The organism is Micromonospora sp. NPDC049114, assembly GCF_040648635.1.
Classification (GTDB): domain Bacteria; phylum Actinomycetota; class Actinomycetes; order Mycobacteriales; family Micromonosporaceae; genus Micromonospora.
Genome location: NZ_JBEZEA010000012.1, coordinates 1 through 56,288, shown reverse-complemented (window position 1 = coordinate 56,288; position 56,288 = coordinate 1). Strand labels below are relative to the sequence as shown.

At 70.3% G+C, this 56,288-nt stretch carries 53 protein-coding genes, 2 tRNA genes and 1 pseudogene (1 of these 56 running past the window's edge); 39 read left to right on the top strand and 17 right to left on the bottom strand.

Going from position 1 to position 56,288, the window contains the following annotated elements:
- Positions 1–1,255, bottom strand: the 5' portion of a protein-coding gene (locus tag AB0B39_RS26780) for a trehalose-6-phosphate synthase (protein ID WP_030488230.1). It extends 146 nt beyond the left edge of the window; 1,255 of the gene's 1,401 nt are visible here — the first part of the coding sequence; the start codon lies at positions 1,253–1,255; its stop codon lies off the left edge, out of view.
- 308 nt (positions 1,256–1,563) lie between these two features.
- On the opposite strand from AB0B39_RS26780, the gene ettA reads away from it, so the two are divergent.
- The 4 genes from ettA (at position 1,564) to AB0B39_RS26760 (ending at position 5,131) form a co-directional block, all read left to right on the top strand.
- Positions 1,564–3,240: an energy-dependent translational throttle protein EttA gene (ettA, locus tag AB0B39_RS26775; protein WP_234582137.1), complete on the top strand. Its 1,677-nt coding sequence runs from the start codon at positions 1,564–1,566 to the stop codon at positions 3,238–3,240.
- On the top strand, positions 3,240–3,686 hold the full coding sequence (locus AB0B39_RS26770; RefSeq protein WP_357496178.1) for a thioesterase family protein: 447 nt from the start codon (positions 3,240–3,242) through the stop codon (positions 3,684–3,686). The genes ettA and AB0B39_RS26770 overlap by 1 nt, the downstream gene beginning before the upstream one ends.
- Entirely contained in the window at positions 3,683–4,414 is a 732-nt protein-coding gene (locus AB0B39_RS26765) for a hypothetical protein (protein ID WP_357575711.1), read from the top strand. Before AB0B39_RS26770 ends, AB0B39_RS26765 begins: the two co-directional genes overlap by 4 nt.
- A gap of 132 nt (positions 4,415–4,546) precedes the next feature.
- Positions 4,547–5,131: a YbjN domain-containing protein gene (locus AB0B39_RS26760; protein ID WP_234582140.1), complete on the top strand. Its 585-nt coding sequence runs from the start codon at positions 4,547–4,549 to the stop codon at positions 5,129–5,131.
- A gap of 33 nt (positions 5,132–5,164) precedes the next feature.
- Here AB0B39_RS26760 and AB0B39_RS26755 read toward each other — a convergent pair whose 3' ends face one another.
- From AB0B39_RS26755 to AB0B39_RS26745, 3 genes are all read right to left on the bottom strand, one after another.
- Positions 5,165–5,554: a globin gene (locus AB0B39_RS26755; protein WP_357575710.1), complete on the bottom strand. Its 390-nt coding sequence runs from the start codon at positions 5,552–5,554 to the stop codon at positions 5,165–5,167.
- Between the two features lie 108 nt (positions 5,555–5,662).
- Positions 5,663–7,042, bottom strand: a complete 1,380-nt coding sequence (locus AB0B39_RS26750) for an MFS transporter (RefSeq protein ID WP_357575709.1) — start codon at positions 7,040–7,042, stop codon at positions 5,663–5,665.
- 234 nt (positions 7,043–7,276) lie between these two features.
- The gene (locus AB0B39_RS26745; RefSeq protein ID WP_357575708.1) at positions 7,277–8,443 is read right to left on the bottom strand and encodes a mechanosensitive ion channel family protein; all 1,167 of its coding nucleotides are present in this window, start codon (positions 8,441–8,443) and stop codon (positions 7,277–7,279) included.
- Between the two features lie 158 nt (positions 8,444–8,601).
- Between AB0B39_RS26745 and AB0B39_RS26740 the strand changes: the two genes are divergently transcribed.
- Entirely contained in the window at positions 8,602–9,138 is a 537-nt protein-coding gene (locus AB0B39_RS26740) for an HNH endonuclease (protein WP_074313833.1), read from the top strand.
- A 282-nt stretch (positions 9,139–9,420) separates the two neighbouring features.
- On the opposite strand, the gene AB0B39_RS26735 is transcribed toward AB0B39_RS26740, so the two are convergent.
- On the bottom strand, positions 9,421–11,007 hold the full coding sequence (locus AB0B39_RS26735) for a DUF6194 family protein (protein ID WP_357575707.1): 1,587 nt from the start codon (positions 11,005–11,007) through the stop codon (positions 9,421–9,423).
- A 55-nt stretch (positions 11,008–11,062) separates the two neighbouring features.
- Here AB0B39_RS26735 and AB0B39_RS26730 point away from each other — a divergent pair, with 55 nt between their 5' ends.
- Positions 11,063–11,842: a MerR family transcriptional regulator gene (locus tag AB0B39_RS26730; RefSeq protein WP_357496191.1), complete on the top strand. Its 780-nt coding sequence runs from the start codon at positions 11,063–11,065 to the stop codon at positions 11,840–11,842.
- On the opposite strand, the gene AB0B39_RS26725 is transcribed toward AB0B39_RS26730, so the two are convergent.
- From AB0B39_RS26725 to AB0B39_RS26715, 3 genes are all read right to left on the bottom strand, one after another.
- Positions 11,788–12,561: a class F sortase gene (locus tag AB0B39_RS26725; protein WP_357496271.1), complete on the bottom strand. Its 774-nt coding sequence runs from the start codon at positions 12,559–12,561 to the stop codon at positions 11,788–11,790. The genes AB0B39_RS26730 and AB0B39_RS26725 overlap by 55 nt on opposite strands.
- 75 nt (positions 12,562–12,636) lie before the next feature.
- Entirely contained in the window at positions 12,637–13,110 is a 474-nt protein-coding gene (locus AB0B39_RS26720; RefSeq protein ID WP_234582175.1) for a hypothetical protein, read from the bottom strand.
- 380 nt (positions 13,111–13,490) lie between these two features.
- Entirely contained in the window at positions 13,491–13,934 is a 444-nt protein-coding gene (locus AB0B39_RS26715; RefSeq protein WP_234582146.1) for an Lrp/AsnC family transcriptional regulator, read from the bottom strand.
- Between the two features lie 148 nt (positions 13,935–14,082).
- Between AB0B39_RS26715 and AB0B39_RS26710 the strand changes: the two genes are divergently transcribed.
- From AB0B39_RS26710 to AB0B39_RS26645, 14 genes are all read left to right on the top strand, one after another.
- On the top strand, positions 14,083–14,985 hold the full coding sequence (locus tag AB0B39_RS26710) for a tryptophan 2,3-dioxygenase family protein (RefSeq protein WP_234582147.1): 903 nt from the start codon (positions 14,083–14,085) through the stop codon (positions 14,983–14,985).
- 14 nt (positions 14,986–14,999) lie between these two features.
- Positions 15,000–16,280, top strand: a complete 1,281-nt coding sequence (kynU, locus tag AB0B39_RS26705) for a kynureninase (RefSeq protein ID WP_357575706.1) — start codon at positions 15,000–15,002, stop codon at positions 16,278–16,280.
- Positions 16,277–17,614, top strand: a complete 1,338-nt coding sequence (locus AB0B39_RS26700) for an NAD(P)/FAD-dependent oxidoreductase (protein ID WP_357575705.1) — start codon at positions 16,277–16,279, stop codon at positions 17,612–17,614. The genes kynU and AB0B39_RS26700 overlap by 4 nt, the downstream gene beginning before the upstream one ends.
- 23 nt (positions 17,615–17,637) lie before the next feature.
- A complete protein-coding gene (locus tag AB0B39_RS26695; RefSeq protein WP_357575745.1) occupies positions 17,638–19,119 on the top strand; it encodes a 2-hydroxymuconic semialdehyde dehydrogenase in 1,482 nt (493 codons plus the stop codon).
- 20 nt (positions 19,120–19,139) lie between these two features.
- Positions 19,140–19,937 (top strand): fumarylacetoacetate hydrolase family protein, encoded by a 798-nt coding sequence (locus tag AB0B39_RS26690; protein ID WP_357496198.1) that lies wholly within the window; start codon positions 19,140–19,142, stop codon positions 19,935–19,937.
- Entirely contained in the window at positions 19,934–20,866 is a 933-nt protein-coding gene (locus tag AB0B39_RS26685) for an acetaldehyde dehydrogenase (acetylating) (RefSeq protein ID WP_234582151.1), read from the top strand. Before AB0B39_RS26690 ends, AB0B39_RS26685 begins: the two co-directional genes overlap by 4 nt.
- Positions 20,863–21,987 carry a 4-hydroxy-2-oxovalerate aldolase gene (gene dmpG / locus AB0B39_RS26680; protein ID WP_357496200.1) on the top strand — a complete coding sequence of 375 codons (1,125 nt, stop codon included), beginning with the start codon at positions 20,863–20,865 and terminating at the stop codon, positions 21,985–21,987. The genes AB0B39_RS26685 and dmpG overlap by 4 nt, the downstream gene beginning before the upstream one ends.
- Complete coding sequence (locus AB0B39_RS26675) at positions 21,984–22,757, top strand: fumarylacetoacetate hydrolase family protein (protein WP_357496202.1); 774 nt, start codon at positions 21,984–21,986, stop codon at positions 22,755–22,757. Before dmpG ends, AB0B39_RS26675 begins: the two co-directional genes overlap by 4 nt.
- Positions 22,754–23,176, top strand: coding sequence for a RidA family protein (locus AB0B39_RS26670; protein WP_357575704.1), 423 nt, complete (start codon positions 22,754–22,756; stop codon positions 23,174–23,176). Before AB0B39_RS26675 ends, AB0B39_RS26670 begins: the two co-directional genes overlap by 4 nt.
- Positions 23,173–23,697: a 3-hydroxyanthranilate 3,4-dioxygenase gene (locus AB0B39_RS26665; RefSeq protein WP_234582155.1), complete on the top strand. Its 525-nt coding sequence runs from the start codon at positions 23,173–23,175 to the stop codon at positions 23,695–23,697. The genes AB0B39_RS26670 and AB0B39_RS26665 overlap by 4 nt, the downstream gene beginning before the upstream one ends.
- A complete protein-coding gene (locus AB0B39_RS26660) occupies positions 23,697–24,704 on the top strand; it encodes an amidohydrolase family protein (protein ID WP_357575703.1) in 1,008 nt (335 codons plus the stop codon). Before AB0B39_RS26665 ends, AB0B39_RS26660 begins: the two co-directional genes overlap by 1 nt.
- Before the next feature lie 240 nt (positions 24,705–24,944).
- Positions 24,945–26,408, top strand: a complete 1,464-nt coding sequence (locus tag AB0B39_RS26655) for an amidase (protein ID WP_357575702.1) — start codon at positions 24,945–24,947, stop codon at positions 26,406–26,408.
- Positions 26,409–26,480: 72 nt separating this feature from the next.
- Positions 26,481–26,777, top strand: coding sequence for a hypothetical protein (locus AB0B39_RS26650; protein ID WP_112584149.1), 297 nt, complete (start codon positions 26,481–26,483; stop codon positions 26,775–26,777).
- On the top strand, positions 26,764–27,171 hold the full coding sequence (locus AB0B39_RS26645; protein WP_234582158.1) for a DUF5130 family protein: 408 nt from the start codon (positions 26,764–26,766) through the stop codon (positions 27,169–27,171). The genes AB0B39_RS26650 and AB0B39_RS26645 overlap by 14 nt, the downstream gene beginning before the upstream one ends.
- A gap of 145 nt (positions 27,172–27,316) precedes the next feature.
- Here the strand turns inward: AB0B39_RS26645 and pepN are convergent, their stop codons facing one another.
- Positions 27,317–29,866 (bottom strand): aminopeptidase N, encoded by a 2,550-nt coding sequence (pepN, locus tag AB0B39_RS26640; protein ID WP_357575701.1) that lies wholly within the window; start codon positions 29,864–29,866, stop codon positions 27,317–27,319.
- A 221-nt stretch (positions 29,867–30,087) separates the two neighbouring features.
- Between pepN and AB0B39_RS26635 the strand changes: the two genes are divergently transcribed.
- From AB0B39_RS26635 to AB0B39_RS26620, 4 genes are all read left to right on the top strand, one after another.
- Entirely contained in the window at positions 30,088–30,714 is a 627-nt protein-coding gene (locus AB0B39_RS26635) for a disulfide bond formation protein DsbA (protein ID WP_234582160.1), read from the top strand.
- A gap of 224 nt (positions 30,715–30,938) precedes the next feature.
- Positions 30,939–31,508, top strand: a complete 570-nt coding sequence (locus tag AB0B39_RS26630; RefSeq protein ID WP_357575700.1) for a hypothetical protein — start codon at positions 30,939–30,941, stop codon at positions 31,506–31,508.
- Positions 31,509–31,596: 88 nt separating this feature from the next.
- On the top strand, positions 31,597–32,796 hold the full coding sequence (locus AB0B39_RS26625; protein ID WP_234590971.1) for a DUF1015 family protein: 1,200 nt from the start codon (positions 31,597–31,599) through the stop codon (positions 32,794–32,796).
- Between the two features lie 88 nt (positions 32,797–32,884).
- Positions 32,885–33,352 (top strand): ribose-5-phosphate isomerase, encoded by a 468-nt coding sequence (locus AB0B39_RS26620; RefSeq protein ID WP_234590968.1) that lies wholly within the window; start codon positions 32,885–32,887, stop codon positions 33,350–33,352.
- A gap of 17 nt (positions 33,353–33,369) precedes the next feature.
- On the opposite strand, the gene AB0B39_RS26615 is transcribed toward AB0B39_RS26620, so the two are convergent.
- Positions 33,370–33,711 carry a hypothetical protein gene (locus AB0B39_RS26615; protein ID WP_234590962.1) on the bottom strand — a complete coding sequence of 114 codons (342 nt, stop codon included), beginning with the start codon at positions 33,709–33,711 and terminating at the stop codon, positions 33,370–33,372.
- Between the two features lie 183 nt (positions 33,712–33,894).
- On the opposite strand from AB0B39_RS26615, the gene AB0B39_RS26610 reads away from it, so the two are divergent.
- Entirely contained in the window at positions 33,895–34,440 is a 546-nt protein-coding gene (locus AB0B39_RS26610) for a hypothetical protein (RefSeq protein ID WP_234590960.1), read from the top strand.
- 227 nt (positions 34,441–34,667) lie between these two features.
- Here AB0B39_RS26610 and AB0B39_RS26605 read toward each other — a convergent pair whose 3' ends face one another.
- Entirely contained in the window at positions 34,668–36,815 is a 2,148-nt protein-coding gene (locus AB0B39_RS26605; protein WP_357575699.1) for a M14 family zinc carboxypeptidase, read from the bottom strand.
- Positions 36,816–37,075: 260 nt separating this feature from the next.
- Here AB0B39_RS26605 and AB0B39_RS26600 point away from each other — a divergent pair, with 260 nt between their 5' ends.
- The 6 genes from AB0B39_RS26600 (at position 37,076) to AB0B39_RS26575 (ending at position 45,753) form a co-directional block, all read left to right on the top strand.
- The gene (locus tag AB0B39_RS26600) at positions 37,076–37,582 is read left to right on the top strand and encodes a SigE family RNA polymerase sigma factor (RefSeq protein ID WP_234590953.1); all 507 of its coding nucleotides are present in this window, start codon (positions 37,076–37,078) and stop codon (positions 37,580–37,582) included.
- Positions 37,579–38,424 (top strand): hypothetical protein, encoded by an 846-nt coding sequence (locus AB0B39_RS26595; protein WP_357496222.1) that lies wholly within the window; start codon positions 37,579–37,581, stop codon positions 38,422–38,424. The genes AB0B39_RS26600 and AB0B39_RS26595 overlap by 4 nt, the downstream gene beginning before the upstream one ends.
- A gap of 78 nt (positions 38,425–38,502) precedes the next feature.
- Positions 38,503–40,074, top strand: a complete 1,572-nt coding sequence (locus AB0B39_RS26590) for a hypothetical protein (RefSeq protein WP_357575698.1) — start codon at positions 38,503–38,505, stop codon at positions 40,072–40,074.
- A gap of 812 nt (positions 40,075–40,886) precedes the next feature.
- The gene (locus AB0B39_RS26585) at positions 40,887–41,660 is read left to right on the top strand and encodes a DUF6338 family protein (protein WP_357575697.1); all 774 of its coding nucleotides are present in this window, start codon (positions 40,887–40,889) and stop codon (positions 41,658–41,660) included.
- A 557-nt stretch (positions 41,661–42,217) separates the two neighbouring features.
- Complete coding sequence (locus AB0B39_RS26580) at positions 42,218–42,784, top strand: hypothetical protein (protein WP_357575696.1); 567 nt, start codon at positions 42,218–42,220, stop codon at positions 42,782–42,784.
- Positions 42,778–45,753, top strand: a complete 2,976-nt coding sequence (locus tag AB0B39_RS26575; RefSeq protein WP_357575695.1) for an NB-ARC domain-containing protein — start codon at positions 42,778–42,780, stop codon at positions 45,751–45,753. The genes AB0B39_RS26580 and AB0B39_RS26575 overlap by 7 nt, the downstream gene beginning before the upstream one ends.
- A 185-nt stretch (positions 45,754–45,938) precedes the next feature.
- On the opposite strand, the pseudogene AB0B39_RS26570 reads toward AB0B39_RS26575, so the two are convergent.
- The 3 genes and pseudogenes from AB0B39_RS26570 to AB0B39_RS26560 form a co-directional block, all read right to left on the bottom strand.
- Positions 45,939–46,133, bottom strand: a pseudogene (locus tag AB0B39_RS26570) (NUDIX domain-containing protein); the annotation flags it as partial.
- Positions 46,134–46,275: 142 nt separating this feature from the next.
- Positions 46,276–46,920, bottom strand: coding sequence for an XRE family transcriptional regulator (locus AB0B39_RS26565; RefSeq protein WP_357575694.1), 645 nt, complete (start codon positions 46,918–46,920; stop codon positions 46,276–46,278).
- Positions 46,921–46,989: 69 nt separating this feature from the next.
- Positions 46,990–47,490, bottom strand: a complete 501-nt coding sequence (locus AB0B39_RS26560; protein WP_357575693.1) for a helix-turn-helix transcriptional regulator — start codon at positions 47,488–47,490, stop codon at positions 46,990–46,992.
- Positions 47,491–47,871: 381 nt separating this feature from the next.
- On the opposite strand from AB0B39_RS26560, the gene AB0B39_RS26555 reads away from it, so the two are divergent.
- Positions 47,872–48,108, top strand: a complete 237-nt coding sequence (locus AB0B39_RS26555) for a hypothetical protein (protein WP_357575692.1) — start codon at positions 47,872–47,874, stop codon at positions 48,106–48,108.
- Between the two features lie 165 nt (positions 48,109–48,273).
- Here the strand turns inward: AB0B39_RS26555 and AB0B39_RS26550 are convergent.
- Positions 48,274–48,344, bottom strand: a tRNA-Gly gene (locus tag AB0B39_RS26550).
- Positions 48,345–48,569: 225 nt separating this feature from the next.
- On the opposite strand from AB0B39_RS26550, the gene AB0B39_RS26545 reads away from it, so the two are divergent.
- The 5 genes from AB0B39_RS26545 (at position 48,570) to clpX (ending at position 53,125) form a co-directional block, all read left to right on the top strand.
- Positions 48,570–48,643, top strand: a tRNA-Pro gene (locus AB0B39_RS26545).
- A 118-nt stretch (positions 48,644–48,761) separates the two neighbouring features.
- On the top strand, positions 48,762–50,108 hold the full coding sequence (gene tig / locus AB0B39_RS26540) for a trigger factor (protein ID WP_234590946.1): 1,347 nt from the start codon (positions 48,762–48,764) through the stop codon (positions 50,106–50,108).
- A gap of 196 nt (positions 50,109–50,304) precedes the next feature.
- On the top strand, positions 50,305–50,946 hold the full coding sequence (locus AB0B39_RS26535; RefSeq protein WP_007464111.1) for an ATP-dependent Clp protease proteolytic subunit: 642 nt from the start codon (positions 50,305–50,307) through the stop codon (positions 50,944–50,946).
- A 10-nt stretch (positions 50,947–50,956) separates the two neighbouring features.
- Positions 50,957–51,619, top strand: a complete 663-nt coding sequence (locus AB0B39_RS26530) for an ATP-dependent Clp protease proteolytic subunit (protein ID WP_088988028.1) — start codon at positions 50,957–50,959, stop codon at positions 51,617–51,619.
- A 210-nt stretch (positions 51,620–51,829) separates the two neighbouring features.
- Entirely contained in the window at positions 51,830–53,125 is a 1,296-nt protein-coding gene (gene clpX, locus AB0B39_RS26525; RefSeq protein WP_234590933.1) for an ATP-dependent Clp protease ATP-binding subunit ClpX, read from the top strand.
- 27 nt (positions 53,126–53,152) lie between these two features.
- On the opposite strand, the gene AB0B39_RS26520 is transcribed toward clpX, so the two are convergent.
- Positions 53,153–53,773 (bottom strand): XRE family transcriptional regulator, encoded by a 621-nt coding sequence (locus tag AB0B39_RS26520; RefSeq protein ID WP_357496227.1) that lies wholly within the window; start codon positions 53,771–53,773, stop codon positions 53,153–53,155.
- Between the two features lie 41 nt (positions 53,774–53,814).
- Here AB0B39_RS26520 and AB0B39_RS26515 point away from each other — a divergent pair, with 41 nt between their 5' ends.
- Both AB0B39_RS26515 and AB0B39_RS26510 read left to right on the top strand, forming a co-directional pair.
- Positions 53,815–54,648: a DMT family transporter gene (locus tag AB0B39_RS26515; protein WP_357496229.1), complete on the top strand. Its 834-nt coding sequence runs from the start codon at positions 53,815–53,817 to the stop codon at positions 54,646–54,648.
- Positions 54,649–54,687: 39 nt separating this feature from the next.
- Positions 54,688–55,485 (top strand): carbon-nitrogen hydrolase family protein, encoded by a 798-nt coding sequence (locus tag AB0B39_RS26510; RefSeq protein WP_357575691.1) that lies wholly within the window; start codon positions 54,688–54,690, stop codon positions 55,483–55,485.
- Between the two features lie 4 nt (positions 55,486–55,489).
- Here the strand turns inward: AB0B39_RS26510 and AB0B39_RS26505 are convergent, their stop codons facing one another.
- Positions 55,490–55,714 (bottom strand): hypothetical protein, encoded by a 225-nt coding sequence (locus tag AB0B39_RS26505; RefSeq protein WP_007464098.1) that lies wholly within the window; start codon positions 55,712–55,714, stop codon positions 55,490–55,492.
- Between the last annotated feature and the right edge of the window lie 574 nt (positions 55,715–56,288).

Here is a 56,288-nt window from a genome sequence, read left to right as displayed (position 1 = left end):
CGTCCTTGACCGCGTCCGGGTCGTGCGGGTTACACAGGAAAGCCTGGCGCAGCTCCGTTGCGGCGCCAGCGAACTCGCTGAGCACGAGCGCACCGCCCTGGTCGGCGCGTGATGCGACGTACTCCTTGGCTACCAGATTCATACCGTCTCGCAGCGGGGTCACCATCATCACGTCCGCAGCAACGTACATCGCGGCCAGTTCACTGCGACTGTACGACTGATGGAGGTAATGCACGGCCGGCACGCCGACTCGGCCGAATTCGCCATTAATCCGACCAACTTCGCGCTCTACCTTGACCCGTAGTGCCTGGTAGTGCTCGACGCGCTCGCGGCTCGGCGTGGCCACCTGCACCATAACGGCGTCCGGAACTGTCAACTTTCCGTCAGCGAGCAACTCGCGGAAGGCCTTGAGCCGCAACTCGATGCCCTTGGTGTAATCCAGCCGGTCCACGCCCAGGATGATCGTCTTCGGGTCGCCCAGCTCGGCGCGGATCTGCTTGGCCCGCGCCTGGATCGCCGGGTCGGCGGCCATCCGTTCCATCTCCTGCGTGTCGATGGAGATCGGGAAGGCGCCGGCCTTCACCTGCCGACCGTCGACCTGGATCATCTGCCCCTCGTAGCGCAGCCCGAGCAGGTGCCGGGCCAGCCGAACGAAGTTCTGCGCGGCCAGCCGCTGCTGGAAACCCACCAGATCCGCGCCGAGCAGACCCCGCAGGATCTCGGTGCGGAACGGCATCTGCATGAACAACTCGATCGGCGGGAACGGGATGTGCAGGAAGAAACCGATCCGCAGGTCCGGACGCAGCTCGCGGAGCATCGCCGGGACCAGCTGAAGTTGGTAGTCCTGCACCCAGACCGTCGCGCCCTCGGCCGCCACGTCCGCGGCGGCCTCCGCGAACCGGGCGTTGACCAGGCGGTACGCCTCCCGCCAGCGCCGCTTGTACGCGGGCGTCTCCACCGCGTCGTGGTAGAGCGGCCAGATCGTCGCGTTCGACTGGCCCTCGTAGTAGCGCTCCAACTCCTCGGCGCTGAGCGGGACCGGGTGCAGCCGGATGCCCTCCAGGTCGAACGGCTCGGGGGCGGCGCCGGTGCCGCCGGCCCAGCCGACCCAGGTGCCCTGGTGTTCGGCGAGCACGGGATGCAGCGCGGTGACCAGCCCGCCGGGGCTGCGTCGCCACTGCCGTCCCTCGGGTGTGCTCACCTCGTCGACCGGCAGACGGTTCGCCACTACGACAAAGGAGCTACGGACGGTCACGATCGGCCACCTCCGGGTGCTGACGGGTCCACCGCGATGAGCGTACTGAGCGTAGCTGCGGCGTCTTGTGCCCCGTGCCGGAGTCTCCTACCCGCCTCGCCAGCGCCGAATCCTAACGGTGATCTTGTCGACAGCCGCCGCCGTCGTACTCCTCGGGCGGGGTGATGTGGGCGAAGCGCGCCGTACCTGTCAGGATTGACGATGGCGTGCGCGCGGCCGGCTCCCGGCCGGCGGCGGCGGGTGCAGGTCCCAGCCCGCGCCGCGCCGCCGACTCAGGCGACAGCAAACCGACGGAGGTAGCCCGCACCGTGGCCCAGTACATCTACGTCCTGGAAAAGGCGCGCAAGGCGCACGGCGACAAGGTCGTGCTCGACAACGTGACGCTGAGCTTCCTGCCGGGCGCCAAGATCGGTGTGGTCGGCCCGAACGGCGCCGGTAAGTCCAGCCTCCTCAAGATCATGGCAGGGCTGGACAAGCCGAGCAACGGCGAGGCCCGGCTGATGCCCGGCTACACCGTCGGCATGCTCGCCCAGGAGCCCCCGCTCAACGACGCCAAGACCGTCCTCGGCAACGTCGAGGAGGCGGTCGCCGAGACCAAGGCCAAGCTGGAGCGGTTCAACAAGATCGCCGAGCAGATGGCGACCGACTACTCCGACGAGCTGATGGAGGAGATGGGCCGGCTCCAGGAGGAGCTGGACCACGCCGACGCGTGGGACATCGACTCCAAGCTCGAACTCGCCATGGACGCCCTGCGCTGCCCGCCGCCGGACGCCGACGTGACCCAGCTCTCCGGTGGCGAGCGCCGCCGCGTCGCGCTCTGCAAGCTGCTGCTGGAGGCGCCCGACCTGCTGCTGCTCGACGAGCCCACCAACCACCTGGACGCGGAGAGCGTCTCCTGGCTGGAGCAGCACCTGGCCAAGTACGCCGGCACCGTCATGGCGATCACCCACGACCGGTACTTCCTGGACAAGGTCGCCGGTTGGATCCTGGAGCTGGACCGCGGCCGGGCCATCGGGTACGAGGGCAACTACTCCACCTACCTGGAGAAGAAGGCCGCCCGGCTCGCCGTCGAGGGTCGCCGCGACGCCAAGATGAAGAAGCGCCTCACCGAGGAACTGGAGTGGGTCCGCTCCAACGCCAAGGCCCGCCAGACCAAGTCCAAGGCCCGCCTGGACCGGTACGACGAGATGGCCACCGAGGCGGAGAAGACCCGCAAGCTGGACTTCGAGGAGATCCAGATCCCGCCGGGCCCGCGCCTGGGCAGCACGGTGATCGAGGCGAACGGCCTCAGCAAGGGCTTCGGCGACCGGCTGCTGATCGACAACCTGTCGTTCTCGCTGCCCCGCAACGGCATCGTCGGCATCATCGGCCCGAACGGCGTCGGCAAGACCACGCTGTTCAAGACCATCGTCGGGCTCGAGGAGCCGACCGGCGGCGAGGTCCGGGTCGGCCCCACCGTCTCGCTGTCGTACGTCGACCAGAACCGGCAGGGCCTCGACGGCGACAAGACCGTCTGGGAGGTCGTCTCCGACGGGCTGGACTACCTGATGGTGGGCAAGGTCGAGATGCCGTCGCGGGCGTACATCGCCGCGTTCGGCTTCAAGGGCCCGGACCAGCAGAAGCCGACAAAGGTGCTCTCCGGCGGCGAGCGCAACCGGCTCAACCTGGCGCTGACCCTGAAGATCGGCGGCAACGTCATCCTGCTCGACGAGCCGACCAACGACCTGGACGTGGAGACGCTCTCCAGCCTGGAGAACGCCCTGCTGGAGTTCCCCGGCTGCGCCGTGGTCATCTCCCACGACCGGATGTTCCTGGACCGGGTCGCCACGCACATCCTGGCCTGGGAGGGTGACGACCAGGACCCGGCCAAGTGGTTCTGGTTCGAGGGCAACTTCGAGGCGTACGAGAAGAACAAGATCGACCGCCTCGGCGCGGAGGCTGCCCGGCCGCACCGGGTGACCTACCGCAAGCTGACCCGCGACTGATGTCCGACCGGTTCGTCTACCACTGCACGTTGCGCTGGTCCGACCTGGACGCGTACGGCCACGTCAACAACTCGCGTTTCCTCACGCTCTACGAGGAGGCGCGGGTGGCGTTGATGTTCGCCGGCGGCCGGGCCTGGGGAGTGGGCTCGTTCGCCGACGGCGTCGTGATCCGTCGGCACGAGGTCGACTACCTGCGCCCGGTCGACTACGCGCTGGGTCGGGCCACCGCGGAGGCCGCGCCCACCGTCCGCATCGAGCTGTGGGTGGAGGAGATCAAGGCATCGCGGTTCACCGTCGCGTACGAACTGTACGACGGCGACGTGCTCGCCAGCCGGGCCCGCTCGGTGCTGGTGCCGTTCGACCTGACCCGCCAGGTGCCCCGGCGGATCACCACCGAGGAGCGGGACTTCCTGCTCACGTACGCCCCGCAGGGCGGCGGCGCGTGACTCGGCCGGGCACCGCCGGCCCGGACCGCGTCGCGGCGTCACCGTCCGGGCACGGCCTGACCGGCGTGGCCGACGCGGGTGCGTTCCTGGCCCGGCTGGTCCGGCTGGACCCGACGGCGCCGGTCCGGCTGCGGCCGGCCGGCGCTCCCGGCCGGGTCGCGCTGTTCGCCCGGCTGCCCTGGCAGGTGCTGGTGGCCCGGACGGTCGCCGGAGCGGCCGCCGGTGACGTCACAGTGGGCGCCGCCGACCTGCTGGCCGAACTGGAACGCGGTGGGGCGACGCTGCCGGCCCGCCGCGACGCGCAGTGGCGCTGGCCGCTGCCACCGGTGCGCAGCGAGCCGGTGGAGGTGCTGCCGGCCGTCGAGGTGCGGCGGATCGCCGACGCGGCGGCGGGCACCCTGCGCACCGCGAGCGAGCAGGGGGTGGCGGGCCGCGCGGTGGGTCAGCGCGCGCTTCGCGACGCGCTGCTCGACCACGTGGCCGTCCTGGTCACGCCGGACGATCCGCCGGGCCCCGCCGTCGAGGTGTCGCAGCGGCTCGTGCAGGGGCTGGTCCGGATGGGCTTCCTCGGCGCGGTCGACGAGCCGGCCGGGCCTGGCGGTCGCTCCGAGGTCCAGGTGCGGGTGGCGGGCCGTTGGGTGGGCCTGGTGGGACCATACGGAGCGGCCTGGTTGCAGAAGGCCACCGACCTTGCCGTGACACCCCTCGCTACTCGTCCGAACGGCTGACCCCTGCTCATTCTTCTGGGCCGGTGCGGTCGTTGGGGGGGTGCTTCAACCCGGCTGTCCGGGTACCGTCCATCCTCGGATCCAACGCACCGTAGGCGGCTGGATCCGCTGGGGAGTGAGGTGCGACGAGCGATGCCGTGGTGGTCATGGCGCCCCGGTCCCGCCGACGGCGGCGATCCGGAAACCCGAAGCGGGATCACAGTGGAGAGCGCGGTCCGGGTCGGCCCGCCGAGTCCTCGCCAACCGGGGGACGACTGCCCCGGCAGCGACCGTCCCGTCCTGACCGAGATGCCGGCGACAATCGAGCCGGTGAGCCTGCGCCGTGTCTGTGACGCACTCGACCTGCTCGACGTGCGCTACCTGGCCGACGGCGACGGCAACCTGCTGGCCATGTGGGAGCGGCACGCCGTGCTGGTGACCCTCGAAGGCCCCGAGGACGAGATCCTGGTGATGCGGGCCCGCCCGCACGCCACGGTTCCGCCGGACTGGGCCGACCGGGCCTACCGGGTGGTCAACGAGTGGAACCACACCCGCCGCTTCTGCAAGGCGTACATCGGCGACCCGACCGAGCGCGGGCAGCTGCCGATCTACGCCGAGTTGCAGGTTCCGCTGGGTGCCGGCACCCACGACGCTCTGCTGGTCGAGATGCTCGACTGCGGCGCGGCAGTGGCCGCCAGCTTCGTGGACTGGCTGCACGACGAGGGCGCCCTGCTCTGAGGCGCCCCGCGGCGTCCGTGCCGGAACGCGCCGTCAGGCGCGCTCGGCCGGGTCCTCCATGACGTTGACCATGAAGAACGCGGCCCGCTCCAGATAGTCCCAGAGGGCGACGGCGAGCTGCGGCTCCAGGTCGAGCCGGTCGACCGCCTGGCGCATGTGCCGCAGCCAGGCGTCCCGCTCGGCAACGCCGATCCGGAACGGCGCGTGCCGCATGCGCAGCCGGGGGTGCCCGCGCTGCGCGGAGTACGTGTTCGGCCCGCCCCAGTACTGCATCAGGAACAGGGTCAGCCGGTCGGCCGCCGGGCCCAGGTCCTCCTCCGGATACATGGGTCGCAGCAGCGGATCGGTGGCGACGCCGACATAGAACTCGTCCACCAGCCGGCGGAAGGTGGGTTCGCCGCCGACCGCCTCGAAGAGGGTCATCGACGCTTCGGGACTGTCGGATTCACCTGCGGGGTTCACCGTTCCATCCTGCCAGGTGCCCCGGCCGCCGACCCGACCCGGAGGCCGTGCGCCGGCTCACGCCGTGGATCAGGTGACCGCGTGCCGGCGGTGGCCGTCGGCGGGCCGGAGGTCGGCGCCGGCCGGCGTGCCGTCGGCGACGGTGGCGCCCCGACCGGGGCTCGGGTCGGCGTTGGCCGCGGCGGCCCTGGCTATGGCGTCGTCCACCGTCTGCCTGTCCGGCCAACGCAGGGCGACGATCGTCATCAGCACCACTCCAGCGGCGCTCCAGACCCCGACCACCACCGGGATGGAGAACCGCTCGGCGAGCAGCCCGGTGACCAGCACCGCGAAACCCTGGATGACCTGGACGCCGGTGGCCATCACACCGAACGCGCGGGCCCGGAACCCGTCCGGCAGCGCCTGGACGAAGAGCCCGTTGGCCATCGGCATCATCCCGGCGACCGCGAACCCGCACAGGGCGGCCAGCAACGCCACCACCAGCGGTGGCGGATCGAACAGCGCCGGCACCAGCACCAGCGGGGAGAACACCGCGAGGGGCCGCATCAGGCTCAGGCGGCGGGTCGGGCCGAAGAGCCGGCTCACCAGCAGCCCACCCAGGACGTAGCCCACCGGGTTGGCGACCATGATCACCGCCTGCGCGGTGCCCGCGTCCATGCCACCGTGGGAGCCCTTGTTGGCCCAGGCGGCGGCCAGCCCCTCCGGGATGATCGAGAACAGCAGCGCGCTGAACACCAGCACCGCGATGGCCCGCAGCACCGGGGTGCCGAACACGATCTGGAACCCCTGAGCGGTCTCCCGGAGCAGGTGGGAGCGGTGCGCGATGGTCATCGTCGCCGGCCGGTTCCGTACGCCGACGCGGACCAGCAGCGCCGAGAGGCCGAACGTGGCCGCGTTGAACAGCAGCGCGACCGTCGGGTTGATCGAGGCGACGGCGGCACCGAGCAGGTAGCCGACGACCTGGGCCGCCTGACCGATGCTGGCGTTCAGCGACAACCCGACCACCAGCCGGTCCCCGGCGAGGATCTGCGGCATCAGCGCGGACTTCGCGGCCTGGCTCGGCGGATTGGCCAACGTGGCGGCGAAGATGAGCACCAGCAGCGCCGGAACCGGCAGGTTGGGGAGGGCGATGAGCAGCATCAGCGCCATCCGGATCACGTCGCACGCCACCATCACCCGGCGGTACGGATGCCGCTCGGCCAGGGCGGCGAGCAGCGGGCCCCCCAGCAGCCACGGCAGGTAGCTGACCGCGAACGCGGCGGCGGAGAGCGCGACGGACCTGGTCTGCTGATAGACGAGCAGGGTGACGGCGGCCTTGGCGACGTAGTCACCGACCCAGGACAGAGCCCCGGCCGTGAAGACAACCCGGAACTCGCGCTGGGCGAACACTTCGCGAAAAGTGGCCGGGCCTTCCGCGGAAGGTCGCTCGTCAGGCACCGTCGCCTCCATCGGCTCCCGGAACGACAGCTCGTGGCGGCCGGGCCGGGAACACTCGTCAGATCTCCGGATCAGCGAGGATGTGACCACGCTCCGGCGGGAACGCGTGCTCCGGATTCTGCCCGATCGTCTGACAACTAGCTAGGGCGAACGGATCGTTCGTCGCATCCCCGACTGAACGAACGGACGATACTCCAGGGGCCGGGCGGCTCGCGACCCCTGTATTGCCGGCCAGTCTCGCCGGGGTCAGGTGGCGCCGCCCTGGCCGGTCTCACCCTCGGGCAACGGCCGGCTCGACAGACCGGGATAGATGCGGGCGGCGGCGATCTGCGCGGTGATCCCCGAGTTCTCCAGCGCCTCCGCCAGCCTGCGGCGCAGCTCCCGGCTCACCGCGAACTGGCCGTCGGCAGTCGTCTTCACCACCGTACGGATCACGGCGCCATCCACAGTCACCTGCTCGACGCCCAGCACCTCCGGGGCCTCCACGATCTCCGGCGACAGCTCCGGGTCCAGCGCCACCGAGGCCGCGGCCGTCCGCAGCACGGCGGTGGCCTCCTCCGTGCCGCTGAAGCCGATCGGCAGGTCCACGACCACGAGCGCCCAGCCCTGGCTCTTGTTGCCCACCCGGATGATCTCGCCGTTGCGGATGTACCAGAGCACGCCGCGTCCGTCCCGGACCGTGGTGACCCGCAGCCCGACCGACTCCACGACACCTGTCGCCTCGCCCAGGTCGACGTTGTCGCCCACGCCGTACTGGTCCTCGATGAGCATGAAGAGCCCGGCGATCAGGTCCTTGACCAGGCTCTGCGCGCCGAAGCCCAGGGCGACGCCGGCGATCCCGGCGCTGGCCAGCAACGGGGCGAGGTCGAAGCTGAACTCGCGCAGGATCATCAGCAGCGCGATGCCGAAGACGAACGCGGTGGTCAGGCTGCGCAGCACCGAGCCGATCGCCTCGGCCCGTTGCCGGCGGCGCTCGGGCACGAACTCGGCCGGGTCGACAGCTGCCGTGGGCACCCGCTCGCGCAGCGGCCGCAGCATGGTCGGCACCGCGCCGTCGGTGGTCGTGCGGACCAGCCGGTCGATCGTCCGGTGCAGCGCCCAGCGGGCCACCATCGCCAGCGCCACTATCACCAGCACCCGCAGCGGCTTGAGCAGGATCCAGTAGCTGCCCTCCGCGAACCATTCCGACCTGGTGATCCCGTAGATCCACTCGCAGGAGGTGCTGCCCTGACAGTTCACCGACACGGCGTCGGGCAGGGCAAGGGGCGTTCCGCTGGCGGCACTCACCCTGTCTTCGTACCGCAACGCCCCGGACCGGTCGCCGCCGACCCACCGGCCGGGTGAGATGCGCCCGAGCGGCGGGTCGGACCGGGGCGAACCGGCCATCGTGACAGGTGCGGGAAAGAGCTTCATGTCCGACCCCGGATTAGTACGTGCAATCCGGGGTCCGATCAGGGACTATTGGCGCAACGGACGTCGGTGATCGAACGGGCGTCGACGGTGCGGGCTTTCGTGCCCGGCCCCGGTCGGCGGCGTTTCGCAGCAGCCGCTGAACCGGGAGGGTGAGCGCGATGCCTGACATACGACCCACGGTGGGCTCCGGCGCGCTGGTCCTCAACGCCACCTACGAGCCCCTGTGTGTCGTGTCGGTGCGTCGCGCCGCGATCCTCGTCCTCTCCGCCAAGGCCGTCTGCGTCGCCGATGGCGACGGCATCCTGCACAGCGCCCGGGACGCGCTGCCCGTGCCGTCGGTCGTGCGCCTGACCCGCTTCGTCCGGGTGCCCTACCGCACCCACGTGGGGCTGTCCCGCCGAGCGATCTTCGCCCGGGACGGCTGGCGGTGCGCCTACTGCCGAGGGCCGGCCGAGACCATCGACCACGTCTTCCCGCGCAGCCGGGGTGGGCGGCACGCCTGGGAGAACGTGGTCGCCGCGTGCGCCCGGTGCAACCACACCAAGGGCGACAAGACCCCGGCCGAGCTGGGCTGGCGGCTGCACGCGTTGCCGGCCGCCCCGAAGGGCACCGCCTGGCGGGTCCTCGGGCACCGCGCTCCGGACCCGCGCTGGGCCGACTGGCTCGACCTGCGCGAGCCCGAGGCAGCCGCCTGACCGCACCTGCGCGGCCCCGATGCGGCCGCGCGACCTGACCTCCCGCGCTGGCCCGAGGCGGCCGCCCGACCCGACCTGCGCTTGGCCTGACCCGACCTGCGCTGGGCTGAGGCGGCCGCCTGGCCCGACCCGACCTGCGCTTGGCCTGACTCGACCTGCGCTGGGCTGAGGCGGCCGCCCGACCCGACCTGCGCTTGGCCTGACCCGACCTGCGCTGGGCTGAGGCGGCCGCCCGGCCCGACCGGGGCCGCGGCGGCCGTCAGCTCGGGAGCGTCGTCGGGCTCAGTCCCGCTGGTCGGTCGCTCGACGGGTCGCGCGCTCGTGCCGGTCCACCGCCCGGGCGTGCGCGATCGCGAGTAGGCGGTCGATCTCGGGCAGCATCTGCGGCCCCGGCATCACGATGCTGGCGAAGCCGTACAGCGCGTACCCCGGATGCGGCGTGACAGTGTCCAGCCGGGCGAAGTCGAAGGCGTCCCGGTGCTCCTCGAACGCCTTCGGTGCGAAGCCGAACATCCTCTCGAACTCGGCCCGGCCCAGGTCCAGGTTGAGGCGGAAGACGCCGGGGCGGTCCAGCTGCCCGGCTTCGTCGAAGCCGGGCACGTCGTGCTCCACGATGGTGGCGAACGGCTGGCGGCGGTCCGGGCCGACGTGGAAGAACCGGTCGCCCCAGGCGCCCTCGGGTGAGCCGTCCTCCTCGCTCGCCACCACCTGCTCGACGTCGGGCAGCGCGCTGATCCGGTCGGCGAGCACTGTCGCGTCGAGGCCGGTCGGGATGTGCAGTACCGCGTCGGCGTGGTCGATGGCGGCCTGGTCCAGGGGGAAGTAGCGGTAGTCGTGCGTCCTCCGCTCGGCCGGCTCGATCTCGGCCGCCCGGACGTACCCGGGGAGGGTGAGCTTCTGTGAGAGCCTGCCCTCGTAGGTCGTCGCGGCGGGTACGTCGATGCCGAGCGCGGGGCTCGCGCCGAGGCTGCCGACGATCACCGCGTACCGCTCGCCCAGCAACGCTCCGACGATCGCGCCGGCCCCGGCCCACGACACCTCCGTCGCGCCGATCGTCATCGTGCCGGGGTGGCGCTGGAGGTGCGTGTTGTGCGCGAAGACCAGCGTGGGTCCACGGTGTGCCTCGACCGCCCGGATCGCGAGCAGGTTCTCGGCCATCAGCGCGTCCCGGACGGCGGCCAGGCGGGCGAAGCGTTCCTCCTGGACCAGTGGCGCCGCGGCCGCCGAGTGGTAGCGCAGCACCGCTACCGCCGACGTGGCGTGGACGAAGGCCGACTGCCAGCCCTCGGACCGTAGGTGTGCCCGCAGGTACAACTCGGTCAGCAGGTCGTCGGCGAGCACCCGCAGCCGCTGGGCGTCGGACGAGCGTCCGACCGAGCGGCCGGGCTCCCAGATCGCGGCCGTGTCGTTCCAGCGGGCCTCGTCCCCGACGAGGTCGTCGATCTCGGCCGACCGGTCCAGGTCGAGGAATTCGCACACCCGCACCAGGTGACGCCGGGGGCTCGGGGCGCCCTCGATCTCCAGCGGGGCGTCGAAGCCGTGAAAACTCAGGCGCTCGGCGGCGGGCCGTCCGTCGTTCCACTCGCGCATCCGCAGCAGCAGGTCACGGTTGGCCGGCGCGGCGCCGAACCCGTGGCTGAAACCCTCGGCGAGCACGCGGTCGAGCGGCACGGCCGCGCCCTGCACGAACGCGTCGGCGAGCAGTCCCGCGGCCCGGTCGCTCTCCAGGGCGATCGATCGGTAGCCGTGCTCGGCCAGCGTCAGGAAGGCGTCGTTGCGGATCTGGAGGAACGCGGATTCACCGTGCGTCGGCTCACCGAGCGCGAGCAGCGCCGGCGAGCCGGCAAGCACGTCAACAAGAGCGGTCATTGCATCAACCGTATCGTTGCACCAGCGGTGGAGACTTCAGAGCGAGGGAGCGCGGGTGACAACCACAAAACCCTCAAACCCGGGGGTACGCCGACCGGTCGACCTCGCGCGCCGGCACGGGCTGTCGGCGCAGGCCGTCCGCAACTACGAACGGGACGGCGTGCTGCCACCCGCCGAGCGCACCGCGACCGGGTACCGCCGGTTCACCGAGGTGCACGCCACCGCACTGAGCGCCTACCTCGCGCTCATCGTCGGGCACGGCCACGCGGCCAGCGGCGACATCATGCGGGCCGTCAACCGGGGTGAGATCGACACGGCGTTGCGCACGATCGACAGCGGTCACGCGCTGCTGCAACGCGACCGGGAGACCCTGGACGCGGTCGAGGCGGCCCTCGCGACCCTCACCGCGTCGGAGCCCGCGCCGCAGGGCCGGAAAGCCGTGCCGATCAGTGTGCTCGCCCACCGGCTCGGCGTACGACCCGCGACCCTGCGCAAGTGGGAGTCGGCAGGCATTCTGCGCCCGGAGCGCGATCGGGTGACCCGCCACCGCGTCTACTCGCCCGACGACGTCCGGGACGCCCAACTCGCCCACCTGCTGCGTCGGGGCGGATACCGGCTCGACCACATCGCCGACGTGCTGCGTCGGGTCCGCGACGCCGGTGGCGCCGAGCCGCTCGCCGCGTCGCTCGGTCAGTGGCGCCGACGGCTCACCGAGCGCGGCCGGGCCATGCTCACCGGGGCCGCCCGGCTCGCCGAGTACCTCGACGCCGGCGCCGGCGATCAACCACCACGGGCCTTGACCAGCGAGGCGAACACCACCAGGTTGTCCGAGTAGCCCCGCTCGCCGCCCACCCACCGGCCGCCGCAGGTGATCAGCCGCAGGCTGGGGCGGCTGAAGTCGCCGTACACCTCGTCCACCGGCAGTCGGTCCTTGTCGAACCGCTCCACCGAGTCGACCTCGAAGACCGCGACCCGGCCGTCGGAGCGGGTGACCTCGATCTGGTCTCCCGCGCGCAGTTCCCGGAGCTGGTGAAAGACGGCCGGGCCGGTCGTGGTGTCCACGTGTCCCACGATCACCGCCGGCCCGTACTGGCCGGGGGTGGGGCCCTGGTCGTACCAGCCGGCCTCCTGGGCGCGGCCCACGTCGGGCACGGCGATGGTGCCGTCCGGGGCGATGCCCACGTCGTGCAGCGGCGCCCGCAGGTCGATCTTGCTGATCGAGAGAGCGGTCGGGCGGCTGGCCGGCAGCACCGGGAACTTCTTCGGCGGCGGTCGCAGGCCCGCGCTGATCCGGTCCGGCAGCAGACTGACCCCGGTCACCTGCTCGATGCCCAGCATCGCCACGATCAGCACCATCAGCGTGGCCACGGCCAGGACCGGCAGTCCCGGCCCGGTGCCGAGCCGACGCCGGGTCAGCGGCGACCCGACGGGACGGCTCGGCGGCAGCGGACGGGCGTCCGGATCAGTGGTGGCGACGCTTGCGGACACCGCCTGCCCGGCGACCCGGCGCAGCCGGACCGAGGCCCGGGCCACCAGCCGTCCGGTGGCGCGCAGGGCCGCCGCGGCCCGGACGCGGGCACGGTGGTCCGACCGCGCACGCGCGGATCTGCGGGTCATGGCAGCTCCGGCTCAGGAGCCGGCTCCGGTCCGACGCCGACCGCCCGCCATGCCGAGCGCGACCGCGGCGGCCACCAGGGCCACGCCGCCGAGGACCAGGACCGAGCCGGTGCCCCGGCCGCCCGCGGTGCCGCCGCCGCCCGTCGCCGGTCCCTTGCTGGGCGAGGCCATGTTGAGCACGGTCAGCATCGTCTGGGCCGTCTGGTTGTTCTGGCAGCGCAGGTCGACCTGGTAGTCGCCGGGTTCCTTGTTGCCCGGAACGGTGACCTCCCCCTTGAGGAAGCCGTTGTCCGGTCGGAGCATCACGTGCCCGAACGCGTCGGATTGCACGTTGGCCTGTCGATCGTTGTTGTTGTCGCAGCTCGCGCGGATCGTGACGCGGCTGCCCGCCGGGACGCTGTTCGGCGTCACCTCGACGAAGGTGTTCTCACCGGCACGCGCCGGTGCGACCGACAACAGGACGAACGCCCCGATGAGCCCCACCAGTGTCAGTGCGGACGAGAGTGCGCGGTTGATCGTGCGAAGTCCCTGCATGATTTCCCCCCAACCGGCGACGACCGCCGGAACCCTCCCCTGGGCACGCGCGTTGAGTTCCCGCCACCCCAACGACAAACCCCACCCCCGCGCGCCCCCGCCCCCCGCGCCCGCCCCCCCAGCCGGCGTCGATCATGGAGTTGTGGCGCTCCGCAAAAGGTGCATATCTCCCTCATCTACCCACCACGACTCCATGATCGACCCGGGGTGGTGGCAGGGCTCCCGCGATCTTGCACTTACTGTCGCGGCATACGGGGCATTCCTCGCACTTCGGCGACAGGAAGTGCAAGATCGCGCAGGCGGGGGCGGGGGCGGGGGCGGGGGCGGGGGTCTTAGGGGAGGGGCTGGGGGGTTATGGGGTTGTAGGGGAGGGGGGTGGACAGGACCATGGTGCTGGACGGCTGGCCGTACGGGGCTAGGCGGTCGATCACCCGCTCGAAGTCTCCGATCGAGCCGGCGGCCACCTTGAGCATGCTGCACGCGTCACCGGTGATCCGGTGGATCTCCAGGATCTCGGGCCAGTCGGACACGTCGGGGTCGTGCAGGATGCACCGCGCGCCGTAACAGGACATCCGGATCAGGGCGACCACCGTACGGCCGGCTCGGGTCAGGTCCACGTGGGCGTGGTAACCGGTGATCACCCCGGCCTCCTCCAGTCGGCGGACCCGCTCGGCCACCGCTGGTGGGGACAGGTGCACCCGGCGGGACAACTCGCTGAAGGAGAGCCGGGCGTCGGCCTGCAACTCGCGCAGCAGCGCCCAGTCCATGTCGTCCACGCTCGAACCTTACTTTCGTGAACTGGATTCGCCCAGCTGCCTTCGGTTCGTCAACTCAGGCCGGCAAGTGCCGTTGATGCGGCATTCCGCAGGCCGATCCAACCGCGAGATCATGACGTCGGCAGCTTCGGGGGAAGGGAGACGACTGGTGGATCAGACGGACCGGCGGGCGCCGAAGCGCGTCGCCACGGTACGACCGGTGACCCCGCGCCAGCGGGCGGCCCGCGCGGCGCGCAACGGCGGCGAGCCGACGCTGGAGTTCGCCGAGCTGGTGCCCTACGACGCGTACGTGCGGGCCAGCGCCCTGCACCAGTTGCAGCAGCCCCTGAGCGACGACCCCGGCGAGATGTCCTTCCTCATGGTCAGTCAGATCATGGAGTTGTACTTCGGGCTGACCTGTCACGAGCTGCGCGAGACCCAGCGTCTGGTGCGCGCCGACCGGATCTGGGACGCGCTGGCCCCGCTGCGCCGCGCCACCCTGCACCTGGAAGGGCTCAACGCCGCCTGGCAGGGCCTGCGCTGGATGACCCCGGCCGACTTCAACAGGTTCCGCAACCTGCTCGGCGAGGGCTCCGGCTTCCAGTCGGCGATGTACCGGCACCTCGAGTTCCTGCTCGGGCTGCGCGACCCGGCGCTGATCCGGCCGTTCCGCCGGCAGAGCGAGGTGCACGGCGCGCTCAGCGCCGCGCTGGCCGCCCCGAGCCTCTGGGACGACGTGGTCGCGCTGCTCGCCCGGCGCGGCTTCGACATCCCCGCCGACCTGCTGAACCGGGACGTGGCGGTCGAGCACGACCCGCAGCCGGCGGTCGAGGCGGCCTGGGTGCGGATCTACGCCGACGGCGGGCCGGACAACCACCTGCGGCTGCTCGGCGAGGCGCTCAGCGGCGTCGCCGAGGAGTTCGGCGACTGGCGGTGGAACCACGTCAAGGCGGTGCAGCGGACAATGGGCGCCAAGGTCGGCAGCGGCGGCTCCGCCGGGCTGGCGTGGTTGCAGCGCAGCATGGCCCGGGTGGTCTTCCCGGAGCTGTGGTCGGCCCGCACCGCGATGTGACCGGAGAGCGAGACATGCACACCCCAGAGAGCGAGGCCCACCGCCTCGACCAGGCCGACCCGGGCCACCGACACCTCTTCCACGTGCCGCCCGCCGACGGCGGCGACCACCCCGAGTCGGCGTACCTCGCCGGCAACTCGCTCGGCCTGCAACCCCGGGCCACCCGCGACGAACTCCTGGCCGACCTGGACGCCTGGGGGCGGCTCGGCGTCGAGGGGCACCTGGAGGCCGAGCGCGCCTGGCTGCCGTACCACGAGCTGTTGACCGCGCCGGCCGCCCGACTGGTCGGCGCCCTCCCCGCGGAGACCGTGGTGATGAACTCGCTCACGGTCAACCTGCACCTGCTGATGGTCAGCTTCTACCGCCCGGCCGGCGCGCGCACCCGCATCGTCATCGAGGACAGCGCGTTTCCCTCGGACAGCTACGCGGTGCGCAGCCAGGCCCGCTTCCACGGGCTGGACCCGGACGACACGGTGGTCCGGCTGCGCCCGCGTCCCGGCGAGGATGCGCTGCGCACCGAGGACGTCACCGACTACCTGGCCGCCGAGGGTGACCGGGTGGCGCTGGTGCTGCTGGGTGGCGTCAACTACCTCACCGGCGAGCTGCTGGACATTCCGGCGATCACGGCCGCCGGGCGGGCGGCCGGCGCGGTGGTCGGCTGGGACCTGGCCCACGCGGCGGGCAACGTGCCGCTGCGCCTGCACGACTGGGACGTCGACTTCGCCGCCTGGTGCTCCTACAAGTACCTGAACTCGGGGCCGGGCGCGCTGGCCGGCGTCTTCGTGCACGAGCGGCACCTCGGCGATCCCGACCTGCCGCGCTTCGAGGGGTGGTGGAGCACCGCGGCGGCCACCCGGTTCGAGATGACGCCGGTGTCCCGGCCACCGTCCACGGTGGAGGCCTGGCAGATCTCCAACCCGCCGATCTTCGCGATGGGTCCGGTGCGTACCTCGCTGGAGCTGTTCGACACGGTAGGCATGCCGGCGTTGCGCGCCCGCAGCCTCCGACTCACCGGCTGGCTGGAGGCACTGCTCGACGAGGTCACCGCCGACCGGCCGCTGCGCGTGGTCACCCCGCGTGATCCGGCCCGCCGGGGCTGCCAGTTGTCGGTACGCGTAAGCGCCGGCAACGCCGCCGAGCTGACCAAGCGGCTGCGGCACGAGCACGGCGTCATCGCCGACGCCCGCGAGCCGGACATCATCCGCTTCGCCCCGGTGCCGCTCTACTCCACGTACCTGGACTGCTGGCGGGCCGCCGCGGCGCTCACCGCGACCGTGGGGCAGGTGAACCCATGACCGCCCGGCGCGACGAGATCGCGATCATCGGCGCCGGCCTGGCCGGCTGTCTGGCCGCCTGCTTCCTGGCCCGGCGCGGCTATCCGGTGGCCCTCTACGAGCGTCGGCCGGACCCGCGTGCCGGCGCGGCCGAGCGGGGACGCTCGATCAACCTGGCCCTCTCCGAGCGCGGGTTGGACGCGCTGCGCCGGATCGGGCTGGCCGAGCAGGTGATGACCGACGCGCTGCCGATGCGCGGCCGGATGATCCACCCGGTGGAGGGGGAGCAGCAGTTCCAGTCGTACAGCGCGGCCGGTGACCGGGCGATCAACTCGATCAGCCGGGGCGCGCTCAACAACGCCCTGCTGGACGCCGCCGCCGCGCTGCCCGGGGTCCGGATCGTCTTCGACCACCGGCTCGTCGGGCTCGACCCGGCCGACGGCACCCTGAGCTTCGACACCCCGCAGGGCACGGTCGGCGCGAAGGCGTCGGTCGTGTTGGGCGCCGACGGCGCCGGCTCCGCGGTACGCGGACAACTGCTGGCGTACGGGCTGCTGCGCGAGAGCGTGGACTTCCTCGACTACGGCTACAAGGAGCTGACGATTCCGCCGCTCGGCGGCGACTTCGCCCTGGATCCGGACGCGCTGCACATCTGGCCGCGCGGCACCTCGATGATGATCGCGTTGCCGAACCCGGACCGTTCCTTCACCTGCACGCTGTTCTGGCCCAACGAGGGCGTCGGCAGTTTCGCGGCCCTGGACAACCCGGCCGCGATCAGGGCGCACTTCGCCGAGCAGTACCCGGACGTGGTCCCGCTCGCCCCGAACCTGGTCGACGACTACCAGCACAACCCGGTGGGCGTGCTCGGCACGGTGCGCAGCACCCCCTGGCAGGTCAACGGCACTGTCGGCCTGCTCGGCGACGCGGCCCACGCCATCGTGCCGTTCTACGGCCAGGGCGCCAACTGCGCCTTCGAGGACGTCGTCGAGCTGGACCGCTGCCTCGACGAGTGTGCCGACGAGTGGTCGGCGGCGTTGCCGCTGTTCCAGCGCCGCCGGCAGGAGAACGCCGAGGCCATCGCGCAGATGGCGCTTACCAACTTCGTGGAGATGCGCGACAAGGTCGCCTCGCCGGTGTTCCAGACCCGCCGGCGGGTGGAGCACGCACTGGAACGGGCACTGCCCGGCCGGTACGTTTCCCAGTACGAGCTGGTGTCCTTCTCCACCACCCCGTACGCCGAGGTGCGCCGCCGGGTCCGCCGGCAGCACCGGGTGCTCGGCGCGGTCGTGGGTGGGGCCGCGCTGCTGCTGGTGGGCGCGATCACGGCGGGGCTCAGCCGAGGGAGGCGTACATGACCGGCACCTGGGACGCCACGCTGATGACCGGCCGCGCGCCGGCCGGGCCGTCGCGGCTGCGCAACTTCGTCGGCGGCGAGTTCGTCGACGGCGGGTCGACGTTCACCAAGGTGAGCCCGGTGACCGGCGAGCCGGTCTTCGAGGTCGTCGAGGCGACGCGGTCCACTGTGGACGACACGGTTGCCGCAGCCCGCGCGGCGCTGCGTGGGCCGTGGGGCCGGATGGGGGAGCGCGAGCGCGCCGAGGTGCTGCGCCGTGTCGCGGACGAGCTGGAACGTCGCTTCGACGATCTGGTCACCGCCGAGGTCGCCGACACCGGCAAGTCCATCGCCCAGGCCCGCACGCTGGACATCCCGCGTGGCGCGGCGAACTTCCGGGCGTTCGCGGAGATCGTCGCGACCGCGCCCACCGAGTCGTTCACCACTGTCACCCCGACCGGCGGCCGGGCGCTGAACTACGCCGTCCGCAAGCCGGTCGGCGTGGTCGCGGTCATCGTGCCGTGGAACCTGCCGCTGCTGCTGCTCACCTGGAAGGTCGCCCCGGCGCTCGCCTGCGGCAACGCCGTGGTGGTCAAGCCCAGCGAGGAGACGCCCGCCTCGGCGACGCTGCTCGCCGAGGTGATGGCCGCCGCCGGCGTACCGGACGGGGTGTTCAACCTGGTGCACGGCTTCGGACCGGACTCGGCCGGCGAGTTCCTCACCCGCCACCCGGGCGTCGACGCGATCACCTTCACCGGCGAGTCGGCCACCGGCGGCGCGATCATGCGGGCCGCCGCCGACGGCGTGAAGGCGGTGAGCTTCGAGCTGGGCGGCAAGAACGCCGGCCTGGTCTTCGCCGACGCCGACCTGGACGCGGCGGTGGCCGGCTCGATGCGCTCCAGCTTCACCAACGGCGGCCAGGTGTGCCTGTGCACCGAGCGCATCTACGTGCAGCGGCAGGTCTTCGACGAGTTCACCGCCCGGCTGGCGAAGCGGGCCGGCGAGCTGGCGTACGGCTGGCCGACCGACGAGGCCACCGCCACCATGCCGCTGATCTCCCCGCAGCACCGGGCGAAGGTGCTCGGCGCGTACGAGCTGGCCCGCGCCGAGGGCGCCGAGGTGCTCACCGGCGGCGGCACGCCCACTTTCGGTGACGCCCGCGACGGCGGGTCGTACGTGCAGCCGACGGTGCTCACCGGCCTCGGCCCGGACGCCCGCACCAACCGGGAGGAGATCTTCGGCCCGGTCGTGCACGTGGCGCCGTTCGACACCGAGGACGAGGCGTACGCCCTGGCCAACGGCACCGAGTACGGCCTGGCGGCGACGGTGTGGACCCGGGACGTGGGCGTCGCGCACCGGGCCGGAGTCCGACTGGACGCGGGCATCGTCTGGGTCAACACCTGGTTCCTGCGGGACCTGCGCACGCCGTTCGGTGGGGTGAAGGCCTCCGGGATCGGTCGCGAGGGCGGCGTGCACTCGTTGAACTTCTACTCCGAACTCACCAACGTCTGCGTGGACCTGTCGTGAGCCGTAGCGAGGGAGCGGGCATGGAAGCCGACATCGAGGCCGCCAACCGGGAGCTGGCCGACGCCCGCAGCACCGGCAAGCCCTGCCCGCCGCTGCGCGGTCGGCTGCTGCCGGAGGGCGACGTCGAGTCCGCGTACCGCGTGCAGCAGCTCCAGTCGCGGGCCTGGCAGGGCCGCGGCGAGCGCCGCGTGGGCGCGAAGATCGGGTTGACCTCGCGGGCGGTGCAGGAGACCTTCGGGGTGTTCCAACCGGACTTCGGGATGCTCACCGACGCCATGGCGGTCGGCGACGGGGTCGAGGTGCCGATCGACCGGCTGCTCCAGCCGCGGGTCGAGGCGGAGATCGCGTTCGTGCTCGACAAGGATCTCGCGGATCCGCAGATCACGACTGTCGACCTGATCCGCGCCGTCGACCACGTGCTGCCGGCGATCGAGATCGTCGACTCGCGCATCGCCGGCTGGGACATCTCCATCGTGGACACCGTCGCCGACAACGCCTCCAGCGGGCTCTTCGTGCTCGGCACCACGCCGCGCCGCCTCGCCGACGTCGACCTGCGGCTGTGCGGAATGGTGCTGGAACACGCCGGTGAGCCGGTCTCGGTCGGCGCGGGCGCGGCCTGCCTGGGCAACCCGCTGCACGCCCTGCACTGGCTGGCCGGCACCCTCGCCCGCGCCGGTGACCCGCTGCGCGCCGGCGACGTGGTCCTCTCCGGGGCGCTCGGCCCGATGGTGCCGGTCACCCCGGGGGCCGCGTACGAGGCACGGATCTCCGGGCTCGGCTCGGTGCGTACGGCCTTCACCCGAGGGGAGTCAGCGTGAGCGTCGGCGTGGCGGTGCTCGGTTCCGGAAACATCGGCACCGACCTGATGATCAAAGTTCTCCGGCTCAGTGACAGCCTGCGGATGGTGGCGATGGCCGGCATCGACCCGGCCTCCGACGGCCTGGCCCGGGCCCGCCGACTCGGCGTGGCCACCACCGCCGACGGCGTGGACGGGCTGGTCGCGATGCCCGAGTTCGCCGACGTCGAGCTGGTCTTCGACGCGACCTCGGCGGGCGCGCACCGACGGCACGACGAGGTGCTGCGCGCGCACGGCAGGACGCTTGTCGACCTGACCCCGGCCGCGCTCGGCCCGTACGTGGTGCCGCCGGTCAACCTCGACGAGCACCTGCACGAGCCGAACGTCAACATGGTGACCTGCGGCGGGCAGGCGACAGTGCCGATCGTCGCCGCCGTCCGCCGGATCACCCCGGTGGCGTACGGAGAGATCGTCGCGTCGATCGCGTCGAAGTCGGCCGGGCCGGGCACCCGGGCCAACATCGACGAGTTCACCGAGACCACCGCTCGCGCCATCGAGGTGGTCGGCGGGGCGGAGCGGGGCAAGGCGATCATCGTGCTGAACCCGGCGGACCCGCCGCTGCTCATGCGCGACACCGTCTACTGCCTCTGCCCGGACGTCGACGCCGACACCGCAGCCATCGCCGCCTCGGTCGCCGAGATGGTGGCGACGGTCCAGGAGTACGTCCCCGGCTACCGGCTCAAGCAGGACGTGCAGTTCGACCGCGTCGAGGCGTACGTGCCGACGCTCGGGCGGCAGCTCACCGCGTTGCAGGTGTCGGTCTACCTGGAGGTCTCCGGGGCGGGCCACTACCTGCCCGCGTACGCCGGGAACCTGGACATCATGACCTCCGCCGCGCTGCGCACCGCGGAGCGGCTGGTCGCCAGGCGTTCGACGGGAGCGGTGGCATGACCGACCTGTACATCCAGGACGTGACGCTGCGCGACGGCATGCACGCCATCGCCCACCGGTACACGGTCGACCAGGTACGCACCATCGCCGCCGCCCTGGACGCCGCCGGGGTGGCCGCGATCGAGGTGGCGCACGGCGACGGGCTCGCCGGGTCGAGCGTCAACTACGGCCACGGCGCGGCCAGCGACGCCGAGTGGATCTCCGCCGCCGCCGAGGTGATGACGAACGCGAAGCTCACCACCCTGCTGCTGCCCGGCATCGGCACGATCGCCGACCTGAAGGCGGCGAAGGCGCTCGGGGTGACGAGCGTCCGCATCGCCACCCACTGCACCGAGGCCGACATCTCCGCCCAGCACATCTCCTGGGCGCGGGAGAACGGCATGGACGTGTCGGGCTTCCTGATGATGTCGCACATGAACGATCCGGCCGGGCTCGCCGGGCAGGCCAAGCTCATGGAGTCGTACGGGGCGCACTGCGTCTACGTCACCGACTCCGGCGGCCGGCTGCTGATGTCCGACGTGGCGCAGCGGGTCGACGCGTACCGGCAGGTCCTCGACCCGGCGACGCAGATCGGCATCCATGCCCACCACAACCTGTCGCTCGGCGTGGCCAACAGCGTGCTGGCGGTCGAGCACGGCCGGATCACCGGGTCCGCGCCGGCCGGTCCCGACGCACCCCACGGCCGGACGGTCCGCGTGGACGCCTCCCTCGCCGGAATGGGCGCGGGCGCCGGAAACGCACCGCTGGAGGTCTTCGTGGCGGTCGCCGAGCTGCACGGCTGGAAGCACGGCTGCGACGTGTTCGCGCTGATGGACGCCGCCGACGACATCGTCCGCCCGCTGCAGGACCGGCCGGTCCAGGTGGACCGGGAGACGCTCTCCCTGGGGTACGCGGGCGTCTACTCCAGCTTCCTGCGGCACGCCGAGCGGGCCTCGGACCGCTACGGCGTCGACGTCCGGTCGATCCTGGTTGAGCTGGGCCGCCGTCGGATGGTCGGCGGCCAGGAGGACATGATCGTCGACGTGGCACTCGACCTGGCCGGCAAGGAACAGGCTGTGAGCGCGAGGAGTGAGCCGGGTTTGCGAGCCCCGCAGTCGCGAACGGAAGGTGACGCAGCATGATCGGCGTGGACATCACCGGGATCGCCGACAAGCTCGGCGCGGCGGCCGACACGGCCACCGCGATCGGTCAGCTCGCCGCCGAGACCGGTCTCGACGTGGACACCGCGTACGGCGTCCAGGCCGCCCTGGTGCAGCGCCGACTGGAACGCGGCGAGCGGCTGGTCGGGCTGAAGATGGGGCTGACCAGCCGGGCGAAGATGGCCCAGGTCGGCGTGGACGAGGTGATCTGGGGGCGGCTCACCGACGCGATGCGGGTGCCCGACGGCGGCACGGTCGACCCGGCCGCGTACATCCATCCCCGGGTCGAGCCGGAGGTGGCGTTCCTGCTGGATCGGCTGCCGGAGCCGGGCGAGCCGGTCGGCGACTTCACCACTGCGGTCCGCGCAGTCGCCCCGGCCATCGAGCTGATCGATTCCCGGTACGCGGATTTCCGCTTCTCGCTGCCGGACGTCGTCGCCGACAACACCTCGGCCGCCGCGTTCGTGATCGGTCCGTGGTCGCCGGTGCCGTCGGGGCTGGACAACCTGGGCGTGCTGCTGGAGGTCGACGGTCGGGTGGCCCAGGTCGGTTCGACGGCGGCGATCCTCGGCGATCCACGTCGGGCACTCGACGAGGGCATCCGGCTGGCCGGCCGGCACGGGGTGCGGTTGCAGTCCGGCTGGGTCTTCCTGGCCGGTGCGGCCACCGCCGCGGTGCCGCTGCGTCCCGGCGCGCACATCCGCGCGGTCGTCGAGAAGCTCGGCACGGCGTTCCTGCGGGCGTCGTCATGAGCGGGGTCGTCGTCGCCGGCAAGGCCGTCCCTCGGGGAGCATTTCCGCACGTCAAGGTCGCCGGTGGGTTCGTCTTCGTCTCCGGTACGTCGTCGCGACGCCCGGACAACAGCTTCGCCGGTGTCGAGGTCGACGAGTTCGGCACGACGAACCTCGACATCCGGGTGCAGACGCGGGCCGTCATCGACAACATCGGCGATCTGCTGCGCTCGGTCGGCGCGGACCTCACCGACCTCGTCCAGGTGACCACGTATCTGGTCAACATGAACGACTTCGGCGGTTACAACGAGGTGTGGGCGGAGTTCTTCGACACGTCCGGGCCGACCCGCACCACTGTGGCGGTGCACCAGCTGCCGCACCCGCACCTGCTCATCGAGATCCAGGCCGTGGCCCTTCTTCCCTCGGGAGGTCAGTCGTGAGTGAGATCGCCGAGCCGTTCAGCTTTCCGGGCTGGATCGCCGACAACCAGCACCTGTTGAAGCCGCCGGTGGGCAACAAGGAGATGTTCCCCGGCGGGGACGACTTCATCGTGATGGTGGTGGGCGGGCCCAACCAGCGCACCGACTTCCACGTAGACCCGTACGAGGAGTTCTTCTACCAGGTCAAGGGCAACATGCACATCAACCTGATGACCCCGGAGGGTCCGCGTACGGTGCACGTGCGCGAGGGTCAGATGTGGATGCTGCCGCGCAACACCCCGCACTCGCCGCAGCGCCCCGAGGCCGGCTCGATCGGCGTGGTCGTCGAGCGGGTCCGTGAGGAGGGCACGCTGGAGACGTTCCAGTGGTACTGCCCCGGGTGCGGCAACAAGGTGCACGAGGTGGAGTTGCAGGTCCGCGACATCGCGGCCGACCTGCCACCGGTGTTCCAGGCGTTCTACGCGGATGAGAAGGCACGCACCTGCGCCAACTGCGGCACCCTGCACCCGGGCAAGGGCTGATGCCCGCAGGTGTCGTCGACGTGCACACGCACGTCGTACCCAAGGGGTGGCCGGACCTCGGCGCGGCGTGCGGCGGGTCCGGCTGGCCCTGGTTGCGGGTCGACTCCGAGCGCGCCGCCATGATCATGGTGGGGGAGACGGAGTTCCGTCCGGTCGGTGCCGAGTGCTGGGACGCCTCGACGCGGCTGGCCGACATGGACGCGGACGGCGTGGCCGTGCAGGTGGTGTCGCCGACGCCCGTCTTCTTCAGCTACGACCGTCCGGCCGACCAGGCGGTGAAGGTCGCCCGGATCTTCAACGACCTCACCCTGAAGGTCACCGCTGCCGGTGGCGATCGGCTGGTGCCGTTCTGTCAGGTGCCCCTTCAGGACCCGGACGCGGCCTGCGCGGAGTTGGACCGCAGTCTGGCCGCCGGGCACGTCGGCGTGGAGATCGGCAACCACGTCGGCGACCGGGACCTGGACGACGCCGGGGTGGTCGCCTTCCTCATGCACTGCGCCGAGGTGGGTGCGCCCGTCTTCGTCCACCCGTGGGACATGCCGAACGGCCCGCGCCTGGACCGCTGGATGGCCCGCTGGCTCACCGGGATGCCCGCCGAGACGCACCTGTCGGTGCTGGCGATGATCCTGGGCGGCGTCTTCGACCGGGTACCCGAGACGCTGCGGATCTGCTTCGCGCACGGCGGCGGCAGCTTCCCGTTCTGGCTCGGCCGCGCCGACAACGCCTGGCACCGCCGTGGTGACCTGGTCCGTGGCGCGTCCGTCGCCCCGCCCAGCAGCTACGTCGACCGGTTCAGCGTCGACTCGGTGGTCTTCGCGCCGCCCGCGCTGCGGCTGCTTGTCGACACGATGGGGGAGGACCGGGTGCTGGTCGGCAGCGACTACCCGTACCCGCTGGGCGAGCGGCCGGCCGGTGCGGTCGTCGACTCGGCCGACTTCCTCACCGACGCCCAGCGCGACAAGCTCCGATCCACCAACGCCCTGCGCTTCCTGTACGGGCAGCGCTGACGGCGTACCCCTGGTAGCGCCCCTCGGACGACGGACGGCTGCGACGGGTCGACGGACCTGTTCCGTTGCCTTTGCTCTGCTTCAATCCAGGCAACACCACGTGTCCGATAATCGGACATCGGCTGTTTCCTCTGTTGAAGCAGAGCAAAGGACGCCGGCAGGGTGGTGCGGTCGACCGCAGTCCGACGCCGACGCCGTGTCGGTCCGCTGGCAGCCGCTCCCAGCGGGCAGGATGAGGGCATGGCCGAGCCGCACGACCTGACGGCGCTGGAGCAGGCCGCCGCCATCGCCCGCGGCGAGCTGTCCAGCGTCGAGCTGGTCGAGCACTCCCTGAGCCGGGTGGCGGCGCTCGGCGACACCGTGGGCGCGTTCGTCACCGTCACCGAGGACCTCGCCCGGCAGGCCGCCCGCGCCGCCGACGCCGCCCCGAGCGAGGCGCGTGGCCCGCTGCACGGCGTGCCGACCGCCATCAAGGACCTCACGCTCACCGCGGGGGTGCGCACCACCTTCGGCTCGGCGGCGTTCGCCGACTTCGTCCCGCCCGTCGACGCCGACGTGGTCCGGTTCATCAAGGCCGCCGGCCTCGTCAGCCTCGGCAAGACGACCACCTCCGAGCTGGGCTGCTCGCTCTACTCGGAGGGCCGCGTCGCGCCGCCGGCCCGCAACCCGTGGCAGCTCGCGTACACCGCCGGTGGTTCCAGTGGCGGCGCGGCGGCGGCGGTCGCGGCCGGCCTCGTGCCGATCGCCCAGGGGTCCGACGGCGGCGGCTCCCTCCGCATCCCGGCGTCGCTCTGCGGCCTGATCGGCTACAAGCCCAGCCGCGGCCTGGTCTCCGGCGGGCCGCTCGGCTCGGGCGCTTTCGGGCTGCCCACCAGCGGCCCGCTCGGGCGGACCGTCGCCGACATCGCCGCACTGCTCGACGTCATGGCCGTGCCGGTGCCGGGCGAGCCCTACCTGCCGCCGCCTGCGCCGCCCGGTGGATACCTGGCCGCGGCCCGCCGGGCCGAGCCCGGCCGGTTGCGGATCGGCCGGTTCACCACACCGATGCTCGCCGACGAGCCGGTGCATCCCGACTGCGTGGCCGCCGCCGAGCGGGCCGCCGCGCTGCTCACGAGCGCCGGCCACGAGGTGGTCGAGGTGCCGCCGCCGCTCACGCCCGCGGTGTGGCCACTGTTCGAGATCCTCTGGTACGTGTTGGCGCTCGCCCCGGTGCCGCCGCAACGGGAGGCGGAACTGCTGCCGTTGACCCGGCTGATGCGTGCCCGGGGTGCCGAGATCAGCGCCGGCACGCTCGCGGCCACCCTGGGGGAGTTGCAGTCGCAGGTACGTCTCGGCGCCGCCCGTACCGCCGGCTGTGACCTGCTGCTCTGCCCCGCCCTGGCCGCGCCGCAGGCACCCGTCGGCTGGTTCACCGCCGACGGCGACCCGGCGGCCGATTTCGACAGGCAACGCCGCTTCTCGCCCTACTGCGCGATCTTCAACGTGACAGGCGATCCCTCGGTGTCCCTGCCGGTGGGCGCCACGGCCGACGGCCTGCCCGTCGGGGTGCTCCTCACCGGCCGGTACGGCGACGACGCGCGGCTCATCGCGACCGCTGCGCAACTGGAGCACGCCAGTGACGGATGGGATCGGCACCCCGCAATCTGGCGGGCCGTCGACTCCGCTAACGTGAATGGCGACGGAGTTGGCCGGTCGCCATCATGATCGTCCATCCGACCCGATTGTTCGAGGTCCTTCTTCCGCCTGGGGGCGTTGGGATTGTCTGTTACCGAGACGTTGCTGGTCTTCGTCGGCATCCCGTTGGCCGCGGTGCTGGTCATCGCCGGCCTGTCGTACGCCGGTAGCCGTGGTGGTGCCACCGGCGGTGGCGGTGGCGCCAAGCGCTACCGGCCGGGCCGGCCCTTCGACTTCACTCCGGTCTGGTTCCTGGGCCGCCCGGAGCAGCTGGCCGACTCGGCCGGCACCGCGCTGACCGCGGGGGCGCAGGCGCCCGCGCTGACCAGCCACAAGCTAGAGCAGGCCAGCGTCGAGGCGCCGGCCGGTGGAACCGGAGGCGCAAGTGACCGTTGGTGAGAAGCAGGCCGGGACGGACAACCCGCCCGAGGTGCTGGACGGGCCGTTCTCGACCCGCCAGCTGCTGCGCATCGACGAGGCCCTGCGCCTGGCCGACAGGGGCACCGGCCTGGTCTTCTCGGTGTTCGTCGGCGGCCTGGACGAGCCGATCCGTGAGCACGCCCAGCGGCTGCACCGCCAGCTCGCCGAGCCCGACAAGTCGGTGCTGATCGCCGTGTCGCCCAACCAGCGCCAGTTGGAGATCGTCACCGGGCGGCACGCCCGCAAGCGCATCCCCGACACGTACGCCAAGCTGGCCGCGCTCTCCATGGTCGGCGCGTTCAGCGGCGGCGACCTGGCCGGCGGCATCATCAACGGCCTCGACCAGTTGGCCAGCCACGCCGGCAAGGGCTGAGCCCTTCTCGTACGTCGAAGCCCGACCCGCCGCACGGCAGGTCGGGCTTCGTCGCGTTACGCCGCGCCAGGTCAGCGCGCTGCCCCTGCTTCAGGTCAGCGACATGGGGGTGGCCGCGCGGGCGGCCACCCCCATGTCGGCGATGTCAGTGCTGCTGGGCGTCCTTCGCGCGGGCCTTGAGGGCCCGCACCACACCGTCGCGGCCCTCGGCGACCAGTCGACGCAGCGGACCGGGGTTGCCCTCACCGGCCAGCCACGTGTCGGTCGCCGCCACCGTGTCGTCGTCCACCAGGTAGGTCGGGTACGCCAACTGGGCGAACTCCTGCGCCGGCTCGCTGTCCCGCGTGGCCCACACCTGGCCGATCGCCGCGAAGTACTTCTCCCGGTACGGGGCGACCAGCTCCACCTGCGCCGGGTGGGCGAAGCCCTGCAACAGCGCCCGGTGCCGCCAGTTCGGCAGCGCGTCCGGGCCGGTCAGCAGCGCCCACACGGCCGCCTTGTTCTCCGCCGTCGGCACCAGCGCGTGCGCGTACGCGGCCTCCCGCTCGCCGCTGGCGGTACGGTCGCCGGCCAGCTCGGCCTCGATCTCGGCGGCACCTGCCGCGCCGTTGGCCACCAGCGCCCCGAGCACCGTCCAGCGCAGCTCGGTGTCCACGGTCAGCCCGGCCGGCACGCCGGTGCCGTCCAGCCAGCCCCGTAGCGTGGCCAGGTCCTCTTCGGACCGGGCGGCCGAGGTGTACGCCCGCGCCCAGGCCAGCTGGAAACCGCTGCCCGGCTCGGCGGAGGCCAGCGCATCCTTCGCCGAGCGAGCCAGCCCCGCCCAGCCGGTGGGCGCCCACTCCGGGTCGGCGTAGAGGGTGAGCGCGGTGGTGGCCTGGCGCAGGGTGGCGGTCACCAGGTTGATGTCGGTCTCCGCGGAGAGCCCCGCCAGCACCAGCGCCACGTAGTCGCGGGTCGCCAGCTCGGCGTCCCGGGTCATGTCCCACGCGGCCGTCCAGCAGAGGGCGCGGGCCAGCGACGAGTCGAAGCCGCCGATGTGCTGCACCACAGTGGCCATCGAGCGGTCGTCGAGACGCAGCTTGGTGTAGCTCAGGTCGTCGTCGTTGAGCAGCAGCACGTCGGCGGCTCGGACGCCGCGCAGGTCGGCGAGGTCGGTCCGCTCGCCGGTCACGTCCACCTCGTGGCGTTCGCGGCGGACCAGCTGCCCGTCGGTCAGGTCGTACAGGCCCACGCCGATCCGGTGAGTGCGCAGCGTCGGGTACGCCGTCGGCGCCTCCTGCCGCACGACCACCTGCTCGTACGTGCCGTCGGCGGCGATCGTCACCTCCGGGCGCAGCGTGTTGACCTGCGCGGTCTCCAGCCACTGCGCGGCGAACTTGCGCAGTTCCCGGCCCGAGGCCGCCTCCAGCTCGGTGAGCAGGTCGTCGAAGGTGGCGTTGCTCCAGGCGTGCTTGCCGAAGTACGCCCGCAGCCCGGCCACGAACGGCTCCTCACCCACGTACGCGACGAGCTGCTTGAGCACGCTCGCGCCCTTGGCGTAGGTGATGCCGTCGAAGTTGACCTCGACGGCCTCCATGTCGGGCATCTCGGTGTAGACCGGGTGGGTGGAGGAGAGCTGGTCCTGCCGGTAGCCCCAGTTCTTGCGGATCGACAGGAACGTCGTCCACGCCTCGGTGAACCGGGTGGCGTGGGTGTTGCACCAGTGGCTGGCCCACTCGGCGAACGACTCGTTGAGCCACAGGTCGTTCCACCAGCGCATGGTGACCAGGTCACCGAACCACATGTGGGCCATCTCGTGCAGGATCGTGTTGGCCCGCTGCTCGTACTCGAAGTCGGTGACCTGCGAGCGGAACAGGTAGTGCGACTCGGCGTGCGTGACGCAGCCGAAGTTCTCCATCGCGCCGGCGTTGAAGTCGGGCACCCACAGCTGGTCGTACTTGGGCAGCGGGTAGCGCACGCCGAACTTCTCGTGGAAGAAGTCGAAGCCCTGCTTGGTGATGAGGAACAGGTTGTCGGAGTCCAGGTACTGAGCCATCGACGCCCGGGAGAACACGCCCAGGTCGATGCCGTCGTGGCTGTCCCGCACCTCGTGGTACGGACCCGCGCACAGCGCCGTGATGTAGGTGCTCATCCGGGCCGACTCGGTGAAGTGGAGGGTCTTGAGCCCCTCGCCGGCCGGCTCCTCGCGCTGCACCGGCATGTTGGACACGACCCGCCAGTGCGCCGGCACGGTGGCGTGCCAGGTGTAGACGCTCTTCAGGTCGGGCTGGTCGAAGCAGGCGAACACCCGCTGCGCGTCGGCAGTCTCGAACTGGCTGTAGAGGTAGGTCTCGCCGTCCACCGGGTCGACCGTGCGGTGCAGACCCTGCCCACTGTTGGAGTAGGCGAAGTCCGCGTCGACGACAAGGGTGTTCTCGGCGGCCAGCCCGGTCAGGGTCAGGCCCTTCTCGGCCGACCAGTCGGACAGGTCCACCTGGGCGCCGTTCAGGGTGGCGGACCGCACCGTCTCGGCGGCCAGCTCGATGAACGTGCTCGCTCCCGGTTCGCCGCAGCGGAACCGGACCTCGGTCGTCGAGGAGAACGTGCGGCCGTCGGCCGCCAGCACGGCGGTCGACAGGTCCAGACTGATGTCGTACCCGGTCACCTCGAGCAGGCGGGCCCGCTCGGTCGCCTCGACCTGCGTCAGGTTACGCACTCCCGGCACTGTTCGTCTCCATCCCACGTCTCGCCGTACGCCCGGCGGCGCCCGTCTGCCGACCGCTCGTGACGTCCGGCCCGATCCGAGTCTTCCACGTACGGGCACCCGGCGGTGGGCGAGGTCACGCTCTCATTCGGGTGCCGGTCGATGCGCCGTGGGGTGAGGATCGAGGTGAGACGCCGGACTGCCGGCGCCACCCGTCGCGAAGGGACCTCACCGTGACCGATCGTGTCACCGCCGACATGTGGTTCGACCCGATTTGCCCATGGGCGTGGATCACGTCCCGCTGGCTGCTGGAGGTCGAGCAGGTCCGTGACGTGGACATCCGCTTCCACGTCATGAGCCTGTCCGTGCTCAACGAGGGCCGGGACGAGCTGCCCGAGGAGTACAAGGCTCTGCTGAGCACCGCCTGGGGCCCGGTTCGGATCTGCATCGCCGCCGAGCAGCGCTACGGCAACGACGTGCTGGGCAAGCTCTACACGGCGCTCGGCACCCGAATCCACCTCGGTAAGGAGGAGCGGGGTCAGGAGCTCTACGTGGCCGCGCTGACCGAGGCCGGCCTGGACCCGGCGTTGGCCGCCGCCGCCGACAGCACCGAGTACGACGAGGCGCTGCGGGCCAGCCACGAGGCCGGCATGCGCCCGGTCGGGCAGGATGTCGGGACCCCTGTCGTCCACGCGCCCGGCCCGGACGGCAGCCCGGTCGCGTTCTTCGGCCCGGTGATCACGCCGCGCCCCAAGGGCGAGGCCGCCGGACGGCTCTGGGACGGCGTCCTCCTGGTCGCCGGTACCCCGGGCTTCTACGAGCTCAAGCGCACCCGCGAGCAGTCCCCGATCTTCGACTGACCACCACCGCCACGCGCCCCCGTCCGGACTCCGTCGGTTGTCCGGGCGGGGGCGCGTCGTGTCGCACGCGGTCCGGGCGGGGTGTCTCGCGTCGGACCCGGGGTGCGGCTGCGCGGGGTCGGGAACTGTCACAGCGTCACCGCTGGGCGGGCGGCGTCGTTTCCCTCGGTGTCCGCCGCAGCGACCCGCAGGGCCGCACCCCGCAGCTCGTGGAGGCAATCCCGATGGCCAAGCACCGTGCGTCCGGTGACGATCAGCTGACCCGACAGGGGGTGATCGAGACTCCCGGCGCGGCCTACTGGTCGGTCGACGACTCCCGCTGGCCGACGGTCCGCCCCGACCTTCCCGCAGACGTGGTGGACCTGCTCGCGCCGCCCATCGTGGTCGGCGTGGCCCGGGTGCCGGTCACCTCGCGGCTGACGCCCGCACCCGTCACGCCCGCACCTGTCACGCCGGCACCGGCGACGCCCGTCGTGTCGACGCCTGTGGTGCCGGCGGCGCCGGAGCCGGTCGTACCGTCGGCCGTGGAACCGGTGGTGGTGGCGGCCGCGCCGGCCGAGCCCGCCCCGCCCCCGCCGGCGCCCACCGCCCCGCGGCCGGTGCCGACGCCGCCGCTGAACCCGCGTCCCGTTCCGGCCCCACCACCGGAACCGCGTCCCGTGCCGGGGCCGCCGGCCGCGCCCCGACGCAACGCCATCACCGGGCCCGTCGCCAACGGCCGGCGCGGCAACGCCGGACCGGTCGTGGCCGGCCGACACCGGCGGCACAACGGCGCGTCCGGCCGCGCCGGCTGACAGTCCGTCCGGGCCCGGCACTTTCATCTGGTGGACGCCGCGCGGGTCCCCGTCGCCGGTGACGTCGCCGCCGGTAGCGTCAGTGGGCATGACGGTCGTACATCCGATCGCCCGGGCCTGGATCACCACTGGCGGCACCGGCGCGCAGAACTACGACGAGTTCGCCGACGACGCGGAGATCACCGCGATCATCGAGGCGAACCCGCACAGTGCCCTCGGCATCGAGATGCCGCATCGGGCTCCCGGCAGCCTGGGCAAGTCGTTCCTCGACGCGCTGCCGGACTCGGTGGCCCGCCTCGCCGAGGCCAAGGCCGACGGCAGCTACACCCCCTCCGAGCAGGTGGTCGTGCTGTACCGGATCAGCGCCCCGGGCGAGGAGACTGCGTACGGGCTGTTCGCGATGGTGGACACCGACCAGATCTCGACCCGCGCCGACGAGCCGGGCCTGGTCATCCGCAACGAGGACGTCTTCATCGCCAAGGTGCGCGAGCGCGTCGCGCTGGCCGAGGCGCTGGGTCACCTGCTCTCGCCCGTACTCCTGCTGCAGACCGGGACCGGCGACGAGCTGCACGCCGCGCTCGCGGCGGCGACCGACGCGGCCGGGGCGCCCGCCGCGACCGACACCGACCAGGCGGGGCGCACCCACGCCATCTGGCTGCTCGGCCCCGGCCCGGAGCAGGACGCGTTGACGGCTCTCGCCGGTGGCGGCGAGCTGGTCGTCGCCGACGGCAACCACCGCAGCCTGGCCGCCCAGACCGGCGGGTTGTCGCGCTTCCTGGCCGTGGTGACCACCCCCGCGTCGGTGGCCATCCAGCCGTACAACCGGCTGGTCAGCGAGCTGACCACCACGCCGGCCGAGCTGCTCGACAGGCTGCGCGCGGCGGGGGCCGAGGTCGAGCCGATCGACGGCCCGGTCGAGGTCCCGGCTGCCGGCGGCACCGTCCATCTCCGCCTCGCCGGCCAGGGGTACGCGGTACGCCTGCCCGCCACCGCCGACGCCCGCCTGGAGAACCTGGACCACGCCCTGGTCGAGCGGCTGCTGCTGCGCGACGCCCTGGGACTGGATCCGGGCGACAAGCGGATCACCTACGTGGGCGGTGACTACCCGGCGAGCTGGCTCACCGGGGAGGTCGACGCCGGGCGGGCCGAGCTGGCCGTCCTCATCGCGCCGGTGACCGTGGCGGACTTCGTCGCGGTGAACCTGGCCCGGGAGAAGATGCCCCGCAAGAGCACCTGGTTCACCCCGAAGGCGCGCGGCGGCCTGGTGGTCGCCGAACTGCCGCGCTGAGTGAGCATCCGCACGACCGTGTGACGAACCCGGCTCTCCGACGCCGCCGCTGCGGCGTCGGAGAGCGCGGCCTGACAGACTGCCCGGTATGCGCGTCTACCTGGGATCCGATCACGCCGGTTTCGAGTTGAAGGTGCACCTGGCCAACCACCTGGCCAAGCAGGGGTACGACGTGGTCGACGTCGGCCCGCACAGCTACGACCCGGACGACGACTACCCGACGTTCTGCCTGCACACGGGTGACCGGGTGGTGGCCGACGAGACCTCCCTGGGGGTGGTCATCGGCGGCTCCGGCAACGGCGAGCAGATCGCCGCGAACAAGGTCGCCGGCGTACGCGCCGCGCTGGCCTGGAGCGTCGAGACGGCTCAGCTCGCCCGCCAGCACAACGACGCGAACGTCGTCGCGGTGGGCGCCCGCCAGCACACCCTGGACGAGGCCACCGGCATCGTCGAGGCGTTCCTGAGCACGCCGTTCTCCGGCAACGAGCGGCACGCCCGCCGGATCATCCAGGTCGCCACGTACGAGCAGACCCGGGAGCTGCCCGACCTGCCCTGACCCGGGGCCACCGCCCCTCAGCGCGGCGAGCGGGGCAACTCCTCGCGGGGCACCCAGTTGCGGCGGACGACCACCACCCGGGCTTCTGCCTCGGCGAGGTCGTCGTCGGTGGGCCGGGCGGCGTCCCGGGCCCGCAGCGCGGCGCTCAGCCCCACCTGGGACGAGCCGGAGCCGACCAGCCCCCGTAACCCCCGCTCGCCGTCGCGGTCGTCGCCGCCGGACCCTCGACGTCGCGGCGGCGACTCCACGCCGTCGTGGACGCCGGCCGTGCTGGCCGTCGAACCGTCCGCGCCGCGCCCGGCCGGGTCGGAGTCGGACTGGTGGCGCAGCCGTCGCCTGCGTCGCTCCGGATCACCCATCAGCCGACCGTACCGCGCCGGGTGGGGAATTCGGCGCGTCGTGCCGGGTTCGCGCCGGACGGCGGTCGGCGACCGATTTGCCGGCTGGCTACCCTCGGATTCGGGCGGTGATCGTGCCGCCGGTCGGGTTCGCCGGCTGGCTACCCTCGAATGCGGGGTGCCGCCGGTCAGGGGGAGGACGAGATGGCAGACCAGACGCAGCCGTGGGCGGAGCGAACCGTGGAGGTCCCACCGCAGGCCGGCGTCGGGGTGCCGCCGCAGCGGGACGGGTTCCGCCGGGGCGTGGCGCCGGTGGGCCAGCCGCGCACCCCGCGGACCGAACCGTTCCCGGTCGTGGAGCAGGAGCCGACCGGTACGGGCTGGCCGGGGGAGCCGGCGCCACGCCGACCGTTGAGCTGGCGCCTGGCGCAGTTGCGTCGCGGCGGCGAGTGGAGCGCGGCGGGTGGCCTGTTCGCGTTCGTGTGCTGGGGGATCTGGGCGCTCTCCGGTGGAGGCGATCTGTCCGGCCCGCTGCTGGTGCTCGTGTTGAGCCTGCTGGTGGCGGTCGGCCTGTTCGCGTTGGCCCGGGTGATCGGTCGGTTGGTGCTGGAGCGGCAGCTCGGGCGGGTGCGGCGCAGCGCGTGGGGCGCCCACCTGGCCACCGCGGTCTTCCTCGTCGGCCTCGGCGTGGCCTGGCTGCAGCAGACCGAGTGGGTCGTCTCGGCCTGGAACTGGGTCACCTCGAACTGACCCGGCGCGCACGGGCGGGCCGGCCAGGCCGCCCGCCCGTGCGCGACGTCGCGGGACACCGCGACACCGGTCGTCTCCCCACCAGGCAAGGCCGCTGCTTACCCGGCCGGCCACGGTTCATCCGTGGCCGGCCGGTGCGTCCGTCGTTCGGGTCTGCCCGAACCGCGGGGTTAGCGGTCGTCGCCGTGCCCCTCGGCGTCGCCGCGGGGCGAGGCGACCCGGTCGGCTCAGCCGGTGGCCGCCTCGGCGGCGGCGTGGTCGCGGGCCACCCGGACCATTTCGACCAGGCCGCCCGCGTACTCCTGGGACTCGCCGTGGGCCTCGTCGAACGGCGGCTGGAAGCCGACGCCCTCCCACTCGCCGGTGGTCGGGTTCCACCTGTCGTTGCCGACCTCGAAGTCCCAGGCGAAGATGCCCAGCTCGTAGTAGAGCTGGTCGGCGGAGTTGCCGGCGGCGGAGTAGAGCACGTCGGCGACCGGACCGGTCTGCGACGGCCAGGTGACGGTGCCGCGTTCCTGCGCGATGGCGCCGACGATCCGCCGGGCGCTGTTCAGGAACAGCGTCGACTCGTCGATCGACGGCCGGGGCAGGGTGATCCGCCCATCGGCCCGGTACGCCCCCGGCGGCCACATGAAGTACCCGCCGTAGGAGTGCACGTTCATCGCGAACCTGATGTTCGGGTGGGCCTTGGCCAGTGCGATGACGTTGCCGCTCTCCGCCTCGGACAGCTCTGCCGTGCCGGCGTAGGTGCCGGAGAGACAGTTGTCGCTGGCACCCACGTACCCGTCGAAGTACGACCCGACCGTGTAGTTGCGGTTGACGTCGACGCCCCACGAGTTGCGGTAGCGCGGGTCGCGGGCCGGCCCGGTGCAGTGGTTGACCAGGTTCTTGCGCTGGAAGTTGTAGTCGTTGAACGAGTAGTTCGCGCCGTCCGGGTTGACCGTCGGGATGACGAAGATGTCGACCTGCTCCAGCAGCTCCCGGGTGGCCGGGTCGGTGCGGGCGTTGGCCAGCATCCGCTCCGCGAACTCCAGGGTCACCAGCGGCGTGGCCCACTCCCGGGCGTGCTCCTGGGAGTACGCCAGCACCCCGACCCGGGAGCCATCGCGGTGCACGCCGAGGCGCAGCGCCTGGACCGTCCACGGCTTCTCCGGCACCTCGGTGCCCTGCAGGCCGTCGTCGAGGCGGGTCGGCCCGGCGACCGGCATCGGCAGGCCCGCCGAGCCGTCCTCAACGGTGGCCCGGAACCGGTTCGGTTGCCGGGCGTTGATCGCCGCGGCGACCTCGTCGGTGGTGCTCACCGTCTTGCCGGCGGTGTCCGTGGCCAGCGACACCGTGAGAACCCGGTCGCGGTAGCCGACGGTCAACGGCCGGTTTCGCCGGCCCGGGTCGACCGTGCGCACCTGGACGCCGTTCATGCCCTGGTCGCCGAAGCGGACCGACTCGACGACCACGGCGGCGGCCGCCGGATCACCGAGGTACGCGACGGCGGTGCGCCGGTATCCCTGGGTCTTGTTTGGCAGGTCGATGACGTCCACCAGGTCCCGGTACTGGCGGCCGAGCCGCTTGATCCGCGCCTGGATGTCCACCGGCGTCAGGTACGCGTCGATGAAGTCCTTCTGGTAGCCGGCGGGCAGCGGCGGTGGGGTGGCGTTCGGCCACAGCGCCGGGGTGACCACCCGGCTGACTCCGCCGAGGCTGGAGGTGGCGGTCAGCTGGACCGGCCGGCTCGGCACCGGCTGGGGGAGGTTGTAGTGGTACTGGTATTCGCCCGCGTCCTCGAACCGGTAGAGCGGGAACGACCCGGTGGCGCCGTCGGCGGTCCGCCAACTGACGGTGATCTCCACGTCCGGGTCGTCGGTGGCGGTGGTGGCGACCTGCGCCTGCAGGAAGGTCTGCCCACCTGTGGTCCACCAGTACGCCTGCTGCACCGCGAGGGTGTCGACGGCGGCAGCGGTGGTGGTCCGCTGCCCGGCGCCCGGGGCGCGCAGTCCGGCGGCGGTACGGGCCTGCGCCGCGCGGACGCTCTCGGCGAAGTGCCGGCTGCCGTCCCCGGCGCGCTGCACGATCTGCGTCGCGGTGGCGCCCTGGGCGGTCAGGTCGGCGAGTTGGGCGCCGGTCAGCACCAGGTCGGCGAGGATCCTCCCGTCCCGGGCCCGGGGTCGGTTGGCCAGGTCGACGCCGGCGGCGACGAGCCTGTCGAGCTGGGCCTGATCGCGCAGCTGCACCCGGACCAGGGCGGTCTCGGTGGCGGTCAGGGTGATCGGTGTGGCATCGGCGGCGGGTCTCGCCGCCGCCGGACCGGGATGGGACAGCGCCGCGCTGATCAGGATCGCTGTGGTGGCGGCAGCCATCCACCGTCGTCGGACGATCATGTGCCCTCCTGTGACGGACGTTGATGTGCGTGGTCCTTACACCAGTGCACAGATCGACACCTGTCAAGGGATCTCGCTGACGACCGGCACCAGGCTCTGGCGGCTCGACGTGGGGTCGGACGTCACCGGGGAAGCCGTGCGCGGTCGCCGTCACGGGTTGACGCGCAACCGGCCTCGACTCCGGCGAGTTCCTCTTTCGCGATGCAACCCGCTGGGCCGGACCCGGCGTGACTATCTCGAATCGGGGATCGGAGGCCTGAATGAGCGATCGCGACGCGGCGTTCGCCGACTACTTCGCGGCGAGGTCGGACGCGATGCGCGGCACGGCGTACCTGCTGTGCGGTGACTGGCATCGGGCGGAGGACCTGGTCCAGACCGCGTTCGTGAAGCTCTACCTGGTCTGGAACCGGGTCTCCCGGCACGAGGTGCTCGACAACTACGTGCGGCAGATCCTGATCCGGACGTTCCTCGACGAGCGCCGCCGCGGCTGGTGGCGGCGTGAACGCGTGGGCGGCGACAACGCCGAGCAGGCGGCACCGTCGGACTCGCCGGAGACCCGTCTGGTGCTGCTGCGGGCGCTGGCTTCGGTGGCGCCGCGCCAGCGGGCGGTGCTGGTTCTCCGCTACTGGGAGGACCTTTCGATCGAGGACGTCGCGGCGCTGCTGGACTGCTCTCCGGGGACGGTGAAGAGCCAGGCGGCGCGCGGGCTGGACACGCTGCGCGGCCTCTTGGCAACCACACACAGCGGGATCGAGATGGGGCAATGATGAACGGAGAAGACCTGCGCGAGGCGCTGCGCCGCGAGATGGCGGACGCCACCTCGCCACCACCATTGAGTACGGCGGCCGCGCTCGGGGCGGGACGACGCGCCCGTGGTCGCCGCCGTGCCGCCTGGGCGTGCGCCGGGTCGGCGGCGATGGTGCTGGCGGTCGCCGGCCTCGCGGCCGTGGGCACACCCAAGGGCGACATCTACCAGCCGGCGGGCGGTCCGCAGGCCATCCCGAACCCGTCGACGTCAGACACCAAGAAGCCGTGGCCGGCCGGGCCGGACGGTCAACCACAGGAGGACCGGACCGCCCGGGCAGGGTCGAAGTACGACCAGGGGGTACGGCTGCTCGACGAGGTCGTCTCCGTCGTGCCCGCCGGCTACACCGCGCCGGCGGACCCGCCGAACCAGCCCGCCGACCAGAGGACGCTGCGGACCCACCAGGCGCAGTTCGAGGACACGGTGAACGGCGTCGACCTGTGGAGCTATTTGACCTCGGTCGCCGTTGCCCAGGGGCAGGACACCGGGCGTGTGGTCGTCGAGGTGCACGACGCTGGCAACCAGCTACCCGCTGAACCCTGCGCGCTGGCCCGCCAGTTCTGGGGCATGCAGGGCGAGTGTCAGGTCGAGGCCGTCGGGGCGGCGCAGGTCGGCGTGGTGGTCCGGCCGGGCGTCGACGACCGCCTCGACCAGTGGTCCGCCTATCGGCACCCCGACGGCGTGGTGGTGTTCGTCGCGCAGGGCAGGCAACTCACCGAGACCCGGCCGGAGTTGACGAAGCTGCCGTTCTCCGTGCCGCAGTTGGCGGCCCTCGCGGTCGACGAACGGTTCCACCTGAGGTGACACGGTGACCCGGCCCTCCTGGGCCACCCGCCGATAACTCGGAGGCGGGCCCCGCCGCCGGTGCGGCAGCATGATCACATGACGTGGACGCCGGGGCACCGCGGAGAAACCAGCGCGGAGACGAAAGCGGCGCTGGAGGTGGCGATCGCGGCGGCCACCCAGCGTTCCGCCGCCGGCCGGAAGACCGTGGAGCACCTCACCTTCCTGGTGAACGGTGTCGTCGCCAACGCCGACCACGACCTGGGCCGGGCGGCACTGCGGGCGCTGGCTCGTTCCCCGAAAGTGGTGGCCCGGCTCGACGAACACGCCCGCCAGGTGCTGTGGTGCCTGCCGGACCAGTCGCCACCGCTCGTTCGGCTGGTGGCCGGTCTGACCCGACCCACTGTCGACCCGCTCGCCGTGGCGATGGCCAGCACCCACCGCGACGGACGCGTCCGCGAGCGCGCGGTCCGGTCCATGCTGGACGATCCCCGCCCGGATCTGGTGCCGTTTCTGGTGCTGCGCACCGGCGACTGGGTCCAGCAGGTGCGGGACCGGGCCCGCGCTGGCCTCGCGCTGCTGCTGGCCGACGACCCCGCCACGTACCTTCCGGCGGCGATGCCGATGGCACTGCTGGTGGACGCCCGGTCGCGCGGCGGCTTCGCCGCCAACCAGGTCACGGCCACGCTGCTCAGCGCGCCGCCGGCCGTACGCCGGATGGTCGGAACCTCCGGCTCCGCGGCCCAGCGGCGGCTGGTCTTCGAGATGGAGGTGGCGCAGCGCTGGCTGCGGATCGAGGACCTGGTCGCCGCCGCGGAGTCCGAGACCGACGTACGTATCCGCTCGCTGGCTGCCGAGGCCGCCTGTCGGGAGGCGGTGTGGACCGGGCGGCTCCCGATCCTGCGGCGGCTCGCCCGCAGCCGCCGACCGGACGTACGGGCGATCGCCCTCACCGGCCTGCTGCGGGTCGGAGAGCCGGCCGAGGTGGCCACCCGTCTCGATGACCCCGCGTCGCTGGTGCGGGCCATCGCCAGGGAGGCCGCTCGGCGCGTCGGCACCGACGCGCTGGCGCACTACCGGGCGGCGGTCACCGGCCCCGCGCCCACACCGGGTGCTGTCCACGGCTTCAGCGAAAGTGCTTCGGAGGCCGACGCGCCGCTGCTGAACGGGCTCCTCACCCACCCGGCCGCGACGATCCGCGCCGCGGCCGTACGCGGGCTTCGCCAGCTCGACGCCGTCGACAGCGGCCGGGTCCTGCCGTTGCTGACCGATCCCGCACCGTCGGTCGTTCGCGAGGCCACCACGGCCCTCCGACCCGTCGCGGCAACCCTGCCGGCGGAGCTGCCCTGGCAGTTGCTCACCGGCGCGCGGGTGGAACTGCGGCGCGCGGGCTATCGGCTGCTCGGCACGGCACCCGTAGCCGTGCGGTTGCGTGCCGCCCTGCTCCTGGCCGTCGACCCCGATCCGGGGCTGTCCCGACGCGGTCGTGCCGACGTGACCGGGCTCGTGCGGGACGCCAGCCGTACGACCTGGCGTCGCACGCCGCTGCCCTCTCTCGACGTGACGACCGACCACCGTGCGGACCTTCTCGTGCTGGCCCGGCGCGCGGCGCCCGCCCTCGGCGAGGAGGTCAGCGACCTGCTCGCCGCCTGGCTCACGAGGTCTGCCTAGGCGCGCTTCAACCGGCCATGGTCGAGGTGGGGTCCGTCTTCATCGGCGGCAGGGCACGCTGCTAGCAGCCCGGCACCGGGGGCCGGAGCATTCAACGGCCCCCAAGATCAGGGCGGAAAGTGGCCGACCGGCCCAGGATGGGGGCAGCCTCTGGCCTGGGCCGGAGGTTGTTGGAGCGGGCGACGGGAATCGAACCCGCACCGTCAGTTTGGAAGACCGTTCTCGGCTGTCGTGATCTGTCCGGAACGCCTGGTCAGTGTGAGTGGCGTGCCGCCCGATCATGACCGCTGTTGACTGCTTGGGACACCGGTTACTGGCACGTGGCTGGCACGGCAGCGCGGCGGCGCGTGGCTGTCCGGCGGCGTGTCGCTTACCGCCCCCGGCCTGTTGGGCCGGGGGCGGCTTGCCGTGTCGCCGGCTTCTTCCGCACGCCTGGACCCCGGTACCCGGTGCAAGCCGCGAAGCGGCGCGGAAGCCGATCGCCCGGCTCGCGACGGATGTTGACCACCTTGCGATCGTCACTTCTAGGGCTAGCGTGCTTGTCAACATCCCGACTACCACTCATTAGCCAGCGGCGTCGCGTTGTCGTACGCTTCTCGGGCGCGGCGCGCATGAATCCCGGAGGGGCCCCCACGTGGCAAAAGGCAGCGACAAGTCGAGTGGCAAGCGGCACGTCAGTACGCCGAGCGGCGAGTTCCGGCAGGAGACGGTGTCTACGGCCCAGAAGCCACCGCGGTCCACAAAACTGAGCCCCGAGGCGAAGGCGTCCGACAAGTCCGGGGCGAAGAAGACGAAGTAGGAGGGGCAGTCGGGTGATCCCCTCCAGCCTCGTCGGGTTGGTGCTGTTCGTCGCGCTGCTCGCTCCCGGCTTTGCCTACGTTCTGCTTCGAGAGCGGACGACCCCGAGGGGCGCCTTCTCACCCTTCCGGGAGTCGCTAACGGTGGTCTTCGCCAGCGTTGCCTGCCTGGCCGCCGTCGCCCTGCTTCATACGGGTCTACGGGCGTTACTTCCGGATCACACCGTGAACGTCCGCGAGTTAGTCAGGGATCCGGCCAGCTACGCCCGAGAGCACCATGTCAGCGTGGCCTGGTGGTCCTTCGCTCTACTTGTCGGCGCGGTCGTGATTGGCGTGGCTGCTGCTCACCCTCGCGTTCTCGACCTTAGTAAGAGGCTCGGGTTCAGCCGGGTGCTGGGCTCGATGACGGGCTCAGCCGGCGGCAGTATCGACACTAGGTCCGCCTGGTACAAGGTCATGCATATGTACGACGAAGAGGGCGCCGGGCCCATCTTCGTGGGTGCCGCCATGGCCGATGGCAGCTACGTGCAGGGCAGGCTGCATTCCTTCAGCCCCGTACCTGAGGAGACTCAGGATCGGGAGATCCTGCTGTCGGCTCCAATCTCCTTGACCTCCAAGGAAGGGCTGACTGGTCGAGTAGATGCCCAGTTCTCGGTGATCTCTGCCCGTCACATCGTCCGCCTAGACGTGAAGCACTTCGATCAGGGCGAGGACGTGGATGAGGCATGGGTGGGCCCTGAATCCAAGGGTGGAGACAACGTCCGCCGGTGGTGGCAGTCCAAGGCATGAGAATGTGAGCTACCAGCGCGGGGGCCTCCCTGGCGAGGGTCGGGGTTCGGGCCGGAGCCCCTAGGTCTTTAGATTCTGTCGTCGGTCAGCCCCGGCCGACTGGCCCGGCCGATGCCGGCCGAAGGCCGCCAGCAGGCCGGGTCGGGCCGCTTGCGGACCGCCTTGATCTATCAGAGACGAACTCGGCAGTATGTGCCGTCGGTGAAGAGCACGGCACCTCCGTTGTAGCCCGTCCTTTCGCAAGCCGAACGCGAGAGACTTGTCCCGATAGCACGTAGGAGGGTGTCTTGGCCGGAGGTAAGCGCAACACCAAGCGCAACCGTCGTGACCCCGTCCGCAAGCCAATTCCAGTACAGAAACGCAGGCTGGGTAACACTGTGCTACCCGTACTGTCGGATGGTGCATCGCAACATGAGCTGCTCTATCCAGGGATCGAGTCCTTCGTGCTGCGAATTGCGCGCGATCTGCCTGAGGAGGTCCTTCCCTTGTACGCAGCTTTATCCTGCATGTACCAGATGATCGGAGGGCGGACAAGGTATCCACTGCTACGAGCAGGCATGACCTTCACCCAAGGGCTCCGGCTGCTCGGGTTCGATGCGGATTTGGTTCCGGCGGCAGCGGCAGTAGTGCATGTTCCAAGTCGGCGCAAGATTTTCCAGACGGACTTACCGGGAAGGGTTGGATGGGGCGAAGCGGGTTCGGGGTACGCGGTCGTACACACGCCGACGTTCAATCGAGCTATCGACCTCAGTCCATGCCACAATCCCGCCCTTTTTGGGCCGACAGGTAAGAGCACGATAGGAAGCATGCCGGTGGTGCTTCCCTTAGAAGCCAGGCGCTCTTTAGCGGATGGAGACCGGCTTATGACTCCTCGCGAAGATTACCTCCTCAACTGGATGCTCTTTCCGTCGTATCGCCCGCGCCTGACCAAGCTTCTAAAAGGCGTCGAGGTCGAGATGCAGAAGGATGCCGAGTTCCTTGCTTTTGCTGCGATCGACGTTATGAAGACTTTGGTTCCGGTGCGGAATACGAAAAGAATGTTCGATGAGTATCCCCAGATACGCAGTCGTATTGCGGCAGGAAAAGACTCTTCGGAGGTGTCTAGGGTGCACCGTAAATGGTAGTAGATGGCGGCCGTATAGCAGCTCGTGGTTTCCAATACCAATACTTGAGAACTTTGGAAGCACTGCTTGATTGGATCGACAACCGAAGTGTCGCCAGTATACGAGTAGAGGGTCCATCACCATCGGGCGTCGAGGGTGTTGATGCGGTCGACTTCGATGTCATTGATGACCAAGGAAGATGCGTCGTGGCGGCGCAAGTGAAGAGCAAGCAATACGGCGCCCAGATTGGCGTCAGTCAGATAGTGGAAGCGCTGCTAAGGCTAGTCCAGGCGCAGGATGCCTCCGAATACCATCTCTTGACCAACGGAACGCCATCCCCTTCCGCTAGTAGACTGATCGAGCTGCTTTTAGAGGAGCGGCCTCCTGCCGAAATAGCTGAGATGGTCCTGCGATCGCTTGAGAACGCGCCAGCGCGGCGCGAGCAGTTCAAGGCTCTAGGTGCTGTCGCCCATGCGCGCCTTTCGAGGTGCAGGGTTATTGTAGACCGTCGTGACGATGCAGAGATCCGAGAAGAGATCCGAGAGCGACTACGTAGCTACCGGAACCGTTCATCGAAGGGTCTTGGCGAAAGATCAGCCGGCTTGTTGAGCGGCTATATAGTCTCAGAGATTCTGCGCTTAGCTGCTGATAGTAATGATTCGACCTTCTCGCTGAACGACTTGAGAAGTCTAGTGCTTGTTGATGGTGACTTGCTTGCGAGAGCTTTCGGGGTGAATGACTGGGGGGTGCTGGTTGGCTCTATGCCTCCGATCCCAGATGTTGCCCGAACGCAGGTGCTTCAGAGTGTGGCGACGTGTTTTCGGTTTGGGTCCGGTAGGGAAGCGCAATGGGCAGCACTCACTGGCCCGTCCGGAATCGGGAAGTCAAGCCTTGCTGCAGCATATGTAGCCGGTAGGGCTGATGCCTACGATGCAATTTTCTGGGTAGATGCCGAAACTGATTTCACCGTGGCCTCTTCATTCAAGACAATCCTGTCTTTTGTTGCGCCCAAGAGAAGTCGCGAACGTATCGAAGTTTCTGCTCGACAGCTACTTTCCGTCGTGCATACGGAGTTGAGCAGGATTGCAGGACGCTGGCTAATGGTCTTCGACAATGTAAGCGAGTTCCGAGCAATTGAGCCTTGGGTGCCTCGTTTAGGCCAAGGGCATGTTTTAATCACTTCGCTTGACAGTGCATCCCGCTATGGAAATGCTGCGGTGATAAACGTGGGGCCGCTAAATCGCGATGAGTCACACCAGCTAATTATTAGGCGTCTTGGCATCTCAGAGCATCAGCGTCAAGAGTACAGGGAAAAGCTGGAGACCCTAGCGGAAGACCTTGCAGACTGGCCGCTTGCGCTTGAACTGGCCTGCGGTTATCTAAAGGGGTGTGATATCGATATTTCGGAGAGTGAGGTCTACCTTCGGTCAATAAGGTCCTACTCGTTGGATGACGCTGACTCGGTTCCAATTGGCTACCCCAGAACTCTTGTGGCTGCCATCAGTCTTTGTGTTGATCAACTAAGGCGGCGTCACGCTGTTGCTCCGAACGATTATCGTCCCTATCTGGCCTACGGTCTTTTAGCGTTCTCGTCATTCTTAGCCTCGCGCCAAATTCCGGCCCACCTTCTCGCGGCTGCGGTTCTTGCTGATCCCGGGCCGGAAGAAGGACCTGGCCCTCGAATACTGGACCCCGACGAATTCAGCATTCCCGAAGTGCTCCGCGAGCTTCGCAAGCTTTCTCTGGCCTACACGGATGACCGTCTCCCGCCAAGCGGGCCGGAGCCGATTCCCGATGCGAACTGGACGCTTTCGGTAAACACAATTGTCCAAGAGGTTATAAGGTCACACACCGAGACGGCACCCGCGACGCCGATGGCGCTCAACCGGTTAGCTAACCATGTCGAAAGATGGTTGATCGGTGCTGTGGAGCTGAACGCTCTGGACCGCGTCTCGATTCTATTTAGTCATGCTGATGTACTTGCCGGCCATCTTCGGCGGCTCAAGGTTGGAGGTGAGCGACTCGCCCTGTTTTACGGAAATCTTGCTGGTGCTTATCGTCTGAGGGGTGAGCACGAAAGGGCGGAAGAGTACCTTCGCGCAGAGCTGGCTCTTGCAGGTGAAGCGCAGGAAGGTCGCTTGCTGGAGATGCAGGCCAAGTTTGTGCTGGTGGACATTAAGATTCAAACTCCGACGGCCAACTCGATTTCCGAAGGAGAAGCCAAGAGCTATTTAGGTGAGCTGCTACACTATTGTAAGGAAATCTCTGACCAGTTTCCAGATGCTGCGGCTCAGCTAGCAAATGATGCTCACTCGCTTCTAGCGAATAACAAATCCAGAGTCTCCCAATGGTCCGGAGTGCGTGAGCTGCAAGCAAAGTTTGGCTCCCTTCTCGAAGGCCTGGGGTCAACTCCGTTAGTTGAAGCTCGTCGGTCGATTGATCGCGCCAACATCGAGTTGAGCCGTGGCGATGCCGCAAAGGCTGAGGGTTTGGTGAGGAGTGCCTTAGATTCACGTATGCTTACCAGTGGAGCCGAACTGCAGGCCACGCGCTTGCTTGTGGAGTCTCTCGTGCATCAACGTAAATGGGATGACGCAACTGAACACCATCTATCATTCCGAAGGATGTTCGGCTCCGCAGTCATGCATCACAATATTGTGCAAGAGTACGCAAAGAACGTGGGCTTTGCGTGTGCAATGATTGCATTTGTCGAAGGCCCTGAGGGGCCGAAGCGGCTGCTCCGCGATATCTTGGAGTGGCCCGCGGTGGAAGGCGTGGCAGCATCACCGAAGTGGGGTAGCGAACTGGCAATCCTTAATTCTGTGGATGCTCTCCTTGCCGAGAACTGGGGCGGCTGTCAGCAGCACCTCGACTGTGTCGACGGCGAAGCTTTGCAGTATGGCGAGGCCGAAAAGGCGTTCGTTTGGTCGACGCTCTGGCGGATGGTGGTATTGGCCCTAGTGCGCGCGAAGACGTCGAGCGTTGATTGACGAATCCATGATGGTGACGGTGGTGCTTCTAGGTGGCAGCCCCGTGCTCTGCGTATCTCGGATATCCGGTAAGCCGAGCGGTGGTTGCAGCTCGAATCCGTCTTGACAAGCGACCAGGGGGTGAACTGCTCCAGATCAGGGATGTCCACGAGTCTGGCTTCGACAAGTTCGCCGTCGCTGAAGTTTGCATGCTCCGCTTGGCGTTGACCCCACATGCCGCCGTCACACACAAAAAGAATCTTATCGCCCTCGCCTTCGGCGGGCGCGCAATCAACTAAAAGCATCGAGCCGACTTCTACATCGATCCCGAGTTCCTCAAGGATTTCCCGTCTCGCTGCTGACCGTGGTGACTCACCTGGCTCAACGTAGCCGCCGGGGATGTCCCAGTGGTTCTTGTAGTTTGGGGCGAACGAGGAGCACGCGGCTCTCGCTGTCGAAGAAGAGGGCGCCTGCGGCGACGCGTGGCGTTGCCATGGGTGGCATCTCGTTGGCCGTCACCAGGGCAGCGTAAATGGGCTGGGTTCAGTCGAGCACCTTGAGTCGACGAGCCAGGTCGACCAGCTCGGCCGGCGGCTTGCCGCGCTGCCGGCGTACCCAGGTCAGGGCGAGTTGTCGGCTGAGGAAGTGGTGGCGGACCTGCTCGGGCGCCATCTGTTCGGCGTCGAGCAGCATGGCTTGGGCGTCGTCGATACGGTTCCAGGAGCTGTAGGCACGGGCTACTTCGAGGGCGTGCCGGACGCGGCGTTCCATTGGTAGGCCGGCGGTGTCGATGCGCGGCCCGAGGTCGGCGGCGACTTGCAGGTTTCCCCGTTCGGCGGCGGTGGCAACTCGGTGGATGGCGACGTTGGTCGGGCCGAACGCAGTCCATAGGTGGTTGGCGTCGGCTCCGAGCTGGCTTGCGGCCTGGTCGGCGGCGTCGAGGAAGGTGCGGGTGGTGGCGGCGTCGTTGGATCGGGCTGCGGCCATCGAGCCGGACAGGTACAGGGTTCCGTAGACGGAGAGCAGTGCCGGTGTGGCGTGCTTGAGGTGGGGCTCAAGGTAGCCAGCGGCGTCCTCGGTGAGTCGTACCGCTTCGGCGTAGCGGCCGGTGGCGTGCAGGGCGTGGCCGACCGAGCGGAACAGGGAGCCGGTGACGAGCGGGTCGCCCGTGGGTCGGACGGCGGCCAAGCCGCGGTCGGCGGCGATCCAGGCGAGGTCGCTTTCTCCGAGCTTGGTGAGCTGGGTCGCGGCGAGCTGTTATGCCAGGCCGAGCAGACGGCGGGCTTGGTCCTGGTCGTCGCCGTTGTGGTGGTCGGCGGCGGCCTGGGCACGGTAGAGGAGGTCGGGTAGGCGGCCGGTGACGTATCCAAACCGGGAGTCCTGGTACGCGTCCCAGAGGGCACCGACCTCCTTCCGGAGCATCGCCACGCTCGGCGGTTTTGCGTCCGTGCCGCCGCCGATCGGGGCGATGGCGCGGTAGTTCATCAGGGCGGCGCGCAGTGCGGGCACGGTCGCGGTGCCGCTGTCGCCGGTCCAGGCAAGTAGCGAGGGTTCGCCGAGCAGGTCGCCGAGGGATACGTCCAGGACTTCGGCGAGTGACTTGATGACCGAGAGTCGGTCCAGCTCGATGCGGTTGTTCTCGATCTTGCCCAGCCAGTCGGCGGTACGGCCGATGAGTCCGGCCAGGACTTCCTGGGACAGGCCGCGCCGCCGGCGGTACCAGTTGACGCGTTCGCCGATGGTCAGGGTGTTCGTCATCCCGCGCATCGGATCACTGTCTCCCCTCGGCCGGCTACGACCCCGGAAGGATTTTCCAGCCCGCCGGGCGCTTTGTGCCACAACCTGTCTGCATGACGGGGCTGAACGTATCGAGCAACTGCCAATCCTGCTCGGGCGCGGGCTGGAAGTACACCGTTGCCCGCACCGCCATCCGGGGGATAGGGCGGGGTCGGAGTGGAGTCGTTCCCTGGCCCGGCGGTCCTGCCTGGACTGCGCGGGATCCGGTCGCTCGGCGAGCTGCTGAGGCTGGCCCGGGGTGGGTCCTGGCGTGGGACCGCGAACCGAACGACGAACGGTGAATGGTCCGCCCGCCTAGGCGTTTCGCACACCAGCGCCCCGCCGGCCGGGTGTCCCGGCCTGGTGCTGATCGACGGCAGGGCATCGGTGCAGTTCGGCGGCGACCGAGCGTTGTGGCTACGGGTCACTTCGGTCTGCGACAAGCCGACGTACCACGGCTGGGTGTGGCTCACCGGCTACTCGAACGACCGGGCCACCGGTAAGGCGCTGGCGCGGCGGGAGGTCTTCGTGCAGATCGACGGCCTTCAGATCCAGCGACGCACGACCGAGAGCGCGCCGCCTCGCAACGTGGGCCGGTGATGAGGAGACGCGGTGTTACGAAGCCGAAGCGACCGGCACGCGAGCCGCCTCGGACGGCACGCGCGGTGCTAGTGGCACGCCAATGGCACGCAAGATCAAAGAGAGCTGAAACGAGAGCGGTCCAGGTTCGGCGACAACGCCGCTGACCTGGGCCGGAGTTCATAGAGCGGGCGACGGGAATCGAACCCGCACCGTCAGTTTGGAAGACTGAAGCTCTGCCATTGAGCTACGCCCGCGCTCCGCCCCGCCGAAACGGGACGCGCCGACAGCGTACCCAATGGCCGTGTCCGGTGCGCAGCCGCGCCACCGCCGCGCGCTGCCGCGCGGTGGTGGCGCGGCCACCCGCCGTGGTGCGGATCTTGACGCGAGGGTGCACGGCGCGACTTTCGGGCGATGTGTCCGGGTGGGGGACGCCCCGGCACCGCTTGCGGGGCGGCGACGGCATAGACTGCACGTCGCCACGGGGTGTGGCGCAGCTTGGTAGCGCACTCGCTTTGGGAGCGAGGGGCCGTGGGTTCAAATCCCGCCACCCCGACTGTCGTCCGCGTCCGGGTCGCCCCGGGCGCTAGCAGCCGGCCGGGCCGGCTCGCCTACACTCGATGGGCCAATCGAAGGCCCAGAATCAAAACCCAGATCCGTCAAGGAGTACGCCTGTGAAGAGCACCGTCGAGACTCTGAGCCCGACGCGCGTGCGGCTCGCCATCGAGGTGCCGTTCGTCGAGCTCGAGCCGAGCCTCAAGAAGGCGTACCGGGAGATCGGTTCGCAGGTCCAGGTCCCGGGCTTCCGCCGGGGCAAGGTGCCGACCGCGGTGATCGACCAGCGGGTGGGCCGGGGCACCGTCCTCAACGAGGCGGTCCAGGACGCCATCCCGGAGAACATCATGGCCGCGGTGCGCGAGCACGACCTGAAGACGCTGGGGCGTCCCGAGGTCGAGATCACCGAGTTCAACGACGGTGACTCGCTGAACTTCACCGCCGAGGTCGACGTCCGTCCGGAGATCACGCTCCCCGACGCGACGACCATCGAGGTGACCGTCGACGAGCTGCAGATCGACGACAGCGAGATCGACGAGCAGGTGAAGAACCTGCGGGAGCGGTTCGCCACCCTCAAGACCGTCGAGCGGGCCGCCGCCGAGGGCGACTACGTGCAGATCGACCTGAACGCCACCGTCGACGGCGAGGACGTGCCGGGCGGCCAGGCCAGCAACATCTCCCACGAGGTCGGCAGCAAGCAGCTCCTGCCGGGCCTGGACGAGGCAGTGGTCGGCCTCGCCGCCGGCGACAGCACCACCTTCACCACCCAGCTGGTCGGCGGCGACTTCGCCGGCCGGGACGCCGACGTGGCGGTGACCGTGCGTACGGTCAAGGAGAAGGAGCTGCCGGAGCTGAACGACGAGTTCGCCCAGATGGCCAGCGAGTTCGACACGATCGAGGAGCTGCGCGGCGATCTGCGGGCGCGGGTCACGCAGGGCAAGCAGGTCGAGCAGATCTACGCCGCCCGGGACAAGGCGCTGGCGCAGCTGGTCGAGGCCGCCGAGGTGCCGGCGCCGGAGGGCGTCGTCCGCGAGGAGGTCGCGAGCCGCAAGCAGGCGATGGTCGACCAGCTGGAGCGGATCGGCGCCTCCATGGAGGAATACCTCGCGGCCGAGGAGAAGACCGAGGAGCAGATCGACGCCGAGCTGACCGAGGCGGCGACCGAGGGCGTCAAGGTGCAGCTCCTGCTCGACACGCTTGCCGACGCGGAGGACGTGCAGGTCTCCGACGACGAGTTCGGGCACGAGATCGTGCACCGGGCGCAGCGCGCCGGGATGGCCCCGCAGCAGTACTACGACCAGCTGGTGCGCTCCGGCGCGGCTGCCGCGGTCTTCGGCGACGTGCGGCGGGGCAAGGCGCTCGCGGCCGTCATGGAGCGCATCTCGATCAAGGACTCGGCCGGCAACGAGGTCACCCTGGACGCGCTGCGCGCCGCCAACGAGGCGGAGCACAACCACGAGCACTGATTCGTCGGGTGCGGCCGCCGTCCGCCGCTGTGCGGTGGGCGGCGGCCACATCCGTTTCCCGGGTACGCCCGGACGCCCGCGCCGCGGGTGCGCCCGACGCAACTGCGCTGAGAGCGAACAGTGCCCCGACCGGGACTCTGCCGCCCCGCACAGCGGTTAGTGTCGGGAAAGACGGTACGGAGAGCGAAGGGCTGCCATGACCGACATGCACATCCCCAAGAAGTCGCTCCGGGCGATTGACGCGCGCGGTGGCGACTCCATTGGCAACCTCGACGACTCGGTCTACAACCGGTTGCTCAAGGAACGCATCATCTTCCTGGGCAGTGAGGTGACCGACCAGGTCGCCAACCGCATCTGCGCGCAGCTGCTGCTGCTCGCCGCGGAGGACCCGGACCGCGACATCAACCTGTGGATCAACTCGCCGGGTGGCTCGGTCTACTCCGGCATGGCGATCTACGACACCATGCAGTTCATCGACAACGACGTGTCGACCGTGGCGATGGGCATGGCCGCCTCGATGGGCCAGCTGCTGCTCTGCGCGGGCACCAAGGGCAAGCGTTACGCCCTGCCGCACGCTCGGATCATGATGCACCAGCCGTCCGGTGGTCTGGGCGGCACGGCGTCGGACATCGCCATCCAGGCGGAGCAGATGCTCTACACGAAGCGGATGTTCCAGGAGCGCGTCGCGCACCACACCGGCCAGAGCCAGTCGCAGATCGAGGCCGACTCGGACCGGGACCGTTGGTTCACCGCCCAGGAGGCCATGGACTACGGCTTCATCGACAAGGTGATCATCGGGGCCGCTCAGGTTCCGGATGGCGCCGGGACCCTGAGCTGAGGAGCTGACGATGACCGATCTGAGCTTGCCGCCCCAGTTCGCGGCCGTGCACAACCGGTACGTGCTGCCGTCGTTCGTCGAGCGCACGTCGTACGGGGTCAAGGAGTCGAACCCGTACAACAAGCTCTTCGAGGACCGGATCATCTTCCTCGGTGTCCAGGTGGACGACGCGTCGGCCAACGACGTGATGGCCCAGCTGCTGACGCTGGAGGGCACCGACCCGGACCGCGACATCATCATGTACATCAACTCGCCGGGTGGTTCGTTCACCGCGATGACGGCGATCTACGACACCATGCAGTACGTCCGTCCGGACATCCAGACGGTCTGCCTCGGGCAGGCCGCCAGCGCGGCGGCGGTGCTGCTGTCGGCGGGTACTCCGGGTAAGCGGATGGCCCTTCCGAACTCGCGGATCATCATCCACCAGCCGGCCACCGAGGGCGGCTACGGGCAGGGCTCGGACATCGAGATCCAGGCCCGGGAGATCCTGCGGATGCGGACGCAGCTGGAGGACATGCTGTCCCGCCACTGCAACCGCCCGATCGAGCAGGTTCGCAAGGACATCGACCGTGACAAGATCATGACGGCCGAGGAGTCCAAGGAGTACGGGCTGGTCGACACGATCCTGACCAGCCGCAAGAAGGGTTTGCTGGCCGCTCAGGCCGCCAGCTGAGCACTACCGGGTCAGAGGTTGGCCGGGGCGCGCGTTCCCGGCCGACCTCTGACACACCCGTTTTGGGGGTCGGAGAATGCTCCGCCAGCGGGTAACGTCGGGTCCGTACCGCTTCGCCGGTTGGGCCGGTGGGGTGAACGAAGTCGGGCGGCAGGCAGCGCCCGCAGGTCAGGGCCGGGTCTCCGGCCGATGAGTGCAGGGAGAACGTAGGTGGCACGGATCGGTGACGGCGGCGACCTACTGAAATGCTCCTTCTGCGGCAAGTCGCAGAAGCAGGTGAAGAAGCTCATCGCGGGCCCTGGGGTCTACATCTGCGACGAGTGCATCGATCTCTGCAACGAGATCATCGAAGAGGAGCTGGCCGAGTCCGGCGAGGTGAAGTGGGAAGAGCTTCCCAAGCCGATGGAGATCTGCCAGTTCCTCGACAACTACGTCGTCGGGCAGGATCAGGCCAAGAAGGCGCTCGCCGTAGCGGTCTACAACCACTACAAGCGCATCCAGGCCGAGGCGGCCGGTGCGCCGGGCTCCGGCAGTGACGCCGTCGAGCTGGCGAAGTCCAACATCCTGCTGCTCGGGCCGACGGGGTGCGGCAAGACCCACCTGGCGCAGACCCTCGCCCGGATGTTGAACGTCCCGTTCGCGATCGCCGACGCCACCGCGCTGACCGAGGCGGGCTACGTCGGCGAGGACGTGGAGAACATCCTCCTCAAGCTCATCCAGGCCGCGGACTACGACATCAAGCGCGCCGAGACCGGCATCATCTACATCGACGAGGTCGACAAGATCGCCCGCAAGTCGGAGAATCCGTCGATCACGCGCGACGTCTCCGGCGAGGGTGTGCAGCAGGCTCTGCTCAAGATGCTGGAAGGCACGGTGGCCAACGTGCCGCCGCAGGGTGGTCGTAAGCACCCGCACCAGGAGTTCATCCAGATCGACACCACGAACGTGCTGTTCATCTGTGGTGGTGCGTTCGCCGGTCTGGATCAGATCATCGAGTCCCGCACCGGCCAGGGCGGCACCGGTTTCGGCGCCCGGCTCCGGTCGGTGTCCGAGCGGTCGACCGATGACATCTTCAGCCAGGTCATGCCGGAGGACATGCTCAAGTTCGGGCTGATCCCCGAGTTCGTCGGCCGGCTCCCGGTGATCACCAACGTGCGCAGCCTGGACCGCAGCGCTCTGGTGCGCATCCTCACCGAGCCGCGCAACGCGCTGGTCCGGCAGTACCAGCGGCTCTTCGAGCTGGACGGGGTCGAGCTGGAGTTCGACGAGCCGGCGTTGGAGGCGATCGCCGACCAGGCGATGCTGCGGGGCACGGGCGCCCGCGGTCTGCGGGCCATCATCGAGGAGGTCCTGCTCTCCGCGATGTTCGAGGTGCCGAGCAACCCCGACGCCGCCCGGGTGCTGATCACCCGCGAGGTCGTCCTGGAGAACGTCAACCCGACAATCGTTCCGCGCGAGTTCACCGGGCGTCGTGCCCGGCGGGACCGCGAGGAGAAGTCGGCCTGATCGTCCCCGCGTCACGCCGGCCGTTCGCTACTGACGCGGCCGGCGTGACCGTGTTCGGCGGTCCCACTCGCCCGACGGCGTGACAGTCACCATCATCAGCCGGGCCGGTTCCTCGGCGTCGTTGCGATAGCCGTGCGCCCGGTCGGCGTGGAACTCGATCGTCTCGCCGGCCCGGACGGCGTGATCCTGCCCGTCGACGTGGACGATCACCGCGCCGGCCAGGACGTGCAGCACCTCGCGTGTGCCGCGCGGGTGGTCGGAGGAGCGGTGTCCTTCGCCGGGCTCCAGCCGCCAGTCCCAGAGCTCGACCAGGTCGGGTTCGCCCAGTCCGCTGAGCAGCTGGCCGGTGCCGCCGTGCTCGCCCTGCCAGAGCACGGGCGCCTCGGCCGTGGAGCTGATCCGCACTGTCCGCTCCTCGTCCGGCTCGACAAGTCGGGCGATGTTGACGCCGAACGCGTCAGCGACCCGGCACAGCGTGCCGACGCTGGGGTTGGTGCGGGCGCTCTCGATCTGCACGAGCATCGCCTTGCTCACCCCGGAGCGGCCCGCCAGTTCCTCGAAGGACCAGCCCCGGGCGGCGCGCAGTTCCCGTACCTGCCTGGCGACGGCGGCGGTCACCGCGCCCACCCGGCCACCTGTGTCGGTCATCAAACTATCCTTCGCGGTCACTATTATGGTACGACAGTCGCATGTTACCCATTCTCCTGGCAGCGGTGTCCGCGATCGCCTTCGGCACCGCCGACTTCTCCGGCGGCAAGGCGTCCCGCCGGGCCGATCCGATCGCGGTGACCGTGGTCTCCCAGCTGCTGAGCGTCCCCCTGTTGGTCGCTCTGGTGCTGGTGGTGCCCGGGACGCCGACCGTCGCCGACATCGCCTGGGGGCTGCTCGCCGGGGTGGCGGGCGCTGGTGGCGTCATGCTGCTCTACCGGGCGCTCGCCGGCGGAATGATGGCCGTGGTGGCGCCGATCACCGCGATCACCGCCGCGGTGGTGCCGATCGTCGCCGGCCTGTTCACGTCGAGCTTCCCCGGAGCGCTGGCGCTCACCGGCGCCGGCCTCGCCGTGGTGGCGATCGCCCTGGTCAGCCTGGGCGAAGGGGGCAGCCGCTCCGGCGTTCCGACTCGGCTGGTCGGTCTGGCCCTCGCCGCCGGCGGGCTCTTCGGCGTCTTCTTCACGCTGCTCGGCCAGGCCAGTGAGAGCGCCGGCATGTGGCCGGTGGCGGCGGTCCGGGCCAGCTCGATCGCGTTCGGCCTGGTCCTCGCCGCCGCCACCGGGGTGCGGCTTCGGCTCGACCGGCGGGTGCTGGGTTGGGCGGCCGTCGCCGGTCTGCTCGACAGTGCCGCCAACGCGCTTTTCATGGCCGCCGCCGCGCGAGGTCACCTCAGCATCGTGGCGGCGATCGCCGCGCTCTATCCCGCCAGCACGGTGCTGCTCGCGCTCGCCGTCGACCGGGAACGCCTGCGGCCGGTCCAGATCGCCGGCCTCGGATTCGCCGCGGGGGCGCTGGTGCTGGCCAGCATCTGACGCTGTCCGCGCCGGCCGTCGCGGCCGTACTCTGGGGCCATGCGCGTCGCCGTCTGCCAGCTCAACGCCCGGGATGACCGCAAGGCAAACCTGGCCGCCGCCGAGGTGCTGCTGGAACGCGCCGCCGACGGCGGCGCGGACCTGGCCATCCTTCCGGAGTACGTCGACTATCTCGGCCCCGCGGCAGACCTGCCCGAACCGGAGCCGGTCGACGGTGAGGTGGGCACCTTCTTCGCGGCGGCTGCCCGGCGGCTGGGCATGTGGGTGGTGGCCGGGTCGTTCCACGAGGCCGGGCCGGACCCGGAGCACACCTGGAACACGTCGCTGGTCTTCGACCGTGCCGGCAGCCTGGCCGCGAGCTACCGCAAGATCCATCTGTACGACGTGGAGATCCCGGGTCGGGTCTCCTACCTGGAGTCGGCGAGCGTCGCGCCCGGCGTGCAGCCCGTCGTCGTGGACGTGGAGGGTCTCCGGGTCGGGCTGTCGATCTGCTACGACCTGCGCTTCCCGGAGCTGTACCGGCGGCTCGCCAGCGAGGGCGGCGCCCACCTGCTGGTGGTGCCGGCGGCGTTCATGCTGCACACCGGGCGGGACCACTGGGAGGTCCTGCTGCGCGCCCGGGCCATCGAGAACCAGTGTTTCGTGGCGGCCGCCGGTCAGACGGGCGACCACGAGCCCGGTCGGACGTGCTTCGGGCGCAGCATGGTGGTCGACCCGTGGGGGACGATCCTCACGCAACTGCCGGACGGCCCCGGGGTGGCCGTCGCCGACCTGGACCTCGACCGCCTCGCCGCGATCCGGGCCGAGCTGCCCAGCCTGGCCAACCGCCGGCTCTGAGCGCTCACCCCTCCAACAGGACGCCGATCGTCGCGAGGCCGGCGATGACGACCGCGGTGACCAGCAGAGCGGTGGTCATCCGGGATCTGCCCCGGCGGGCCAGCCGTCCCACCGAGAGCACGAGGACCACCAGCACGACCGCGCCGATGACCAGTTGCCAGAACGGCAGGAGGACGCCGAGCAGCGCTTCCTCGGCAAACACCGTGGCGTCCAGCCCGGACTCATCCATGCCTGACACTCTGGCACGCCAAGGTGCGCGGCGTCGCCGACCGCAGAGCAGACCGCGCCGATCCGTTCGGCCAAACCAGTGATGAACCCTGATTTGCCTTCTACCGGCCGGCCGCGTAACTTTCTCTCTGCACGGGGGAGGCCGGACAAACCGGCCGAGAACGGGCGCCAGGCTCGTGGCGGGAACGCCGAGCGAGACTGAGGATCGGGCGGTGCGGGACACTCCGGTAACGGGGTTGCGAACGCGAAGCCGACCGGGTAGAGTTCTGAAGCCGGCAGGAGCCGGGCGGAGAGCCGCGAAGCGGCGATCGGCCGGTCTGCGGCTTCCCACGACAGAAACGACCGCCGGGTACGGCGTGCGTCATCGTGGGTCCGGACGAACCAGATTGATCACCTCGGATACGAGGTTGACAATGAAAGTTCGACCAAGTAGGTTTGAGCGGTTGCCCCGAAATGGGGTTCCACGAATGTGGAGCTTCGGATCGGTGTGTGGTTGTTCTTTGAGAACTCAACAGGGTGCTTGTAAAGCCAGTGCCAATTATGATTTATACCCCGGACTGGTCGAATCTTTGTGG

Excerpts from the sequence above, each read along its gene's own strand:
- AB0B39_RS26770 (WP_357496178.1), top strand. The coding sequence starts at position 3,240 with ATGTCCGACCGGTTCGTCTACCACTGCACGTTGCGCTGGTCCGACCTG.
- AB0B39_RS26760 (WP_234582140.1), top strand. The coding sequence starts at position 4,547 with ATGCCGTGGTGGTCATGGCGCCCCGGTCCCGCCGACGGCGGCGATCCG.
- AB0B39_RS26755 (WP_357575710.1), bottom strand. The coding sequence starts at position 5,554 with ATGACCCTCTTCGAGGCGGTCGGCGGCGAACCCACCTTCCGCCGGCTG.
- AB0B39_RS26750 (WP_357575709.1), bottom strand. The coding sequence starts at position 7,042 with ATGGAGGCGACGGTGCCTGACGAGCGACCTTCCGCGGAAGGCCCGGCC.
- AB0B39_RS26745 (WP_357575708.1), bottom strand. The coding sequence starts at position 8,443 with ATGAAGCTCTTTCCCGCACCTGTCACGATGGCCGGTTCGCCCCGGTCC.
- AB0B39_RS26740 (WP_074313833.1), top strand. The coding sequence starts at position 8,602 with ATGCCTGACATACGACCCACGGTGGGCTCCGGCGCGCTGGTCCTCAAC.
- AB0B39_RS26735 (WP_357575707.1), bottom strand. The coding sequence starts at position 11,007 with ATGACCGCTCTTGTTGACGTGCTTGCCGGCTCGCCGGCGCTGCTCGCG.
- kynU (WP_357575706.1), top strand. The coding sequence starts at position 15,000 with ATGCACACCCCAGAGAGCGAGGCCCACCGCCTCGACCAGGCCGACCCG.
- AB0B39_RS26700 (WP_357575705.1), top strand. The coding sequence starts at position 16,277 with ATGACCGCCCGGCGCGACGAGATCGCGATCATCGGCGCCGGCCTGGCC.
- AB0B39_RS26695 (WP_357575745.1), top strand. The coding sequence starts at position 17,638 with ATGACCGGCCGCGCGCCGGCCGGGCCGTCGCGGCTGCGCAACTTCGTC.
- AB0B39_RS26690 (WP_357496198.1), top strand. The coding sequence starts at position 19,140 with ATGGAAGCCGACATCGAGGCCGCCAACCGGGAGCTGGCCGACGCCCGC.
- dmpG (WP_357496200.1), top strand. The coding sequence starts at position 20,863 with ATGACCGACCTGTACATCCAGGACGTGACGCTGCGCGACGGCATGCAC.
- AB0B39_RS26675 (WP_357496202.1), top strand. The coding sequence starts at position 21,984 with ATGATCGGCGTGGACATCACCGGGATCGCCGACAAGCTCGGCGCGGCG.
- AB0B39_RS26670 (WP_357575704.1), top strand. The coding sequence starts at position 22,754 with ATGAGCGGGGTCGTCGTCGCCGGCAAGGCCGTCCCTCGGGGAGCATTT.
- AB0B39_RS26660 (WP_357575703.1), top strand. The coding sequence starts at position 23,697 with ATGCCCGCAGGTGTCGTCGACGTGCACACGCACGTCGTACCCAAGGGG.
- AB0B39_RS26655 (WP_357575702.1), top strand. The coding sequence starts at position 24,945 with ATGGCCGAGCCGCACGACCTGACGGCGCTGGAGCAGGCCGCCGCCATC.
- AB0B39_RS26630 (WP_357575700.1), top strand. The coding sequence starts at position 30,939 with ATGGCCAAGCACCGTGCGTCCGGTGACGATCAGCTGACCCGACAGGGG.
- AB0B39_RS26625 (WP_234590971.1), top strand. The coding sequence starts at position 31,597 with ATGACGGTCGTACATCCGATCGCCCGGGCCTGGATCACCACTGGCGGC.
- AB0B39_RS26620 (WP_234590968.1), top strand. The coding sequence starts at position 32,885 with ATGCGCGTCTACCTGGGATCCGATCACGCCGGTTTCGAGTTGAAGGTG.
- AB0B39_RS26615 (WP_234590962.1), bottom strand. The coding sequence starts at position 33,711 with ATGGGTGATCCGGAGCGACGCAGGCGACGGCTGCGCCACCAGTCCGAC.
- AB0B39_RS26610 (WP_234590960.1), top strand. The coding sequence starts at position 33,895 with ATGGCAGACCAGACGCAGCCGTGGGCGGAGCGAACCGTGGAGGTCCCA.
- AB0B39_RS26605 (WP_357575699.1), bottom strand. The coding sequence starts at position 36,815 with ATGATCGTCCGACGACGGTGGATGGCTGCCGCCACCACAGCGATCCTG.
- AB0B39_RS26600 (WP_234590953.1), top strand. The coding sequence starts at position 37,076 with ATGAGCGATCGCGACGCGGCGTTCGCCGACTACTTCGCGGCGAGGTCG.
- AB0B39_RS26595 (WP_357496222.1), top strand. The coding sequence starts at position 37,579 with ATGATGAACGGAGAAGACCTGCGCGAGGCGCTGCGCCGCGAGATGGCG.
- AB0B39_RS26590 (WP_357575698.1), top strand. The coding sequence starts at position 38,503 with ATGACGTGGACGCCGGGGCACCGCGGAGAAACCAGCGCGGAGACGAAA.
- AB0B39_RS26580 (WP_357575696.1), top strand. The coding sequence starts at position 42,218 with ATGACCTTCACCCAAGGGCTCCGGCTGCTCGGGTTCGATGCGGATTTG.
- AB0B39_RS26575 (WP_357575695.1), top strand. The coding sequence starts at position 42,778 with ATGGTAGTAGATGGCGGCCGTATAGCAGCTCGTGGTTTCCAATACCAA.
- AB0B39_RS26560 (WP_357575693.1), bottom strand. The coding sequence starts at position 47,490 with ATGACGAACACCCTGACCATCGGCGAACGCGTCAACTGGTACCGCCGG.
- AB0B39_RS26535 (WP_007464111.1), top strand. The coding sequence starts at position 50,305 with ATGACCGACATGCACATCCCCAAGAAGTCGCTCCGGGCGATTGACGCG.
- AB0B39_RS26530 (WP_088988028.1), top strand. The coding sequence starts at position 50,957 with ATGACCGATCTGAGCTTGCCGCCCCAGTTCGCGGCCGTGCACAACCGG.
- AB0B39_RS26520 (WP_357496227.1), bottom strand. The coding sequence starts at position 53,773 with ATGACCGACACAGGTGGCCGGGTGGGCGCGGTGACCGCCGCCGTCGCC.
- AB0B39_RS26515 (WP_357496229.1), top strand. The coding sequence starts at position 53,815 with ATGTTACCCATTCTCCTGGCAGCGGTGTCCGCGATCGCCTTCGGCACC.
- AB0B39_RS26510 (WP_357575691.1), top strand. The coding sequence starts at position 54,688 with ATGCGCGTCGCCGTCTGCCAGCTCAACGCCCGGGATGACCGCAAGGCA.
- AB0B39_RS26505 (WP_007464098.1), bottom strand. The coding sequence starts at position 55,714 with ATGGATGAGTCCGGGCTGGACGCCACGGTGTTTGCCGAGGAAGCGCTG.